A 56,942-nucleotide genomic window follows, 5' to 3' on the forward strand; every position below is an offset into this window, starting at 1 on the left:
GGATCATGCCGGGCGGCCGGTACGGGCGCGCCAGCGCAACACCGGCAGCAAGCTGGTGACGTTCTGCGCCGAGGCGTCATGGGGCGTCGAGCGGCTGGACGGCATGGCGCGTGCGCGCGCGACGTTCCGCTACACACAAGGCGCGGCGCGGCGCGCGGATGTGCGTGGCGGCAGCCATATGACGGTCGGCTGGTCCGGGCCCGGCGGGGCGCTGCGGCGCTTTACGTTGGGCGAGCGGATACACCTGGGCAGTGAAGCGTTACTAGAGGTCTGCGACCTGTACGACGAACTGGCGGCGCAGGTCGTGCGCGTGCCGCCCGTGCAAGCCAAGGGGGCCGGTCATCAAGGAATATGAACGCTTCGAAGCGATCGCCGCGCAACACCGCCGCGATGCGCAGGAAACCACGCTGGATAACGTTCGCGAACGCTGCCAGCGATCAGAGGATGCGTGGCTGAAGATGGCGGCGCAGTCGCGGCGCACCGAGCAGCGCCGCGTCGAGCGCGAGGCGAAGGTGGAGTTGTTGGCGGCCGTTTGAGGTACGTCCGTCATTGCGAGCGTAGCGAAACAATCCAGAGCGTCCTCATCCCGCCCTGGATTGTTTCGCTACGCTCGCAATGACCGGTTTGGGCTCACGCCTCGCGTCCCCTCAAAATCACCTCCGTGTCGATGATCCAGCCGGGTCCGGTAACGCTTTAACATCGAGACGCATGGGGCAACTTCGTTCGTCATTGCGAGCGTAGCGAAGCAATCTAGAGCGTCCTGGTCCGGCTCTGGATTGCTTCGCTACGCTCGCAATGACGGGTTCGGGCGGGCCTTTGGATAAAACCCGTTCAGATGAAGAAGCGGGGCCCCGGATCAAGTCCGGGGCGACGTTACCCCTCCAGGCTCTTCGAGGCCTGTTCGAACAGGTCCTTGCTGATCCCCGGCGAGCCCACGATCCGCTCCAGCTCCGCACGCATCGCGGCGGAGCGAACGGGGTCGAAGCGGCGCCAGCGGCCGAGTGGCGGGAGCAGGCGCGCCGAGGTCTGCGGGTTGAGCTTGTCGAGCGCCAGCAATTGTTCGGTCAGCCAGCGATAGCCCGCGCCGCCCTCGGCATGGAAGGCGCGTTGATTGACCGCGAACGCCCCGACCAGTGCGCGCGCGCGATTGGGGTTGGCGAGCGTGAAGTCGGGATGCTGCGCGAGTTCGGCGACCAGCGCGAACGTATCGTCGCGCGACGACAACGCCTGCGTCTGGAACCACTTGTCGAGCACCAGCGCATTGTCGGCATAGCGGGTGTAGAAATGATCGAGCGCGCGTTCGCGCTCGGGCGAGTAACCGCTCACCAGCGTCGATAGCGCACCCTGCCGGTCGGTCATGTTGTCGGCCGCCTCGAACTGCGCCCATGCCAGCGCCGGGGCGTCGCCCGCGCCGGAGGCGGCGAGATAGCCGAGCGCGACGCTGCGCAGGCGGCGGATGCCCTTGTCCTCGGGCGTATAGGCATAGGGCCGGCGCAACGTGGGATCGATCGCGGTACGCCATTGCGCCTCCAGCTCACGGCCGAGCGTGGCGCGCAGCCCTTCGCGCGCGCGGAAGATCGCCTCGGGATCGACGACGCTCAATTGGTCGCCGATGAAATTCTCCGACGGCAGCAGCACCGCCTCGGCGACGAACGCGCGATCGAGCGTCGGGTCGTCGAGCGTGTCGGCGACCGCGGCGACCACTGCGCGCGGATCGGCCTCGCCCTCGATCGTGGCGGCGATCAGCGTGTCGAGCATCAATTGCTGCATCGCCTCGTAGCGCGCGAAGGCGTCGTCGTCGTGGCGCGCGAGGAAGGCGAGGTCGGCGGCGCTGCGGTCGCTCTCGACGATCACCGGCGCCGAGAAGCCGCGATTGAGCGAGACGATCGGGCGTTCGGTGACGGTCTCGAACGTCACGCTCGCGCTGGCGTCGGCGAGGATCACCAATTGCTCGTCGCCGAGCGGCTGGCCCGTGTCGCCGCCGAACAGGCGGATGCGCAAGGGGAGCACCTGCGGCTGCTTGACCGGTTGGCCGGGAGTTTCGGGCACCTTTTGCGCGAGGTTGAGCGTCGCGCGGCCGCTGCCGGGTTCGTGGACCAGCGAGGCCGAGACGCGCGGGGTGCCGGCCTGGCTGTACCAGAGGCGGAATTGCGTGAGGTCGATGTCGCCGCCCTCTTCCATGCAGGCGACGAAATCCTCGCAGGTCGCGGCGGTGCCGTCGAAGCGGTCGAAATACAGGTCGCAGGCGGTGCGGAAGCGCTGCGGCCCGAGCATCGTCGCCATCATGCGGATCAGCTCTGCGCCCTTGTTGTAGATGGTGGCGGTGTAGAAGTTGCTTATCTCGATATAGCTTTCCGGGCGGACCGGGTGCGCGAGCGGGCCGGCATCCTCCGGGAACTGCGCGGCGCGCAGGCCGCGGACGTCTTCGATCCTTTTGACCGCGGCCGAGCCCTGATCGGCGGAGAAGCCCTGGTCGCGATAGACGGTGAAGCCTTCCTTGAGGCTCAGCTGGAACCAGTCGCGGCAGGTGATGCGGTTGCCCGACCAATTGTGAAAATATTCGTGCGCGACCACCGCAGCGATCGCGTCGTAGTCGTAATCGGTGGCGGTGTCGGGATCGGCGAGGATGTAGCGGCTGTTGAAGATGTTCAGCCCCTTGTTCTCCATCGCGCCGAAGTTGAAATCGTCGACCGCGACGATGTTGAACACGTCGAGGTCGTATTCGCGACCATAGACACGCTCGTCCCACGCCATCGACAGCTTCAGCGCGTCGAGCGCATGGTCGGTCTTGGGCAGATCGGCGGCGCGGACCCAGATGCCGAGCTGCACCTCGCGTCCCGAGCGGGTGGTGAAGGTGCCGCGATTGACCGCGAGATCGCCCGCGACCAGCGCGAAGAGGTACGACGGCTTGGGCCATGGATCGTGCCATTCCGCCCAGTGCGTGCCGTCGTCATTGTCGCCCTGTGCGACCGGATCGCCATTGGCGAGCAGCACCGGGAAACGCGCCTTGTCGGCGGTCATCTTCACCCGATAGGTCGCGAGCACGTCGGGACGGTCGGGGAACCAGGTGATACGGCGGAAACCCTCCGCCTCGCATTGCGTGCACAGATTGCCGCCCGAGGCGTAGAGCCCCATCAATTGCGTGTTGCGGTCGGGGGCGATCTCAACCTCGGTTTCGACGACATGCGCGTCGCCGGGGAGCGGGATGACGAGTTGTTCGCCCTCAATCCGCCAGTCGTTGATCGCTTGCCCGTCGACCATCACCGACAGTGGCACCTGCCCCGCGCCGTCGAGCCGCAGCGGGGTGTCGTGCGCGCCGTTGCGGGTGACGTCGAGCCGGGCGCGAACGCGGGTCGCGACCGGGTCGAGCGCGAAGTCGAGCGCGACCTGCGGCACCAGCCACGCGGGCGGGGTATAATCGCTGCGGCGCGTGGCGGCGGGCGTGACGGGGGTGGTGCGGGCATCGGCCATGGCGCGGACTATGACGAAAACGCGGGCGTGGTTCCATGGGAAAGCCGCGCGATCGTCTCGACGGCAACCATCGCCGCTCCTAAGGTCAGCGATCCTTCCTCTTCCACCCGGGCGTGTCCATGTTTCGATCGTTTGCTCTCCTGCCGTTGCTCGCGCTTTCCGCCACCGCCCTTGCCCAGACGACGCCCGCCGCGCGCAACGCCGCGCTTAATGCGCCGCTGCCCGCCGATCAGGCGGCGATGAAGGCGCATGTGATGTTCCTCGCGTCGGATGCGATGAAGGGGCGCGACGTCGGCTCGCCCGAGTTCGACATCGCCGCGCAATATGTCGCCGCGCAATTCTATGCCGCGGGGCTGAAGCCGATGGGCGATGAGGGCGGCTATCTGCAGAAGGTGCCGCTGACCGGGTACAAGATCGCGGGCGAGGGGAGCGCATCGTGGACGGCGGCGGGCGGGGCCGCGGTGCCGCTGGCGTTCGGCAAGGACTTCACCCCGGCAGCCAACCCGGCGGTGAAGGCGACCAATGTCGCCGCGCCGGTGGTGTTCGTCGGCTATGGGCTGGAAGCGCCGCAATATGGGCTGGACGATTATGCGGGCGTCGACGTGCGCGGCAAGATCGTCGCCTATGTCGGCGGCGCGCCCGCGGGGTTGCCGAGCGAGGTGTCGGCCACCTTCGGCAGCGCGGCGGCGCGGCAGAGCGCGGCGGCCAAGCATGGTGCGCTGGGGGTGATCGCGATCGCCGACCTCCGCAAGGCTGGGCGCGGCGCGCCGTCGTTCGCGGCGGTGACCAAGGGCTATGCCGCCGAGCGGATCACCTGGGCGCGCCCGAACGGCACCGGCAATGCCACCGGCGCGCCGTTGCTGGGGACGCTGTCCCCGGCGGGCGGGGCGAAGGTGTTCGGGCGGCAGTGGCGGGCGCTCGCCAAGGGGGCGGCGCGCAAGACGCTGAAGGTGCGGCCGGCGACCGCCGCGGGGACGCTGTCGATCGCGAGCGCGACCAGCTATCGCCCGATCGCGAGCAGCAATGTCGTGGGGATGATCCCGGGCAGCGACCCGGCGCTGGGCAAGGAGACGGTGGTGCTGTCGGCGCATCTCGACCACGTCGGGGTCGGCGCGGCGGTGAACGGCGACACGATCTACAACGGCGCGCTCGACGACGGCATCGGGATCGCGAGCCTGATCGAGGCCGCCAAGCGCTTCAAGACCGCCGCTGCGCCGAAGCGCAGCATCATCTTCCTGGCGGTTACCGCCGAGGAGAAGGGGCTGGTCGGCAGCGATTATTTCGCGAACCACCCGACCGTGCCGATCGGCGACATCGTCGCCGACGTGAACCTCGACATGCCAATCCTGACCTACAGGTTCGAGGACATGGTGGCGTTCGGCGGCGACCGCTCGACGCTGGGGCCGATCATCGCGCGCGCGGTGGCGGGGATCGGTGTCGGCCTGTCGCCCGATCCGATGCCCGAGCAGGCGATCTTCGTCCGATCGGACCATTATCGCTTCGTGCAGAAGGGCGTGCCGTCGGTGTTCCTGTGGCCGGGCGAGAAGGGGCTGGGCAAGGCAGCGATCGCGACCTTCATGGACAATTGCTACCACAAGCCGTGCGACGACCTGACGCAGCCGATCCTGTGGGATCAGGGCGTGCGCTTCGTCGACGCCAATTACCGGATCGCGCGCGAGATCGCCGATGCGCCGCAGCGGCCGGTGTGGAACAAGGGCGATTATTTCGGGCTGCTGTTCGACGGGCCGATGGCGAATTGAGCGTGCTTGCCAAGCGCGGCGTGGCGGCCGATGAAGGTCGCTTGTCAGGAGAGCGGCAGGTGACAGGCGGGCGCGACATCATCCGACGCACGGTGATCGAACTGGGGCCGCTGCGGATCACGCGCGAGCACCGGTTCGCGGTGCCGGGGCCGCATTATCCCTTCTACGAGCCGGTTCGGGCGCGCTCCGGCGGCGGCTGGCGCGCGGCCGGGATCATGGGCGTGATGCTGGCGGTGAGCGCGGGCGGGTTGTCGATGGCCGCGACGCATGCGCCGCCGGTGCGGGCGGTGAACTATTCGGTGAGCGTGCCGGTGCCGCAGCAGGTGATCGCGCCGCCGGCGCCGGTGGTGGTGGCGCGCGCCGTGCGGCCGGTTGCGCGGGCTGCGACAAGGCCGCCGGTCGTGGAGGCGGCTGTTGCCGACCTGCCGGGGGGCGGCAGCCGTGCGACAGCGATCGCGGCGGCGTTGCGCAGCGGCGAGGTGCAGGAATGGTATGAGTCGGCCGGGCAGGTGCACGGCTTCGTCGTCGCGGGCGAGGCCGAGGCCGAGGGCGGGCGGACGTGCCGCGCGCTGTCGGTGCTGACGCGTGCGCCGGGCGGGGCGGACCGGGTCGATCAGCGGCGGGAGTGTCTGCCGGCGGGGTAGGCGTTTCGGGCTACCCATCGTTCCGCCATGCCAGCGAAGGCGGGAATCCAGACCCTCCGACGTTCCGACTCCATCGCCGGACCTGCGCGTCTGGATTCCCGCCTTCGCGGGAATGACGGAAGGGGAGAAGAAGCGGGGGCGGCGGACCGTTGGTCCGTCGCCCCCGCTTCTTTCGATCAGCGGCCGATGCTGGTGTAGCGGAAGCCGGCGGCCTGTACTTCGGCCGGCGTGTAGATGTTGCGGAGGTCGATCAGGATCGGCTCCTTGAGCAGCGACTTGACGCGCGGAAGGTCGAGCGCGCGGAATTCGTCCCACTCGGTGACGATCGCCAGCGCGTCCGCGCCCTCGATCGCCTGATACGGGCCGTCGCAATAGTCGACGTTCTCGAGCACCAGTTTGGCTTGCTCGGTGCCCTCGGGATCGAACGCCTTCACCTTCGCCCCGGCGTCCTGCAGCGCCTGGATCACCGCGATGGCGGGCGAATCGCGCATGTCGTCGGTGTTCGGCTTGAAGGTCAGCCCGAGCACCGCGATCGTCTTGCCGCGGACGTCGTCGCCCATCGCGTGGACGATCTTGCGGCCCATCGCGCGCTTGCGGTTGTCGTTGACCGCGACGACCGCCTCGACGATCCGCTGCGGCGCGTCATAGTCCTGGCTGGTCTTGAGCAGCGCCAGCGTGTCCTTGGGGAAGCACGAGCCGCCATAGCCCGGGCCGGCGTGCAGGAACTTTGACCCAATCCGGTTGTCGAGCCCGATCCCGCGGCTGACGTCCTTCACGTCTGCGCCGACCTTCTCGCACAGGTCCGCGATCTCGTTGATGAAGGTGATCTTGGTCGCGAGGAATGCATTGCCCGCGTACTTGATCAGCTCGGCGGTGCGGCGCGCGGTGACGAGGATCGGGGCGGCGTTGAGGTACAGCGGGCGGTAGACCTGGCGCATCACCTCGGTCGCGCGGTCGTCGCCCGAGCCGATCACGATCCGGTCGGGACGCTTGAAATCGTCGATCGCCGCGCCTTCACGCAGGAATTCCGGGTTGGAGACGACGCCGAATTCGGCGTTCGGCGCGGCCTCGCGGATGATCCGCTCGACCTCGTCGCCGGTGCCGACGGGCACGGTCGACTTGGTGACGATCACGGTATAGCCGGTCAGCGCCTCGCCGATCTCCTTGGCGGCGGCGTAGACGTAGGACAGATCGGCATGGCCGTCGCCACGGCGGGTCGGCGTGCCGACGCCGATGAACACCGCGTCCGCGCCGGCGACCGCTTCCTTGAGGTCGGTGGTGAACTTCAGCCGGCCCGCCGCGACGTTGCGCGCGACGAGGTCCTCGAGGCCCGGCTCGTAGATCGGCATCTTCCCGGCGAGCAGCCGGTCGATCTTGCCCTTGTCCTTGTCGACGCAAATCACGTCATGGCCGAAGTCGGCAAAGCATGTGCCTGAAACCAGGCCGACATAGCCCGAACCGATCATGGTAATGCGCAAGACGGTCGCTCCCTTGAATGAACCGCCCCCCGGGCGGCATCCCAGCCTTGCCCGCTAGCGACTCGACCGCCCGTCTGGCAAGCGTTCAGGTGGATGCAAACGGTGCAGCGCCGCTTGACGTTGCCGAAATTGCGGCGGGGCGTGCAAGCGTGGCAATCGCCTTTTGCCAGCGCCGGCGGCGCCATGCGATCACCACGGTGATCGCCGTCGGCCACATCATGGTGAGAACGAAGTCGGAAATCGTGTCGCCCCACGTCCATTTCGGGCTGGCGGCGAGCCAGTCCATCGTCTCGTTCGCCAGTTCGGCGGCGAGCACGCATTGCAGCGCCAGAAAGCCGCCGCGGCGTTGCCGGACCACCATCAGTGCGAGAAGATAGATCGCGAGCCCCGCGTGGACGTGGAGCAATTCCGCCGACCCGCTCTGTTCGACGATGATGTCGATCAGCGACTTGTAGAGGTACACGATTTCCATACCCTGACGTTAACACAGATAAGTTGCTAAAGCGTCATTGGCCCGGCGGTCCCAAGCATCTGGAACCGCGCCGTTTCAAAAAGATTGTCACCGTAATGACCGAATCACCCGCGCAGGTCGGCGTCCTGACCTTTCACCGCTGCATCAATTATGGTTCCTACTGGCAGGCGCGTTGCCTGGTCGAAGGCGTGCGTGCGATGGGGCATGACGCGCGCCTGCTCGACCATCACAGCGACGCGGTAGTGCAGGCGGAGTGGCGGTGCGCGTTGCAGCCGGCCTTACCCGAGCGGACGAGCGCGGCGGACCTGCCGGCGTACAAGGCCAAGGCGCGAAAGTTCGTCACCGCGATCGAGCAATTACCGCGTTCCGCGACGTTTGCGATCGACGATCCGGGTACGGTGACCGCGCTGGACGCGGTGGTGGTCGGCAGCGACGAGGTCTGGAACTTCCGGCACCCCTGGTATGCGGGCGTGCCGCTGTTCTTCGGCGAGGGCATCGCGGCGCCGCGGCTGCTGTCCTACGCCGCCAGTTTCGGGAACCATGATGCCGCCGACGGGATCGGTGACGTTTGGGTGGAACGGCTGCGGCGGTTCACCGCGATCTCGGTGCGGGACGCCAATGCGCAGGCGCTGGTGGGTGGCGCGTTGGGCGAGACGCCGCCGCTGGTGCTCGATCCGGTGCTGCAGTTCGGCGACCGCGTGCCGCGCGGGGTGCCGGACGCTGACCGCTATGCGCTGGTCTACGGGCACGGCTTCCCCGATTGGCTGGCGCAGGCGATGCGGCGCTGGGCGAAGCGGCACGACGTTCGGTTGCACAGCATCGGTTATCGCAACGACTGGGCCGATACGCAGGAGATCGATGCCGGGCCGGAAGCCTTTGCCGAGCGCGTGGCGGGGGCCAGCGCACTGGTCACCAATTTCTTCCACGGCTGCGTCTTCGCGCTGGTGCACGGCACGCCGTTCGTGACCGCGCCGTCCTCCTACCGGTTCAACAAGGTGCGCGATCTGGCGGCGGCGCTGGAGGCGCAGCGGCACATCGTCGCGCCGGAGACCGCCGATGCGTTCTACGACACGGTGCTGACCGCGCCGCATGAAGCGCGGATCGGGGAACGGATCGCCGAATTGCGCGCGCAATCGACCGCGTTTCTGGGCGCGGCGCTTGGCTGAGGCGCTGCGACCGGACGACATCGTCGGTGCGGGGCTGTGCATTGGCTGCGGTGGCTGTGCCGCGGCGATGCGGATGGATCGCGACGGGCTGTGGAAGCCGGAGCCGGGCGCGTCGGGTGGCGCGGACTTTGCGGCGCGGTGTCCGTTTTCCCCGGTTGCGGCCAATGAGGATGTGCTGGCCGCCGAGCGCTTTCCGGCGGCGGCGGCGCGCAGCGATTTGCTCGGGCGGTTCGAATCGACGTGGGTCGGGCATGTCGCGGAGGGTGGCTTTCGCGCCAACGGCAGCTCGGGCGGGATGGTCAGCTGGGTCGCGGCGGAGTTGCTGCGCACCGGCGCGGTCGATGCGGTCGCGCATGTCGCGCCGGTCGCCGATCCGCAGGCGGATGGGCGGTTCTTTTCCTATCGACTGTCGCGCGATGCGGACGAGATCGCGGGGGGCGCCAAGTCGCGTTACTATCCGGTCGAGCTGTCGGCGGTGATCGCGGCGATCCGCGCGACGCCCGGCCGCTATGCGGTGGCGGCGGTGCCGTGCTTCATCAAGGCGCTGAACCTGTTGCGGCGGAACGATCCGGTGATCGGCGAGCGGGTGACGCATCTGCTGGGACTGTTTTGCGGGCATCAGAAGAGCGCGCGGCTGGTCGACAGCTTCGCGTGGCAGCTCGACGCGCCGATCGCGCGGGTGCGTGGCGTCGATTACCGGATCAAGGACGCCAGCCGCCCGGCCAATTGGTATCGCGCGCACCTGACGCTCGACGATGGCAGCGCGCGCGCCGAGGATTGGTGGCATCTGGCCGATGGTGATTGGGGCGCGGGGTTCTTCCAGAATCCGGCGTGCGATTGGTGCGACGATGTCGTGGCCGAGACGGCCGATGTCGCGTTCGGCGATGCATGGGTGGAACCCTATTCGTCGGACGGGCGCGGGACCAATGTCGTGATCGCGCGATCGCCCGGGATCCATGCGATGATCGCGGGGGCGGTGGCGGACGGGCGGCTGGCGCTGACCGAGGTCGATGCCGCGTTCGTCGAGCAGACGCAGGCGGCGGGGTTCCGGCATCGGCGCGAGGGACTGGCGTATCGGTTGACGTGGGCACGTGGAGGCAAGCTGCGCCCGGTCAAGCGCGTTGCGCCGTCGTCGGCGCTGCCGGTGCGGCGCAAGCTGGTCTATCGGATGCGGTACATGATCGCGCGCGACAGCCACCGGATCGCGCGGGTGGCGCTGCGGACCGGACGACCCGGGCTTTATACCGGTTGGGCGCGGCGCGTGTTGGCGGTGTATCGCGCGGTGGCGTGGTCGCACGGGCGGCTGGGCGCGTGGATCGACCGGGTGTTGCCGGATCGGCGGGCGCGGTAACGCGCACCGTTCGTGCTGAGCCTGTCGAAGCACGTGCCTGAAACACGCCCCCTTCGGCTGCCTGCCAAGTCAGGCGCTCAGGACAGGCTTCGACAAGCTCAGGACGAACGGCTCCTCGTGTCCGATCGGCCCAAATTTGGTCGTGCGCCCCGCCCGATCAGGCGGGGCGACGATCGTCAGACGAGCGCGCGGCGCACCGGCTTGCGACGGCGGCGTATCGCCGCACCGACCACGCCGAAGCCGGCGAGCATCATCGCCCAGGTCTTCGGCTCCGGCACCGCGCCGGTCAGCTTGGCATATTCGGCGGGGCTGACGTTGAAGCTGTAGACCATGTTGGGGATCAGCTTCATGCCTTGTGGGCAGCCGGCGCCGAGCTTCACCGACACGCTGCTGCCCTTGCCGGCGACGCCGCTGGTGCAGACGTCGAACTGCTCGCCGCTGCCCGATTGGGTGACCGAATAGTCGTTATCGGTGACGACGATCAGCGTGTAGCTGCCATCCGCCAGCCGCGGGCCGAACGCGAAGCCCTCGATCTTTTCCGGGATCGGATAGCCTGCGGCCTTCAGCGCGGCGGCGATGTCGAGGAACGGCGTCTGGCTCTTGGCAACCGGGTTGATGCCGGCGGGCAGATCGTTGGTGGCGGCGAGGCTGACGTCCTTGACGTCGGTGGCGTTGGTCAGGTCGATCTCATAGACGCGCTTGTCGCCGACCTGCTTCTTGCCGTTGGGATCGTCGACGCCGAAGCCGCGATTGTCGCGTTCCAGCACCAGCAGCTTGTTGTCGCCGACCGCCTGGAACGACGAGACGCCGATCGAGCGACCCTGCTTGTCGGCGTCGAACGTGCCCTTCGTGATGCCCTTGTTGATGTCATCCACCGAATCGAGCTGGTAGACATATTGCTTGGTCTGCTTGCCGCTGGCGACGTCGAATTCAACGATGCGGGTGTTGCGGCTGTAGACGCCGTTCGCCGAACCGTCGGGCGCGCGGCCTTCGTTTACCAAGGGGTCCTGCAGGATCGCATAAGCGGTCTTGCCGTCCTTGCTAACGGTCAGCCCCTCGAAGCCGCGATTGTCCTGCCGGCCGGTGACGATCGTGCCCGCGCCACCGACGTAATCGACGCCGCCGTTGCCGTCGTGGGGCACGAGGTTCGACGGCACCTCGAAGGCGCGGACGAACTGGCCGTCGGTGCGGAACTCGTAGACCGAGGGGCCATATTCGTCGGAGACGAGGAAGTTGCCGTTGGGCAGCCGCGCCAGCCCTTCGGGATCGAGCGAGCGGCCGAGATCGGCGACGCTGCCGTTCAGCAGCTGCGGGTTGAGGCCGTTATAATTGTTCGCGCCGTCATGGTAGAGGACGGTGTTGGTCAGCTTGAAGCCGTTGATCTTGCCGGCGGCGTCGAGATCGAGCGTGAAGCCCTGCAGCCGCGGAGCGTAGGACAGGACGCCGCCGCCGGGGCCGCGATCGGTGGTGCTCCAGAAGGTGCCGGTGCTCGCGTCGTAGCTGAGGTCCGACCCGAAGCCGCCGAAGCGATTGTCGCCGACATTGGCGAAGCCCGACAGATCGGTGCCGTTCTCGACCGAGAAGGACGAGATCAGCGTGACGGCACCCGCCGACGACGGGGCGAGGGCGAGCGTGGCGACAGCGGTGGCGAGCGAGGCGAAGCGGCGCATGGGTTAATCTCCTGTTAACCGTGCGCCTGACGCGTTGCTGTTACGCAGCCGTGACCGTTGCGCGACGATCCCGCGACACCCGCCCGCCTGTCCCGCTTTGGGGCGGGCGAGTCAGCCGGTGCGGCGCAGATGCTCCGCCAAGCGCAGCGTTTGCGCGAGCAGCGTCAGCGTCGGGTTGGCGAAGCTGGAGGTCGGGAAGCTCGCCGCGCCAGCGATGAAGACGCCGCGCGTGCCGAACAGTTCGGCATTGGCGTCGCACACGCCGTCAGTGGCAGTGTCCGCCATGCGCGCGGTACCGATATGATGGCCACCGACCGGCACCGGATGGTCGCTCCATGCCTGCGCTTCCTCGTCGTTGAGCGTGATCGTCGCCGCGCCGCTGCGGTTCACCGCCGCCGCGATTACGCGCACGCCCGCGATCATTCGCGCGCGGTCCGCCGCGGTGCAGCGCCAGTCGATGATCGCGCGGCGCATGCCCGCGCCGTCGATTTCGTTGCCAAGCATCACGCGGCTGTCGCGGTGTGGCTCCTGCTCGCCGTTGAGGTCGAGCGGGTAGACGCCGCCCGGCTCGGCGAGCAGCACGCTGGGCAGCTTGCGCTGCGCGAGGATGCGGCGGCGCGTCCAGTCGAGCGCGAAGCCCGCCAGCCGCGGCGCGCCGAGCAGCACGTTGCGGAAATGCGCGGCATGGAACGACGCCGAGGAGCCTCCGCGCTGCGCCCGCGCGTCATGCTCCAGCGCGGTCATCTTGCGCGCATATTCGGGGACGATCATGTTCTTGGCGAGGTACATCGCCGACAGCACCGGGTGGCGGTGCGCCGGATCGACGATGCTGGGATGTGCGGGGCGCAGCACCATGTTCGCCAGCCGCTCGCGACGCTGCGCCTCGGGCGACAGCCATAGATAGCGGCGGCAATAGACGCCGTCGTGCGAGCGGAAATAGTCGAAGCGGTCGTGCCCGGCGGGCGGGTGGAAGGCGATCGTGCCGAGCGTGCCCTCCAGATGGCATTGGTAATAACGGCCGACCAGATTGTGCTCGTTACCGAGCCCGCAGGCGCGCGCCTCGTCGCTGGCGAGCAGCAGCCGCGCGGTCTCGATCCCGCCCGCGGCGATCACGACGCGCGGTGCGGCGACCGTCACCTTCGCGCCATCGGGCAGGCGGAGGCGGACGCCGCTGGCGACCGCGCCGTCGCTGGCGGTGAGGATCTGGTCGACGGGCGCGTTGGTGAGGACGCGCAGCCGGGGCGCGGCGGCCAGCCGCTTGCGATACCAGCCGCCGAAATCGGTTGGGTGGCTGAAGCGCTCGACGCGCTCGGTGATCGCATCGTCGCCGGTGCCGGGGAGCGCGGGTTCGCGCTCGCGCGGGTCGGCGGCGGCGGCGGTGACGTCGAGCGCGCCCGCCTCGGCCAGCTCCATCGCCTGCGGATAGTAGCGCGCGATCTCTTCGTGCGCGATCGGCCAGCGTGCGGCGGGCATCCACTCGCGCGTCTCGAAGTCGATGGGATCGAACGGGATGCAGCGCCCGCCCCACACCGCGCTGGTGCCGCCGAACTGGCGGCGGCGGTACATCTCGCCGGGTGAGTGCGACGCGGGAGAGACCGACTGCGCGCGCAGGAAGTCCTGCCCGGCCTTGTCGAATTTGTCGCCGCCTGCCTCGACCAGCACGACGTTCCAGCCGGCATCTTCCAGCGTCAGCGCGAGCGTGATCCCGGCCGGGCCGGCGCCGACGATCACCAGATCGGTCTCGATCCGCGCGGGCAGTGCGGCGCGGCGCGCGCCGACGATCATCGTGCCGACCCGCGCGCGATTGCGGCGAGCGCGCGCAGATGTTCGGGCTTGCCGGTCCCGACCACAGTGCAGTCGACGGTGGGATGCGCGATCGCGCGCGCCACCGCCTGTGCGGGGGTGAGGCCGGGTTGCAGCGTCACCACCTCGCGCGCGAGCACGAGATGCCCACGCGCGCGGATCAGGTCGGCGCGCTTGCCGAGCGCGGTGAGCACGTCCCACGGCAGCTCCAGCACGTCATAACCGGGCTGGTCGAGCGCGGCGTCGAGCGTCGCGAGATCGTCGCACGACACGCCGATCCGCAACGCCTTGCCGCTGGCGCGCGCGGCGACCAGCGCCAGCGCCAGCTCGGCATCGGCGGCGACATGCGCGGGCGGGCTGTGGAGCAGGAACGCCTCGACACGGTCGGTGCGCAGCCGCTTGAGCGACGCCTCCAGACTGGCGACGATCGCGCGCGGTCGCCAGTCGGCGCTGATCGCATCGGAACGCTGCGCAGTGACGGCGTTGCCCGCGCCGCCGCGCCGCGCGAGCACCGCACGGATCAGCGGCTTGGCGGTGCGCAGCAGCCGGTATTTGGCGGAGAAGGTCTGTCCGCCCTTGGTGACAACGAACGCCGCGTCGCGCCGCCCGGCGATCGCGCGGCCGATGATCCGCTCGCTGTCGCCCTGGCCGTAGATGCTGGCGGTGTCGAGGACGGTGACGCCGAGATCGAGCGCGGTGCGCACCAGCCGCTCGCTGTCGGCGGCGGGGGCGGGGTTGGCGAAGGAGCCGAACTTGCTGCCGCCGAGCCCGAGGCGCGAGACGGCGGTCACTGGCCCGCGATCCGGTAGCCGCGCACCCAGTCGATCTTCATTCGCGCCGGCCATTTCTGATCGGCGCGCGGCGCGCCCGGCCAGTTGCCGCCGATCGCGAGGTTGAGGAGCATATAGAGCGGCTGGTGATAATCCTTGTTCGGGACGCGGCGCACCGGCCGGTCGTCGAAATACCAGATCAATTCCCTGGGCGTCACCATCATCCCGTAGGTGTGGAATTGCGACAGAGCGGTGCCGCTCTGCCACGGCATCCCGTCACCCTTCTTCTGGTTGTTGGGCAGGTCCGGGAAATAGGTGAAATAGAGTTTGCCGGGTTCGCCGATCGATTCGAACACATCGATTTCGGTCGGGCCGGGCTGTTGCTGCTTGCCCTGCTTCACCGCCGGCACCGGGAGCAGCCAAAAGGCCGGCCAGATCCCCTTGCCCGACGGGAAGGCGATCCGCGCCTCGACATAGCCATAAGTGAAGTGGAACGAGCGTTCGGTGGTGATGAGCCCCGACAGATATGGCAGATGGTTGGTGACCGGATCGGCGCGATACGGGTTGCGCCGGGCGGCGATCGTCAGCATGCCGGGCCTCCACTCGAACGCCGACATGCCCTCGGCGGGGTCGCCATAATATTCCAGTTCGCCGTTGGGGACGAGCGTGCGCGGCTCCCAGCCCTTTTCGGCGCGGGTCGACTGGACGCCGAACCAGTAATTGGTTTTCCAGCGCCCCTTCGGGTTCTTTTCGGCGTGCCAGAAATCGGGCGCGCGGTCGAACTCCTCGGCGAAGGCGGGGCGTAGCCGCGACCGGTCGAGCGTGCCGCCGCCTTCGGGCGTGGCCGACCAGCCGGCCCAGATCGCCGCCGTGAGCAGCGCGACGCGCACGATCATTTCCACACCGAGCCGCCGCATTCGCGGATATAGGCGGCGGTCTGGCGCGAGATCGCCTTGCGCTGCGGCCGGTCGCTGCGTTTGCGCCAGTCGAGGAATTTGCGCACCGCGCCGGTGACGCTGGCCTGGCCGCGCTGGCGCATCAGCAGATAGGGCGTGAAGAGCGCGGCGTTCACCAGCACCTCCGGGAAAGGCATCCGGAGATAGCTGATGATATATTTGTTCGCCAGCCGCTGCGTCTGGACGCGCTTCTTGGCGTCGCGCCCGGCGGGATGCTCCAGCTCCTCGCAGCTGATCGCGGGATCGTAGCGGATCCGCCAGCCGGCATCGATGATCCGGTACGACAGCTCGATCTCCTCCAGCCCATAGAAGAAGTCGGGCAGGAAGCCGCCGACCTCGCGCACGCAGGCGGTGCGGAATGCCACGCACCCGCCGACGAAGCGGAAGGTGAGGAAGGTGCTCGTCAGGTCGACGTCCTTGCGGGTGTGCGGGATCAGGTCGACCCGGCGGCGGGTTTCGCCGCGGACGTGCTTGCGAACCGTGATCGCGCCGAGGCGATCGTCCTCATCGAAGCGCGCGACGAACAGGTCGAGCATCTCCGGCGTTTCGACCAGCACGTCATCGTCGAGCAGCACGACGATCTCGCCGCGCGCCGCGTCGAAGCCGTCGTTGCGCGCATGGACGCCCTTGTTGAACCCTGAGAACAGATACTGGCGGTGCGGGAACGGATCGAGCAGCGCCTCGCGCGTGCCGCGCTCGGTATTGTTGTCGACGAGGATCAACTCGTAATCGTCACGCGGGCCAAGGCACTCGTGGAGCCGCGTCAGCGTGTCGGCGAGGATCTGGTCGCGGGCATAGGTGAGCACCACGACGGAAAAGTGGATCGTCATGCCATTGGCTCCGACAGCGCGAGGCGGGTGAGGGCGTGGCGCTCGGCGATGGTGAGCAGCACGATATTGGCGAGCTGGCTGACCGCGATCGCGATCGCCATGCCGGGGATGCCGTGCGGGATCGCGAGCACCAGCGCGGCGAGCGTCACCAGCGCGGTGGCGGCACGGGTGACGAACATCGTGCGGCTGGCGCGCAGCACGATCAGCAACGTTTCCGACGGCTGGTTGAGGCAGAACAGGAAGAAGGCCGCGCACAGCAGCTGCACATTCTGTTCGACGCCGGCGTACTGGCCGTGGAAGACCAGCGCGATCAGCGGGTGCGCGAAGAGCGCGACCAGCGCGAGATAGCCGCCGGTCAGCAGGATCAACGTGCGGCGGGTGTTGCCGATCGCACGGCGCAGCCCGGGGCCGCCATCCTTGGCGAGCGCGGCGGCGGCGCGCGGCTTGTCGGTCGAATCGATCGCCGAGACGATGCTGACCGCCGGATTGGTGAGCGTGCGCGCCGCGGTGAACACCGCCGCCGCGCCGGGGCCGAGCAATGCGCCGATCAGGATCACGACCGTCGCGGTGCTGTAGACGGTGTAAGGGAAGATGTTGAGCGCGAGCCAGCCCGCGAACCGGCCGTGCGGGGCGAAGCGTTGCCATGCGCGCGCCGCGGCGGGGGCGGCGGGGCGGAGCAGCAGCAGCGCGAACAGCGTCGCCAGCATGGCGGACACGCCCCAGGCCAGCGCACCCGCGACCGCATCGGGGCGGATGGTGGCGGCGACCAGCGCCCCGCCGATCAGCGCGACGAAGAACAGCGCCGAGACCAGCGCCGCCAGCCACGCGCGCTCCTGCTTGTAGAACCAGCGGCGGACGAAATCGGCAGCGAGCAGCGGCGGAGTGATCCCCGCGCCGAGCAGCAGCGGCGCGGCAAGCCAGCGTTGCGCGGGCAGCGCGACCTGCACCAGCGCCGCGATCGCGACCAGCCCGACCGCCAGCACCAGCGCGGCGGCGACGTTCAGCCACCACCAGTCGGAATGGTATCGGCGATCATCGGCGGCATCGCCATGCTCGCGATGCTCGGTCACGTAGGGCAGGGTGATGAGCGAGCGGTGGAAGCCCGCGACGAAATAATAGGCGCCGATCGCGACGCCGACGGCGCCGAACGCGTCGGGGGCGAGGTGGCGGCCGAGGATCGCGCTGGCGGCGATGCTCCCCAGCCCCTGGAACCCTTGGTCGGCCAGCGCGAACAATCGCGCCAGCCGCCGGTCGCGGAGCCGCCCGGTCAGGCTCTGGAGAGGGAAAGAGGCCATCGGGCGGCGCGCTGGTGATCCGGTCGTGGCCGGATCAGGACTGCGCGTAATAGTCCTTCATGTAATCGGCATAGTAGGACGGATCGCCGAAGCCCGACTGCGCCTGCACCTTCAGGTTGACCATCGTCAGCGCGACGCCGGTCACGCCCGAGCCGACCGAGCTGATCTGGTGCAGCGCGGCGCGCGCGGCGCGGGCCGGGGTCGAGCGCCAGCGGACCAGCATTGCCAGCGCATCGAAGTGATGCGCGAGCACGCGGGTATCGGCGACCGCGAGCACCGGCGCGGTATCGACCACGACCAGTTCGTAGCGGCGACGCAGTTCGGCGAGCAGCGCGGTGAATTCCGGCGTCTCGAAGATGTGCGGCGACGTGCCGGCGGTCGGTGCGAGCGGCAGGACGTCGAGCCCGGTCTGCTCCTCGCGCAGGATCACCTCGTCGAGCGTCGCGGTGCCGGCCAGCACCTCACCCAACCCGAGGCGCGCCTGCGGGGCGAGCGCGACCGACACCGAGCGGCGACGCAGATCGGTGTCGAGCAGCAGCGTGCGCGATCCGCCGGTGGCCAGCACGCGCGCGACCGAGGTCGAGGTCGTGGTCTTGCCTTCCTTGGGCAGCGCCGAGGTGATGCCAAGGATCTTGCCGCCCTGCACCGACGACGCCGCGAAGCTGAGGCTGGTCGCGAGGTTGCGATACGCCTCGGTATAGGCGGACAGCGGGTGGAGCAGCGTCGCTTCGGCCGGATCGCTGGTGCGCGGCTTCTCGATCGAGCTGGCCGGGGTCGGCACGCTGTTGAAATAATCGACCCCGAGCATCGTCTCGATATCGTCGACCGTATCGAGACCCTGCACCCAACGCTCACGGACATAGGCGATGGCCAGACCGATCGCGAGGCCGAACACCGCGCCCATGAACAGCAGCACCGGTACGTTCGGCGAGCTGGGGGTCAGCGGCAGCGACGCGGGTGCGGCGATGCGGCTGTCCGGGCGGACGATCGACTGCTGCGCATTCTGCTGCGTGCTGGTGTTCAGCAACTGCTGATAGGCATCGCGCGCGTTCTGCGCGGTACGCTGCAGATCGGCGAGTTCCACCGACGAGCGCACGTTGTTGGTCAGACGCGCCTGCGCGGCGGCGAGGCTGGCCTCTAGCGAAGCCGCGGTCGAGCCGGCCGCCTGCGAGGCGTTGCCCGCCGAGCGCGACAGGTCGCGCATCTCGCCGCTCAACTGCGCGTCGATCGCGTCGAGTTCCTTGCGCGCGTCGGCCAGCGCCGGATAGCGCTCACCATAACGCGACTGGAGCGCGGCGACGCGCGCGGCGACCTGCGCGCGCTGCTGGCGCAGCGACGACATGGTCTGCGTGCTGTACGGGCTGTTAGTGCCGCCGCCGACGATCGTCGAGCCGCTGGCGCTGCTGCGCGCGCGCGCCGCCGCCTCTTCGGCGCGGGCCGAGGCGAGCGCGCCGCGGATCGAGGAGATCTCCTGCTCGGCAGTGACCGAATCCGGCAAGCCAAGCAGGTTGTTGCGGACGCGGAAGGCGGCGACGGCGGCGTCGGCCTGCTCGACCTTGCGGCGCAGTTCGTCGAGCTGACCGTTCAGGCGTGCATCGACGTCCTTGAACTCGGTCGCCTTGCTCGCCAGATCCTCGGCCATGAACGCCTGCGCGAAGGCGTTGGCGACCTGCATCGCCTTCAGCGGGTTCTTGTCGGTGTAGCTGACCTCGAACAGCGAGGTCGTGCCGACACGCGCCGCGTTCAGGTTCGTCAACAAAGCACCGGCGATCGCCTGCTTGCCGGTCGCGGCGTCGGTCGCGAAATCCTTCGCGGCCTCACGCAGCTCGGGATCGCGATCCAGCTTGAGCTGATCGACCACGCGGGTCGCAACGGGCAGCGACTTCATCGTCTGCACTTCGGCATCGATCTTCGCGTCGCGTGCCAGATCCGACAATTGCGGCTGCGGCGCCCCGGCCACCGGGCTTTGCGGCGTATATTCGAGCTGGGCCGAGGCGGAATAGCGGCGCGGCAGCACCTTGCTGATCCCCCAGGCGACCACCACCATCCCGACGACACACGCCAGGATGATCGGCAGGTGCCGCTTCAGGCGCGAGAAGAGGCCGGCCAGATCCTGGCTTTCCTCGGGTCGCACGTTCGTCGCTTCCGCCATTGCTTACCCTTTTGTTCTGCCCGCGCCGCGGCTCAGCGCCGCAACGTCAGGCTCAACCCTGCGCGTACTTCGTTGAAGCGTTGCCCAATCTGCGCGCCACGGCTGTCGCGATTGGAATAGTCGATCGACGGCGTCAGCACCATCGACCGGTTGAGCGTATACAACGCACTCGCCCCGACATGGAACAACGTGTCGTCGCGGTCGATGCGCGAGAAATCGTCCTTCTCCACGTCGGCACGGCCGATCAGGATCAGGTTGCGCAGCAATTCGTGATCGATCTCAGCCGACACGCGCGAGGCGACATAGCCGGGCGAGCCGGTGACGATCGCATCGCGCACGTCGCGGCGTGCCGACAGGCTGATCGTCGTCAGCTCGGTGATGAGATAATCGACCTGCGCGTCAAGCGCGAGCCCGCTGAGATTGCCGACGCCCGCCGTGTCGTAATGGCGGGTCAGATAACCGACACCCAGCCTGGTGCGGATCAGCGGCGTCACGTCGAACGCCGCGCCGCCGATCACGCGTACTTCGTCGCCGCTGCGATCGAAGTCGAAGTTGGTGACCCTGTAGTTGTGGAGCGTGTAGATGCCCTGCACGAACAGCGAGGTGACCGGCGACACGTTATATTCGGCGCGCGCGGTTAGCCGGGTCGCGGTGCGATCCAGATAGTCCTGATCGATCAGCGTACCGTCCAGCGCACGCGTGTCGCTGTAGTTCAGCCGGGTGACGTTGACGTCGCCGATCAATTGCAGCCGGTTGAACGCATAGGTGCCGCGCAACGATGCGACCTGGCGATCGAGCGGCACCGAGGCGGCGGCGAAGCGCGGAAAGTCGCCCGACAGCTGGGTGATGTAGATGCGGTCGGCGTTCACCGCCGCGCGCAGGTTCGAATCGCCGACGATGTCGAGCCGACCATCGACGCCGACGTCGTAGCCGTTCTCGTTCTTGATCGAATAATCGAGATAGCGGCGGAACGTGCCGCGGGCGTGCGCCTGCAATTGATGCCGCGACCAGTCGCTGCGCGCGTCGATCCGCGGCGCGACCGTCGCATAGACGTCCGAATTGGTGTCGGTGGTCGCGCCGAAGACGTTGTTGGTCGCGTTGGCGGCCAGCTCGATCTGTGGGAAGACCAGAAACGCGCCGGCATGGACCCCGAGCGCGTCCACTTCGGGGTGCGGACGCTGTAGCACCGTGACGCGATCGGTTTGCGGCAGGTCGAACGGGATGCCGGTGTCGAGCACCGAACGGGTAGTCTGCGCCTGCGCGGCGGACATGCCCGCGGCGAGCATCGACACCGCTGCCAGCAGTCGCGACGCGACGACGCGATGCCGTCGCGACGGACGGGCAGGGGCAGGCCGGACGTGGGTCATCGCCGAGATCAGAAGAGCCGCTCGGTGAAGCGGATCGTGTCGCCCGGACGCACCGCCATCTCCGGCGTCGCCTCGACCTTGGTTTCGCCGCCGCCGGTTTCGGGCCGGATGAAAACGTACTTCTTCTGCGCGCGATAGGTATAGCCGCCGGCCAGCGCCACCGCGCCTTCCAGCGTCATGCCGGTCTGATACGGATATTGGCCCGGCTTGTTGACCTCGCCCAGGATGTAGAACGGACGATAGGACACGATCGAGCCCGTCACGCTGGGATTGCGCAGAAAGCCGTCGGCCAGCCGGTTGCGGATCAGCGTGCTGACCGCGTCGATCGTCATCCCCTGCGCCTTGATCGTCCCGGCCAGCGGCACTTCGATCGTGCCGTTCGGGTTGATCGCATAGGTGCGCGTCAGGTCCGGCTCGCCGTAGACCGCCAGCGCGATCTGGTCGCCGACGCCCAGCTGGTAGGTCGCATCGACCGGCGTCGCCCGCTCACGCCCCAGCGCGGAGGCGGATTGCAGCGGCAGATCGCCGCCGCGTCCGGCGCAGCCCGACAGCAGCGCCACTGCCGACAGCATCATCGCCAGCCTGGTCATATTGATGGTTCCCCCGGGTCTATGCCGCACGTGCGAAGTGGCGACGTGGTAAGCGATGTTGCTTCAAATGCAAGCCATCTTCCAAGGGTTGGCAGGGACCATGCGCCTTCTTGCAGGAATATCTTTACCCGCTATGGCTCATAAAAGGGCAGGGGGATGACAAGCGTTGGCCGCTGCTTCCTCCGATGTACGCTGTAAAAGGGGCTGGCGAGACGCGAGCATGATCTGGGTGTACGCCATCGCTGCCGGGCTGTTGCTGCTGTTGGCGGTGCATCCGTTCGTCATCTATCCCTTTTCGTTGCGCTTTTTCCGTCGTCGGCCAGTGTCGCAACTGTCTCACGACGGGACAATGCGGCCGTCGCTGGCGATCTGCATGTCGGCCTATAACGAGGCGCGCTCGATCCGCCGACGGATGGAGCGGCTGATCGAAGCCGCCGACGCTTATGGCAATGCGACGATCCACGTCTACGCCGATGGTCCGCAGGACGGGACCATCGAAATCCTGCGCGAGTTTGCGGATCGCATCGACCTGATCGTGTCGCACGGCCGCAACGGCAAGACCTATGGCATGAACCTGCTGGTGGAGCGCTCGTCGTCCGAGTTGCTGATGTTTACCGACGCCAATGTCATGCACGAGGTCGACGTGATCGCGCCGCTGGTGGCGCCGTTCGCGGATCCGGGTGTGGGCTGCACCAGCGCGCGGCTGGACTATGATAATGCCGACGACAGCCCCGCCGCCGCGACCGGCGCCGCTTACTGGCGCGCCGAGGAGGCGATCAAGGCGATCGAAAGCGAGACGGTCGGGCTGATCGGCGTCGACGGCGCGATGTTCGTGCTGCGCCGCGAACTGCACCGTCCACCGCCGCCGCACCTGATCGACGACCTGTACCTGAGCCTCGTCGTGCTGGCGCAGGGCAAGCGGCTCATCAGCGTGCCCGACGCGTTGGTTCACGAGCGCAGCGCCACCGAGGCCGAAGAAGAGCTGGTGCGCAAGCGGCGGATCGCGTGCCAGGCGATTAACGTCCACCGCGCGCTGTGGCCGCAACTGCGGCGGCTGCCGTGGCCGGCGCTGTATGGCTACGCCTCGCACCGGATGCTGAAATGGATGACGCCGTTTCTGTTGTTGGGGGCGGGACTGTTCGCGCTGCTGGTGGCGGTGGCGCTGTTCGGCGCCGTGCCGATCCTGTCGCTGGCGGTGGGCGGTGCGATACTGCTGGCGGTCGGCAACCGGCTGCGGATCGGGATCGCGCAGAAGGTGGTGGCCGCGCTGCTGAGCCTCGTCGGTGTCGCGCAGGGCGTGGTGGATTCGGTATGGGGCGGAAAGACATACGCCGTCTGGCAACCCGCGGAGTCGGTGCGCGACTAAGACAGGGCGAGTTGCCGTTACGGGCGCGAATCTTTAGGAGGCGGTGCAGCATAGAGGCGCCGGCCCCGGCGCGAACCGAGGAATGACAGCATGAGCGGCCGCACCGATCCGATCCTGGTCACCGGCACTGCCGGCTTCATCGGCCATGCCGTCGCGCACCGCCTGCTCGACCGCGGCGAGCGCGTGATCGGTGTCGACATCGTCAACGATTATTACGATCCGAAGCTGAAGGAAGCGCGGCTCGCGACCTTCCAGGGGCGCAACACCTTCGCCTTCCACCGCGCCGATATCGCCGATGCCGCGGCGATGGCGAAGATCGTCCACGACGAGGGCGTCCGCCGCGTCGTCCACCTCGCCGCGCAGGCGGGGGTGCGCTACAGCCTCGAAAACCCGTTCGCCTATGAGCGGTCGAACCTTGCCGGGCACCTGTCGATCATGGAGGCGTGCCGGCATGCCGAGGGGTTCGAGCATCTCGTCTACGCCAGCTCCAGCTCGGTCTATGGCGACAAGCCGATGGGCGGCGAGGGCTTTACCGAGGACGAGGCGGCGGTCGATCCCGTGTCGCTCTACGCCGCGACCAAGCGCGCGTGCGAGCTGATGAGCCAGTCCTATGCCAAGCTGTACGGCTTTCCGCAGACCGGCCTGCGCTTCTTCACCGTCTATGGCCCGTGGGGTCGGCCGGACATGGCCTATTTCTCGTTCACGCAGAAGATCATGCGCGGCGAGGCCATCGAGGTCTACGGCGAGGGCAAGATGGCGCGCGACTTCACCTATATCGACGATATCGTCGACGGGATCGTCGGGGCGCTGGACCATCCGCCCGAGGCGGGCGGGCACCGCGTGCTCAACATCGGTGACAGCCACCCGGTCGGGCTGATGGAGATGATCGAGGCGCTGGAAGACGCGATCGGGCAGAAGGCCGAAAAGGTGATGCGCCCGATGCAGCCCGGCGACGTCACCGCGACCTATGCCGACGTGTCGAAGCTGAACGCGCTGACCGGCTATCAGCCCAAGGTGATGCTGCGCGAGGGGTTGCAGCGGTTCGCGGAATGGTATCGCGGCTATTACGGGCCGAACGCCTGACCCCTCCACCGTCGTTAACCCCGGATTTGATCCGGGGTGGCGACAGCGCGCGGCTCAACGGTACATGGTGATCCGGAACAGCTCGCCGGGCGCGCCGGTCAGCCCGATCTCGAACGACACCCAGCGGATCGCATAAGCGAGCGCGATCAGCGCGGCGGTGGCGAGCAGATCCTGCCGGATGAACGTGACCTTCAGCCGCGCCTGACCGACCGACAGGCAGGCGTAGCGCATCAGCTCGGCGATGACGGTCGCCACCGCCGCTGCGGCGATGCCGTAGCGCATCAGCCCGATCGGCAGCAGCACCGCCAGCCCGAGCAGCTTCGCCGCGCTGCCGAAGGCGCTGTAGTGCGGCTTGCGAAGGCCGAGCATCAGATTCTCGTTCAGCGTGCTGAGGATCATCAGCCACGCCGCCAGCGACACCCACGGCAGCAGTTGCGCCGCACTGTGGTAGCGCACGTCGTAGATGCGGATGATGAAGTCCGACAACGCGATGACGCCGGCGATCGCGAGCATCGTCGCCGCCTGGAACTGCATGCGGCGGTGCGCCAGCTTGCGTTGCAGCTCGACCCCGCGAACCGTGGCGGCGGCCACGCTGGGGAAGACGATCTCTGCGCCCAGCTTCACGCTGAACTGCGCGAACACGTCCGACAGCGTGCGGGCGATGCCGTAGATGCCAAGCGCGGCGAAGCTGACGTATTTGGCGAGGATCAGCCGGTCGAAGTTGAGCGCGAGGAAGAAGACGACCGAGGAGACGAACACCCATTTCCCGAAGCCGAGAATTTCGCGCACATAGACCCAGTCGATCAGCAGTCGGTGCTTGATCTCAGGCTTGACGAAGTACGACATGACGATGCCGGTGAGCGACGCCAGCAGGCTTCCGGCGAGCAGTCCCCAGATATTGGGCCAGATCCAGGCGGCACCGATCAGGAAGATGTTCCCGACAAAGCAGATCGCGACTTCGAACATCGACGTGCGGTCGATCGCCAGCTCCTTCACCGCCAGAGGCTGTCCGATCGAGACCAGGCCGGTCATCAGCAGGAACAGCGACATGAACGGCAGGATCTTGTGCAGCGTCGGATCGCCGTAGAAATGGCTGATGACGGGTTGCAGCAGCAACGCGATCAGCGCCAGCGCGACACCGCGGATGATTTGGAGCGTCCAGGCGGTGTTGTAGAAGCGCGGATCGGTCGCGTTCGGGCTGCTGACGACGTTCTGGCCGATGCCGATGTCAGTAAACAACTCCAGCCCGACCCGCAGCGAGGTGAGCAGGATCATGATCCCGAACAATTCGGGGGCGAGCAGCCGGGTCAGCACCAAATTGGCGCCGAACCGCATTCCCTGCACAAGAACATAGCCCAGCGTTGCCCAGCCAAGCCGCGCCAGCAGCGCCTCGGGCACGTGGAACCGCGCGATCATCTGGGCATGCAGCGTAGAAGTGTCGGCCATGAACCCGTTGATTTCCGTCGATATATAGATTGGGGGCGTCTAAACCAGCCGCGCCGGGGGCCGCAACCGCACGCGGGCGGCGGCCGGAGGCGGCGGTCCTACCGCGTGGCCACGGCCTTGCCCGCCCCGGTCGCCTGGCCGGGGCGTGGGGGGATCGGCACCAGCCGGCGCGGCGTCTTCCAGACGAACGGCGTCGCGGGCTTCATCATGCGCAGCCCGCCCAGCACGCCGCTGTTGCAGGACTTCAGCGCCTCGATGCAGTCCGCGGTCCACATCGCCATCACCTCGTCGTCCCAGGCACCGAACCAGTCGGCGTGGAAGGTCGACCCCGCCGGCATCCGCTCCGTGCCCGGCATCTCGTCGGAGGACAGATACCAGCTGTCGGCGCGTTGCGCGTCGACGCTGTACCACGATGCCAGCGTGAACGTCGGCACCACCAGAGGATGCGTCGACGGGCAGCGCAGATAGCCCCACGAGCCGTAGCTGGGATTGGCCATATGGTCGCGGTGATTGGGGCTATCCAGCCGCACACCGTCCCAGCAACCCGGCGCATAGACGATCGCACCCAGCCGGTTGCCGGCCGGGCAATTCGCCGCCGCCTCGGTGATCGTCTTGTAATGCCCCGATTTGGCGGTGGGGCCGTCGCAATCGAAATAGCTGCCGCCGGTCGGTGTCGTGCCGGTCAGCATGTCGTAGCCGAAGATGAAGCGCAGCCCGCGCGGCAGTGCGACGCAGTCCTTCGCCTGGCGGTGGCACTCGGCGCTGTTGCTGGGCAAGCGCTTGTAATAGATCGACACATAATCGGGGCGCACGACATGGCCGCGGCCGTCGAGCATCGCCGGCATCCAATAGGCCGAGCGGTTCAGGATGTTGACACAGGTGCTGTCGCCCGAGGTTCGCAGGCTGCGGTACGTGCTGCTGGCGTTCGCGCCGGTGTTGCCGAAGAACTGGTGCAGGTGGCTGCGGCCGGGCTGGTTCGGGTAGACGATCGGATCGTCGTAGCTGACCTGTCCGGGTTCGCACAGGAAGCGGAACGCGCCGATCGATTCGGTTGCCGCGGTTGGCGGCGTGTCGATCGGCTGGATCAGCGTCGCCGGTTTGACAGGCGACGGGATCGACGGCGGGACCTCCACGACCTCGCCGCTCAGCTGGGGCCGGACCTGATCGCCATGCAGGCTGCCGACGTTGTGCGAGACATGGTCCTTGCCATAGCCCGCCGCCTCCGGCCCGCGCAGCTCATATGCAGTGTCGTCGGCGCGCAGCTGCGACCGCTGTGCTGGAGCCGGGGACGCGCAACCGAGCAGCGACAAGGCGATGAGAAGGCGGCGGTACACGATCGGTCTCCAGCAGGCGCCCGCCTTATAGAGGAACCGCGCCACCGCGACAAACGCCGTGGCGGGCGCGCTCAACCGTACAGCCCGATCGGCCCGCGTCCGTTGGTCGACCATGTGGCCCAGTTCGGGACGACATAGGGCATGTCGGCATCGCTGACGCCATGCCACTTCAGGATCGCGCCGAGATATTCCTCCTGCGCGGTGGTCGGCAGGAAGCGGCCCTCGTTGCTGACGTCGTCGGCCCCGCCCAGCGTCGGGTCGGGATAGCGGCCGAAGACGCCGCCGGCCGTCACGCCCCCGCCGATCACCAGATGGTTGTTGCCCCACGCATGGTCGCAGCCGAGCTGCGCATTGCCGCGATAGGTGCGCCCGAAATCGCTCATCGTGAAGGCGGTGACATTGTCCTGCAGGCCGAGCGACTCCATCGCCTTGTAGAAGGCCGACAGCGCCAGCGCGAGATCGCCGAGCAGGTTGGCGTGCGTGCCGGCGACGACGTTGCCGAACGTCACCTGCGCATCGTGCGTATCGTAGCCGCCCTGCGAGACGAAGAACGACTGGCGCGTATGCCCGAAGGTCGAACGCGCCTCGATCATCCGCGCCACGCGCTTCAACTGCTGCGACACGTCCGAGGTAAGCGCCGCGCCGGTCGCAGGATCGACGAAGAACGCTTCGACGCTGCCGGTCGCGCCCAGCACCGCGCTGGTCGCGGCGCTCATCGCATAGGCGTCGCGCACTGTATCGGCGGTCGAGGCGGTGATGTCGTCGAGCCCGGTGCCGCCGGCGAGACTGCTGACCGCGGCATCGATCGCGCTGCTGTTGGTGCCGTAGCGCGACAGTACGCCCTTCGACGGAAGCACCAGGGGTTGCGCCTGCTGCCCGATCAACGCGACATTGTTGCCGCCGAACGAGATGACCGGCGGCACGCCGCTGGCACCCATGCGATCGTGGAGGCGACCCATGAAACCGTCCCGATTGACCGATTGCGCGCGCAATCCCTGCCAATGCTCCTGCTCGTCAGAATGGCTCATCAGGTTCGAGGGGCGCAGGTCCGGGCGGCTGATATAGGTCGCCTTGGTCAGCGGCGTGGCGAGCGTGCCGGTGTTGAGCACCAGCGCCATCGCGCCCTTGTCCCAGATCGGCGCGAGGCTGGCCATCGCCTTGTGCAGCCCCAGTCCGCTGCCGGCCAGCGGCACGACGCCTGATGGGGGCAGCGCGACGGTCTGGCGCGCGCTGACATAGGCCGAATAGGCGGCGCTGTCGGTGGGGACGAGCATGTTCCACCCGTCGTTGCCGCCGAACAGGAACACCCCGACCATCGCGCGGAAGCCGGTGCCGGGCGCGCCGTAGGCGACGCCGCGGCCGAACATGCCGAGCGCGGCGGCGGCGCCGGCACTCATCGCCATGTGGTGGAAATGGCGGCGGGAAATGTGCGTCATGAAACGTGATCCTCAGCGATCGACGAGGAAATTGGGGCTGCTGGCGGCGATGTAGAGCAAAGCCTGCGCGCGCTTTCGCGCCTGAACCTGCGCATTGGCGTTGGTGATCGACACCGCGGCGTTGCGCAGCGCCTGCTTCTGCGCCGCGGTCGCGGTGTTGTTGAGCATCAGCAGGTTGACCACCGCAACCAGCCGGTCGGGATCGGCGGCGATCGCCTCCCACCCGCCCCACAGCGGCGCTGTGTTCGCGGAGCTGTTGGTGTTGTTCAGATAATTGGCGAAGTTCCAGTCGCCCCGATTGCTCTCACCCTTGAGCGTCCAGTCGTAGATGAGATTCTGGAGCGCGATGGTGCCGCCCGCCGACAACAGCTTCGACGCCGGGCTGACCAGCCCGTTGCTGCGCGGCAACGGATAGTCGGGCGGGTAGAAGTTGAACACCGACGGTGCCTGGAACACCGGCTGGCCCAGCGCGCCGTCGCGGATCGTCATCGCCGCGCCATCGGTCTGGAGACCGAGCGCGCGGACCAGCGCGGTCATCGCCAGCACCGGTTCCTTGACCTTGCCGAAGCCGCCGCCGCGCGGCTCGTCGCCGCGGGCCTCGGGATCGAGCAGGATCGCGCGCACCACGGCCTTCAGATCGCCGCGCACGCCCTTGCCATTGTCGACGAACACCGCGCCGATCCGCGTGACATAGGCGGGCGACGGATTGGCCTTCACCAGATTCTGGATGAGCAGCCGGGCGAGGCGCGGCGGCGTGCTGGGATGGTTGAACGCGGCGTCCAGCGCGATGCGCACGCCTTCTGCCGGCGCCGCCCCGGCGGGCACGGTGACGCCCAGGAACGATTTCGCCTGCGTGTCATAGGCCCAGTTGACCGGGCGCACGATCATCGGCTGCGAGAAGTCGTTGCCGGTCCAGTCGGTACGACCGCCGCTCTTGACGTAGGTCCAGCCGGTGAGCGCGCGCGACAGCCCCTTGATGTCGTCCGGCCCGTAATTGGGGACGAGCGCGCCGTTGCCGGCCAGCACCGGCGTGCCGTCGGCGTTCAGCTGCATCGGCCCCATCGTGAAGAGCTGGAGCATCTCGCGCGCGTAATTCTCCGAGGGGGCGCTGCGCGCGCTGTCGGCCATCGACAGGTACCAGCCCATCGCGCCGTGCATCGTCACCTTGCCGAGCAGGTCGCGATAATTGCCGAACGCGCCGTCCAGCAGCACCTGCTGATAGGAGGCGATGCCCGACGTGCTGTTCACGCCGTTGCCCGAGATGACGAGAATCTGCGACAGCGCGAAGGCGACGCGCTGGCGAAGCTGATCGGGGGCGAGCGCGGCGTCGGCATAGAAGCGCGCCGCGGCCGGTGCGCGCGTGAAGTTGTTCTGCCAGCAGTTCACGATAGTGCGATCGGAGCAATAATCGTTCGGCACCCATTTTATCAGATCGGTGTAGGTGCTGCCGCGGACGCGAAATTGTTCGTCGATCCAGCCGGGGATGCCGAGTTCGGTGATCCGCGATACCAGCTGGGGCGTGGGTCCGAACGAGGCCTGGCGCGCGAGGCGCAGCACGTCGACCGGCACCGCGGCGGCGCCGTCGACCGTGGTGACCGGCTGGTTGAACGCGGTGAGTCCGGTGCTCCACGGCGTACTGTCGCCATTAGCGGTGAACAGCGCGAGGAAGCGCCAGAAGGCGTCGACGATCGACGAGGCCAATTCGCTGGCGCGCGTGGCGAGATAGGCGAAGCCGTCACTGGGGGAAGATTCTTCCGGCAGCTCGACGACCGGCGTAGGCGTAGGCGTCGGGGTGACCACGGCCGGGGTCGGGGTGGGTGTTGGCGTGGGCGCTGGCGCCACTACGACGGGCGTGGGCGTGGGCGTGGGCGTGGGCGCCGGTGCGACGACGACGGGGGTCGGCGTAGGTGTAGGCGTGGGTGCCGGCGCGACGACGACGGGAGTCGGCGTCGGCGTCGGTGTAGGCGTGGACGTCGCCACCGGATCGGGGAACGGGCTGACCGGCGCCGTCGGCGATGGCGACGGGGCAGGCGTGGGGGTCGCCGTTGGCGCCGGGGTCGGCGTGACGATCACGATCCCGCCATCGGTAGGCGAGGGGGTGGGGGACGGCGATGGCGTCGGCGTGACGCCGGGACCGGCGCTGCCCGAGCCGACCGACGGGGTCGGAGTGGGCGTCGGTGCGGTGACGACGACGACGGGGGCGGTGGAGGTGCTGCCTCCACCGCCGCTAGCACCGCCCCCGCCGCAGCTCGCCAGGGCGAGCGACGCGGTCGCCAGAAGAAGGTGTGTCCGTAACCGCGTCTTCGCCACAATGATCCGCCCGAATCTGAACTGCCGCCGCCGATTTGGCGGATGGGCAGCAGCTACGCGGATCGATTGAAGACGAGGTTAATGGTGCAGCAGTAAACAGACACAATAGACGAGCGATTACAATGTTGTCGTAGCGTAACGATCACGGAGGCGGGCGGTGTATTGTAGCTTACCTCTTATTAATCCCTCGCGCTTAACATGATCGCGTAACGCAACGATTGAGGACATGCGGCATCATGGAAGCGGCGAGCGGGCGTTCGACGGTCGACGACGATATCGCGGCGGCGCTGCGTCGGGCGGTCGCCTTTGCGGGATTGCTCGCGGTGACCGCGGTCGCGGCGATCGCCTGCACCGCTCGCACCCCGCAGCCGGCCGCCGGGATCGCGACCGATCGGCTGATGGCGCAGGAAGCCTTGTGGAACGCCGAAGCGACGCGTGCGTCGGCGATCGCCTTCCCGCCCGCGCTGCTGGCCCGTCGCAAGGATCCCAAGGTGGCGACCATTCTGGCCGAGGTGCAGCAGCAGCTATCTGCCGATCAATCCGCCTCGACCGCACGGCGCAGTGCCGTGCTGCGTCAGATGGACGAAGCGCGTGCCGAGCGCGATCTGCACGAATCGCAGCGGACGGTGCTGTTGGTGAAGATCGAGCAGGCCTCTGCGCTGATGCAGCAGCGCGGCCCCGCGGGCATCACCCCCGGGCTTCAAGGCGACCTGGCGTCGCTGAAGATTCAGGAGGCGAAGTCGTATGGCGGCGTCGTGCTGGCGAGCCGCAAGCTCAAGTTGCTTACCGAACGTATGATGACGCTCGCCAATGCCGAGCAGGCACGGGCGAACACGCGGCTGGAGTCGGTCCGCACCCAGCTGCGCGGTGGATAAGCGAAACCTGCCGCCGTCGGGCGGCAGGAGCGATCAGTAAGAGCCGCGCTGGAACAACACGCTGGGGACGGTGTAGGCGATGATCTTCACGTTCATCGCACACGATCGCGCGCGGCTGTACGTCACGTCATAGGCCACGCGACGACGATAGGACACGTCGTTGCGACCGCCGACCTGCCAGAGACCGGTGATACCCGGCCGCACGGCGCAATAATGTTCGAAATAGCGGCCATAGCGGCCGATCTCGCCGACCACGATCGGACGCGGTCCGACGAGGCTCATGTCGCCGCGCACGACGTTCCAGAGCTGCGGAAGCTCGTCGAGACTCGTCTTGCGCAGAAAACGGCCGATGCCGATCACGCGCGGATCGTCGCGCAGCTTGTGATCCCGCTCCCACTCGGCACGCGCCTCGGGACTGGTTTCGAGCAGGTGGCGCAGGCGCGCATCCGCGTCGACCACCATACTGCGGAACTTCAGACAGGGGAACGACCGCCCGCCGCGCCCGATGCGCTGGTGCGCGAAAATCACCGGGCCGGGATCGAGGATGTAGATCACCGCGGCCACGATCGCCATCAGCGGGGCGAGGATGATCAGCGCGGTCACCGCGAGAGTCACGTCGAGCACCCGGCTGGCGACATCGTCCAGCCGCTGCCACTTTGCGGAATCACTGATGCCGTTCGCTACGCCGGTCCGTTCCGGCGCAACCATCACGGTCGCTTCATGCACGGCTTCGCTCCCTGGACGTCACGCTGCATCGCAACAAATAAATCAAATCAGCCGAAATGGAAACCGGAAGAAAGTCACACTTTCCTCGCTTTGCCCCGCGATCATGGCGATCCGTCGTGGCGCAGGTTAAAGCGGCGTTTACCGGAATGGTTCCCCGTGGGCGATAACCCGTTGGCTGGGCGGGACAAGTTGAAGCGGTTAGGTGGGGCGAAGAAGCCTGCGTATCTCGGCACGGGACGCAGGCCGGTCTGCCGTCCTTGTTTGCGGTGCAGCGCTGCCCTAGTGCTCGGCGGGGGAGAACGCCGGGGTTGGGCCACCGTAACGACATCGATGGACTGCGTGCACTGGCCGTCCTGCCGATCGTGCTGTTCCATTTCGGTGCGGCGCTACTCTCGGGCGGCTACGTCGGGGTCGACGTGTTTTTCGTGATTTCCGGCTTCGTCATCGCGCGCAGCATCGTCGCCGATGTTGATGCCGGGCGGTTCAGCTTGCGGACCTTCTATGTGCGGCGAATCTGCCGGATCCTGCCGGCGCTGGTGGTCACGGTGGTGGCGGCGACGGCGGCGGCGTTCTGGCTGCTTCTGCCGGAGGATTTGACCTCGCACTTTCGCAGCGTCGCCGCGATCGGCGCATTCGCCTCGAACGTGTTTTTCTGGCGCTCGTCGGGGTATTTCGAGGTAGCCGCACAGACCCGCCTGTTGCTGCATAGCTGGTCGCTGGCGGTCGAGGAGCAATTCTATTTCCTGGCGCCGGTGCCGTTGGCGCTGCTCCATCGCAGGTTCCCGCGCGGGTGGTTGCGAGTGATCCTGATCGTCGCGGCCGCGAGCCTGGCGATGTCGATCGCCATGGTCTTCACCGCGCCGACCGCGGGCTATTTCCTGCTGCCCGGACGAGCGTGGGAACTGCTGCTGGGCGCGGCGATCGCACGAGCCGGTACTGCGCCGACCGATAACGCTCGGGCGCGCGAAGTGCTGGCGGTCGCCGGCGTGACGATGATCGTGGGCAGCATGGTGCTTCTCGAGGAAAAGTCGGCTTTCCCGGGCTGGAACGCACTCTTCCCGTGTCTCGGCACTGTGTTGGTCATTTTGGCGGGGACCGGCGCAGGACGGCTGCCGATCGTCAATCGGGCCTTGGCGACGACGCTTCCGCGCGCGATCGGTCGTATCTCCTATTCGCTTTACCTGGTCCATTGGCCGATCGTGGCGCTGTTTCAATATCGCCTGATGCGGGGGCCGACCGCGGTCGAGGGACTGGCGATGCTCGCCGTGAGCATCGTGCTCGCCGCATTGTCGTGGCGGTTCGTCGAGGAGCCGGCGCGCCGTTACGCCTATCGCTTGCGCGAACTGCCCGCGTCGCAGTGGCGAGTGATCGCGCTCGGCGCGGCATCGTCGGTGGCGATGATCGTGGCCGGGCTGGCGGGTGCGGCAGGCGGCGGCTGGCCCCGCCGATTTCCGGGCTACCGTACGGTCGTGATCAGCGGGCAGGAGCGGTGGGGCGGAACCACGTGTTTCAACGAGGATCCATCGCACGCCATAGCGTGGAATGCCGATCAATGCACCCGCGTCCGTGGAAATGGCGGGCGCATCCTGCTGTGGGGCGACAGCCATGCGGTGCAGTACGTCCCGGGATTGATCGACGAACAGGCATCGCTCGACCGCGACGTATTGCAATATACGTTTGCGGGCTGCCCGCCGATCTTCGCCTATTTTTCGGCGGCGCGGATTGGCTGCTCCCAATCGAATGCGCGCGTCCCGGCGCTGATCCGCCACTATCGCATTACGCAGGTGGTGCTTGCGGCGCGCTGGGACAAAGTGCCGTTGCGAACGCTGGGTGAACTGCACGCCACGATTGCGGCCTTGCAGCAGCTGGGCGTCAGCGTAACGGTAATCGGGCCATCGCCGATCTTCGCGGTGACGCCGCAGGCTTTCGACTATCTCTCCGGCCAATCGCGTCGTGCCCGCGGGATAGCCCAGCATCGGCTGGACCTCGAGATGATCGACCTCGTGCGCCGTGAAGCGGCCGGCGCACAATATGTCGAACCGCTGAAGACTCTGTGCCCCGCTGGCGCGTGCCCGTATCGTGTCGGATCGACGTGGCTCTATAGCGACGACGCGCATCTATCCGCCGCCGGATCGCGACAAGCGGCGCGCGCCTTCCTGATACCGGCGCTGCAGCACCGCTGAGCGCGACCGCTATTCTGCCCGAGCGGCAATTACCGGAGTGATTCCGCCTGCGCGGTGAGACGTGTGCCGGACGGCGCCGCGCGACGCGCAAAAAATCTACGACGCAAGGCCTTGAGGAGCGGCTGCTCGACGAACAGGTGGAGTGCCACCCCGACCACGCCGACGATGATCAGGGTGGCGACCATGATTGATGCCTGCATCGGCAGTGCCGCGTCACGGAAGAAGCGTCCGGCAACAACCGACACGGCTTTGATCACGAACGGATGGATCAGGTAAATGGCATAGCTCGCTTCGCCGAGTTGAAGGAGCATGGGATGACCCGCGCGGCCATCGCCACGCTCCAGCATCAACGCCGAGGCCACGATCGCGAAGGCAGGCACCCCCCATTTCACGATGTCGGGGATCGCGGGCCACAGCGTTGCCCCCATGACGAGCGCCAGCGCGGCGGCGCCCATGACCAGCAGCGCGAACATCCGATTACGGACGCCAGCGTGCGGGTCGGATGAGCCTTGCCAAAGGCGGTGCAGCCACAACCCCGCGCCGAATTCGAGCAACAGCGGGCTGGTATAGGTGCGGCCGATCGCGCCGTCAGGATCAGCGGCGAAGCCGACCACCACCAGCGCTGCCAACACGATGCTCAAAGCGATCAGTCGCGGCGTCGTGCCCCGTATCAGGAGCCCCGCAGCGAACAGCACGTAGAAGAACATTTCGTAATTGAGCGTCCATCCGATGAACAAGACCGGATGAATTTCGCCGGCTCGGTCGACATATGGCACGAAGAACAAGGAGCGAAGGATCATTCCGGCATCAGGAACGCCGGCCTTGCTGGCCAGCGCCGGAATGAACGGTCCCGCTACCCCGATCAGCAGCGTCAACAGCCAGTAGAGCGGTGCGACGCGGATCAGCCGCTTCGCCATGAATGCGCCAGGCCGACCGACATCGTCGCGCGCAGCGACATGCTGGATGATAAACCCGCTGATGACGAAGAAGATGTCGACGCCCGCCCGGCCGAATTCCAGCGGCAGCGACTGGCCAAGCGTGGTCAACAGCCGTGCATGATAAAGCACGACCAGATAGGCCGCGACGGCGCGTACGTATTGCAGGTTCGTCAGGAGAGCGCGCGGCCGCGCTTCGAGAGAAGGCTCGGGCAATAACACGTACTTTTTCGCCTCGGTCGAATTTGCGTGACCATGAGGCGCGAGCCCGGCCCTGCCAGCGGTCACACCGTCATAGCAGCGCTGCGATCAGCTTGGCCACCCCCGCCCACAGCACCACCGAGCCGCCCACGATCACGCCGAGCCGCACCGCGCCGGGAAACCGCTGGATCTCGGGTTCGGCGAGCGGCGGGGTGAGCGGCGAATCGCTCGTCATGTGGATAACGGTGCCGCCGCGGAACGCCTGCATCACTTCGGCGCGGCCGAGCGGCTCGCTGAATTCGCAGCCATAGCCGCCGGGCACCTGCCGGACGACGCGCGCGCTGGCACGGCCGCGGCCGGGCAGACCGATCGTCACCTCGCTGCCGAGCTCCAGCCGGGAGTCGGTGGCGACGCTGAACCCGGTTTCGGACAGGTCGCGGACATAGACGTCGTTCGCCTGCGCGCGTTCGTCACGCAGCGTGGATGGTTGATTGATCGTCTGCCGCTCGGCCGAGCGGCGATCGTCGGAATCGCTGGGTAGCAATATTGCCGGAATGAGCATCGCCGCGCCTTTCACTGAGCATCAAGGAGTTAGTCGTCGCAGAGCTACCAGCGGGTTAATGCGCGCCCCTTTTTGCGCCCGCGGAAACAACATCGACGGAATACGTTCAACGCACCGTAAGTTTTGTGTGCCGTTCCGGGACGGACGCACGGAAACCTTGGTAAATGGAGGGGTAAGTGCGTTTCGATCGGACGGAACAATTTGCCGCCAGCGGCGTGCCGCTGGTCTTCGACCGCTTCGGATTGATCGGCCCGTTCATCGCCGACGTCGTCGATCCATTGTCGGCGGCGCGCGGGATGCTGATCGGGCTGACGCTGGCGACAGCACTCTGGTTGGTGATCGCCGCGCTGGTGATCTGACGCCGCACATTGCGCGACCGGAACGGAACGTCGGCCATCGGTCAGTTCCGAACCGGCACGACGTGCGGCTTGGCGGTCCAGACGAAGCCGCTGAACATCTTTAGCTGCTTGCCATTGCCAAGGTCGCCGCCGTTGCAGCTCAGAAGCTTGTCGATGCAGTTCGCCATCCACGTCCGCATCACCGAGTCGTCCCACGCGCCGAACCAGTCGGCGTGCAGCGTGCTTCCCGGGCGCATCATCGGCATGCCGGGCATCTCGTCCGAGGCCAGGTGCCAGCTCTTCGCCGTTCCGTCCCACGTGCCTGAGGTGTCGAGATCCTCGTCCACGCTGTACCAGGCCGCGATCGAGAAGCCCGGCACGACATAGGGGTGCGTGTCTGGGCACTTCAGGTAGCCCCAGTTGCCGAAGCCCGGATAGGCCATGTGCGAGCGGTGGTCGGCAGTGTCGAGGTTCTTGCCGTCCCAGCAGGTGGGTGAGGCGAGAACCGCGCCAAGCTGATTGCCGACGGGGCAATTCTTCGCCGCCTCGACAATGTCGGCGAAATGGCCGGACTTGGCGGTCGGGCCCTGGCAATTGAACCAGCCGTTCTCGAATTTGGCCGACATGTCCGCCATGTTGAAGCCGAAGACATAGCGCAGGCCCCGCGGCAGCCCGACGCACGCCTTGCCGACGGTCTTACATTGGGGCGCCGTCTGCGGGTAGCTCTTGTAATAGATGGTGATATAGTCCGGCCGGACGACCCCGCCCTTGCCGTTCAGCATCGCCGGAACCCAGTACGCGCTGCGGTTCAGCGGGCTGTTGCAGGTGCTCTGGCCAGTGGTGCGCAGGCTTTCGTAGGTCGAATTGGCGTTGGCCAGCGTATTGCCGAAGAACTGGTGCAGGTGTGAGCGACCGGCCTGACCGGGGAAGACGACCGGGTCGTCGCGCAGCTCGTGGCTGGGATTGCAGATGAAGCGGAAGGCCCCGACGTCCTCGGTACCGGCCTGCGCGATGTCGCCCGTGCCCCAGGACGGCACCAGCTCCGAATTGACGTCGAAGTTGCTGGGGATCTCGGGATAGCCGTCGGGCGCCGCCAGGCTGCCCGGGGTTACTGCGACCGGTGCAGCGCTGGGCGTGGGTGTGGGCGTCGGCACCGGGGTCGGAGTCGGCGTGGGCACGGTCGCAACCGGTGCGGCGGCGGTCGGCGACGTCGCCTCACCGCCGCCGCCACCGCCGCATGAGGCGAGCGCCAGCGCGCCGGCGAGTTGCGCGAAGGTTCGGCCGGCGCGACGCGTCAGCGTGCCCGGTGCCGCATGACGCAGCAGCGACTTCATCAAAAAGCTCCATGCCCGGAGTGGCCGGACGTGCGTCCGGTCGGGATGGCTCTTTCTACCCTGCGGTGGTTAGGGCGGTGTGAAGCGGCGTGGTTACGCCCCGGTAAACATGGGGCAATTCAGCGCCACGCTGGCGCCCGTATCAGCGCGTCGCCGTGGCGCCGCGGCGGGCCCTCTGTCGTTTGACGCGGCGGGCCCATTGCGCGGCGTCGCGCAGGATCGGCCAACGATCGAAGAAGCGCAGATCGGCGATGTCGGTGCGCGACGGCCGCTGGTCCGCGATCGGCGGCACCGCGAAATGCGTGACGATCTCGGGATGCGCGCGCCGGTACCAGACATAGGCGCCATCGATCGTCGGGTGGTCGTCGAGCGTGAGCAACCCGCGCAGATAGGCGGCCAACGCGGGAACGATGTCCGCGCGAAACCCCATGCAATGCGACCCGATGATGTCGCTTCGCGGCAGGTCGTCCGGGTTCGCCGCGTGATAGCCGCCGTAGAAGAGCTGACAGTCGGCCGGCAGCACCGTGTCGCGCGCGGCGACGGTGAAATCGGCATCGTCCTCGAGGATCAGCACGCTGGCGCCAGCAGCCGCGGCGGCGTCGAGGATGTCGAGATGGCTGTGATAACAGCCGCGCGCGCCGATCGAGCTGAAGGTGCCGGGGTCGTCGAAGCGGCAGGCGTCGAAGAAGGCGACGCGCGGGTCGGCGTCAGCACCGATCCTGCGCAGCTCCGCGATCATCTCCGCCCGGCGATCGGCGCGGTATTTGAGGTTGATGATGCGGACTTGGTCGAAATGGTCGAACAGCATCTCTCAATCCTTGCCGAACCAGCGCGCGAGCGGCAGCACCGCGGTGGCGATGTCGAATTCGCCCGCGATCTTCGCACGCGCGGCGGCCACCAGTCGATCGCCGAGTTCGGGCTCGTCGCGGATCCGCGCGATCGCGCCGCGCAGATCGAGCCAGTCGCCGGGGCGAAACAATAATCCTTCGACCCCGTCCTCGATCAATTCCGGCACGCCGGCCACGCGGCTGCCGATCACCGGCACGCCGATCGCCATCGCCTCCATCAGCACGATCGGCAGCCCTTCCATGAAACTGGGCAGGACCAGCAGATCGGCGCGCGCGATCGCCGCCAGCGTCGCGGCTTCGTCCAGGCGCCCGGCGAAGCGGACCCGGTCGGTGAGCCCGGCCACAGCAACTGCTTGCTCGATTTCCGCCAGCATCGGTCCATCGCCGACGAGCGTGAGATTGACGTCGAGTGGCGCGATCGCTTCAAGCAGCCCGAGGTGCCCCTTTTCGGCGGAGAGCCGGGCGACGCAGACGATCTCGCGCCGGGCACCGGTGCGTGGCGGCGCGGACGGTAGACTCGGGAGGTCGAGGCCGCAGCGGACCGTCGCGAATTTGTGCCAGTGCGCGGGTGCGGTGACGCGCATCGCCTGCGCGCGCCCGAACCACGAGACGCAGGCGGCGAACGTCGCCGCCTCCAGCTTCGCACCCAACGTCAGCCCGGCGGGGTAATCCGTTTCGGAAATGCCGTGCAGCGTCAGGCTCCACGGCAGCCCGGCGAAGCGCGCGGCAAGCATCCCAACCGTCGCGCCGGCATTGGCGAAATGATTGTGGACATGCGTGATGCCATCCTCGCGCAGCATCGCCGCGAGCACCACCGCCTCCGCGAAGTGGAACAGCGACCATAGCATCGCCTTCGCCCCCGGGGCGCGATGGCGCATCGCGAGCCGGAGCAGCGCGAACCACGCACCCGGCCGCGTCGTCACGGCGCGCAGATGCGCCTTGAGCAACGTTCCCGCCGCCATCGGCAGCACGAAACGCGTCTCGGCGAAGGATGCCTTGTCGGCCGGGGCCTTGAGTTCGGCGGCAGACGGGCGGCGGATGCTATAGCTGCGGATGTCGACGCCGTGGCGGCGCAGGCTGTCGACCTCCCGGCGGATGAAGGTGTGCGACGAGGCCGGATATTGGCTGACGACATAGGCGATGCGCGGGTCGGTCATTTGCAGGTGATCGCCGGTAAGTGGTGCCGCGCGCGAGCGACCGCCTGCCCCGTTGCGACGATGCCGATCCGGGTCGGCGTGCGGGGGAAAGGGAAGGTCATGCAGCCGCAGCGGTCGTCCAGTGAGCGTTGCGAATCAAGCCGGATTGATCCACCGCGACGGTCTCTAGCATCGCACAGATTAAATTCGAGGGATCGGCGAAGCGTGCGCGGCCGAATAAGGACATGACCATGCGGATATTGTTTGCGCTGCCCGGCTTCCATCGCTTCGAACGCGGCGCGGAGATCGCCTTGCTGTCGCTGGCCACCGAATTGGCGCGCGCGGCCGAGGACGTGACGGTGATCGGATCGGGCGAGGCGCGCGCGGGCACGCCGTATCGCTTCCTCCACGCCGGATCGGTGCGGCGCGAGCGGCTGGAGCATCTGCCGCGCCTGCCCGCGCTGCGCAGCGACACCGGGTGGGAGGAGGCGACGTTCGCGCCCGGCTTGCTGCGCGCCTATCGCCCGGCCGATCACGACGTGACGATCACCTGTTCCTTCCCCTTCACCAACTGGGTGCTGCGCCGCCCGGTGCTTGGCGGGCGGCGCCCCCCGCATGTGTTCGTCACGCAGAACGGCGAATGGCCGGCGGTTTCGAACGATTCGGAGTTCCGCACCTTCGGCTGCGAGGGACTGGTGTGCACCAACCCCGATTATTTCGAGCACAATCGTGACCGATGGCGCTGCGCGCTGATCCCCAACGGCATCGATGCGACGCGTTTTACGCCGGGCACAGCCGAGCGCGCGCGACTGGGGCTGCCCGAGCAGGGGCCGATCGTGCTGATGGTCAGCGCCTTGATCCCGTCGAAGCGCGTCGCGGACGGCGTGCGCGCGGTCAGCCACTTGCCCGATGCGCAACTGGTCGTGGCGGGCGACGGACCGGACCGCGACGCCATCGACAAGCTGGCCGGCGAATTGCTGCCCGGCCGCTTCCGCCGTCTGACGGTGGCGGCGACCGAGATGCCGGCGCTCTATCGCTCGGCCGATGTGTTCCTGCACCTGTCCAAGGAGGAATCGTTCGGGAACGTCTATATCGAGGCGCTTGGTTGCGGCACGCCGGTGGTGGGGCATGATTCGGCGCGGTTGCGGTGGATCGTCGGCGACGATGCGGTGCTGCTCGACACGTCCGATCCCGCGGCGGTGGCGCGTGCGCTTACCGAGGCGATGGCGGCGCGCGAGACGCTGGTGCCACGCGGGGTGGCGCGTGCGGCCGATTTCGCGTGGCCGCGGGTGGCGGCGCAATATCGCGATTTCCTGGCGGAGGTGATCGCGGCGCAGCGGCAGGCGTAACGCAGCCGCCGCGCCGCGAGGTCGTCAGCTCACGAAGTCGCGGAAATAGTCGATCGTCCGCTCCAGCCCCTCGCGGAGCTGCACCTTGGGCTCCCAGCCGAGCTTGTCGCGCGCGACGGTGATGTTGGGCTGGCGCTGCATCGGATCGTCCTGCGGCAGCGGGCGATAGTCGAGCGTCGACGACGAACCGGTCAGTTCGATCACCAACTCGGCGAGTTCGCGGATCGTGAATTCGTTGGGATTGCCGATGTTGACCGGTCCGGCGAAGTCCGGCGCGGTGTCCATCAGCCGCAGGAAGCCCTCGACCAGATCGTCGCGGTAGCAGAAGCTGCGCGTCTGCGAGCCGTCGCCGTACAGCGTGATCGGCTCGTCCTTCAGCGCCTGCATGATGAAGTTCGAGACGACGCGGCCGTCGGCGGGGTGCATTCGCGGGCCGTAGGTGTTGAAGATGCGCGCGACCTTCACCTCCAGCCCCAGCTGCCGGTGATAATCGAAGAACAACGTCTCGGCGCAGCGCTTGCCTTCGTCGTAGCAGGAGCGGATGCCGATCGGGTTGACGTTGCCCCAATAATCCTCGGTCTGCGGATGGACGTGCGGATCGCCGTAGACCTCGCTGGTCGACGCCTGGAAGATCTTGCACTTCAGCCGCTTCGCCAGCCCGAGCATGTTGATCGCACCGATCACGCTGGTCTTGGTCGTCTGCACCGGATCGTGCTGGTAATGGATCGGCGAGGCCGGGCAGGCGAGATTGTAAATCTCGTCGACCTCGACATAGAGCGGGAAGCACACGTCGTGGCGCATGAACTCGAAGCGCGGATTGGCGTGCAGATGCTCGATGTTGCGCTTGGCGCCGGTGAACAGATTGTCCACGCACACCACCTCGTCGCCGCGCTCCAGCAGGCGGTCGATCAGGTGCGAGCCGAGGAAGCCGGCGCCGCCGGTGACCAGAATACGCTTACGTGACTGATAATTGCGCGCCATCCGGCCCTGATCCCCTGTTTGTCGCCTGCCCGCGAGCGCCGGTCGGCGTCGCGTGCGAAGCGTTAGCCTCCGGCTACTAAGGAGGCGTTACGCCTTGCGCAAACATTGTTACGTACCCCGGATCACGCGCACCAACTATCGCCCGGCGCGCAGCCAGTCGGTCGGACGCTTGCGGGCAAGTCCCAGGTAGAGCGGTATTTTCCAGAGGATGTAGAGCGGCAGTCGTATCGCCGCTGCGCCGGACAGGAACGGCCGGCCGATCCGCGCCCATGCCGCCACCAACGCGGCCAGCGCGAGCAGCAGCAATGCGCCGAGCAGCAGCGCGGGCCACGCCGCCGCACCGATTAGCGCCAGCACGGCGAGCGCGCCCAGCCCCGCGACATCCAGCAGCAGCAGCAACGTCAGCGGCGGCACGGCGAGGCTGAGCCCCGCCCAGACCATACGCAAATTCCCGATGCGCAGGCCCGCGGCGATCGTGGGAAGCGCGTGACGCTTCGAGGTGGCGAGGAACCCACCCTCCCAGCGGGTGCGTTGCTTGAGCGTGCCCTCCGCGCTGCTCGCCGCGCTCCATACCGTCGCCTGTGCGGCGAAATGGGGAGGAGTGCCGCGCTGCGCGAGTTCGAGGCCGAGCGCCAGATCCTCGACGATGTCGTCGGTGGCGAGCGGTGCGTCGCGGAATACCGGCCAGGGGAAGGCCATCCCCGTGCCGGTCAGATTGACCCGACCGGCCAGCCGCTGCAACCCGCGTTGTCGCACCAGATTCTTGATTGCGAAGGCGAAATTCGACACCTGCACCATCGGCGCCGCGTCTCGCCAAGGCTGCATCAGATAGCTGGCCTGCGCGGGGGCATGGCGAGCGGTCGCGGCCAGTGTCGCAAGCGACGCGCGATCGATCGTGCAATCCGCGTCCAGTACCACGACGACGTCAAAAATATCGCCCTGCCCGGCGAGATGGTCGCGGGCGTGGGCGAGCGCGAAGCCTTTTCCGCGACGGGTGGGATCGTCGCGGCGCAGCACCTGGGCGCCGGCCTGACGGGCAAGATCGGCGGTATCGTCGGTGCAATTGTCCGCGACCACCAGCACGCGAAAGCGGTCGGGCAATTCGGCAGCGAGCAGGGTGAGCGTACGCGTGATGACCGCGGCTTCGTCATTGGCGGGCATGACGATCACGGTGCGGGCGCCGGTCTCCGGCATCATCGGCGCGCGCATCGAACGGAGCCCGGCGATCACCTCGACGGCGAAGGCCGCGGTCAATAGTGCGAGCGGCGCAGCGAGCGCTACCGCCACGATCGTCGCGATCACCTCCATTGCCGCCGTCCCCGTCGTTGCCCCGATGCCGTCGCTTCGCCTTTAGGCCGGGCAGCGGCGATCCGCCATGCCACGGCAACAGTTTACCGGTCCTTGAGGAACGGCGCTTCATAGCGGCGCGTCCCGGGGCGGGATGCCGGGTCGGTTGCAGCGGGGGGGCGGAATGTCTAGAAGGTCGAGGCCGGAAGGGGCGCCGGTGCCAGCCAGGATTGTGCCCGCGCGTCGGAAGCAGACAAGGTGAACAACGAAGCCGTCGGAACATGGGAGGCTGCGGACCGCAAGCCGGCACCACGCCGTGCAGCGACGTTGCGCTGGCCGTCACTTTCCTGGGGGGCATGGCTGCTGATCGCGGGAATGGTCGCGCTCGGCATTCCAACCATGCTCACCGTCGCACGCGTCAGCTGGTCGACCGAACAGGGCGGACATGGTCCGCTGGTGCTGGCGACCGGCCTGTGGCTGATGTGGCGCGAGGTGCCGAGGGTGATGCGGCTGCGCACGCCGGGCAACGTGCTGTTGGGCGGTGCCTTCGTCGCGTTGTGCCTGCTCGCGTATCTGGTCGCGCACATCACCGGGATCATCGAGATCGAGGGCTTTGCGTTCTACGGTGCGCTGCTGGGAGCCGGGTATCTGCTCTTTGGCGGGCCGGTGCTGCGCGAATTGTGGTTCCCGCTTCTCTATCTCGGCTTCGTCTTCCCGCCGCCCGATCAGGCGGTGGCGATCATCACCCAGCCGATCAAGATCGCGATCTCCGAACAGGCGGTGAACCTGCTTCATGCGCTGGGCTATCCAATCGGCAGCTCGGGCGTGTCGATCCAGATCGCGCAATATGACCTGCTGGTCGCCGCGGCGTGCGCCGGGCTGAATTCGATCATCAGCCTGACCGCGATCTGCCTTTTCTATATCTACGTCAGGCATCACGCCAACTGGCGCTACAGCGTGCTGTTGATGCTGACGATCATCCCGATCGCGGTGTTCGCCAATTTCGTGCGGGTGATCCTGCTGATCCTGATCACCTATTATTTCGGCGATGCCGCCGCGCAGGGGTTTGCGCATGATTTCGCCGGGCTGGTGATGTTCCTGATCTCGGTCCTGACGATCTTCGCGCTCGACGGGTTGGCGGCACCGCTGCGGCGTGCCTTGGGGGATGGCCATGACGACGATTGAGCACCCTGGGGACGATCGCTCGCTCAACCGGCGGCAGGCGATCCTTGGCGGCGCTTTCCTGCTGACCGCAGGCACCGCGGTGGCGCGGGTGCCGAGCCACAACATCGACCTGCTGGGCGATCGCAAGCTCGACAAGCTGATCCCGCAGAAGATCGGGGCGTGGGAATTCTATTCCAAGAGCGGACTGGTCGTGCCACCGGCCGACCAGTTGAAGGATGCGCTCTATTCGCAGCTGTTGACGCGGGTTTATGTCGCGCCGGATGCGTTGCCGATCATGCTGCTGATGGCGCAGAGCGGTGGGCAGACCGGGGTGCTGCAGGTGCACCGTCCCGAATATTGCTATCCCGCCAGCGGCTTCACGCTGATGGGGCGCAGCGTGCTGCCGGTGTCGTTGCCGGGCAGCCGGCTGGAGGCGACCGCGATCACCGCCGCTGCCGACGACCGGACCGAGCAATTGCTGTACTGGACCCGCGTCGGCGAGGATATGCCGCTGACCTGGGCGCGGCAGCGCTGGTCGGTGGCGCGCGCCAATCTGAAGGGCGACATCCCCGACGCAGTGCTGGTGCGCGTGTCGGCGCTGACCCCGGATCGCGACGCCGGGATGGCGACGCTGACCCGCTTCGTGCAGGCGATGTTCGCCGCGGTGCCGAGCGACGTTCGGCGCTTTTTGGACATTGACGCGCGCTGAGCGCGCGGGGGCGGATCAGGAGCGGCGCGGCAGCTCGATCGGCTTCAGCACCAGCAGGATGAAGGCGAGGTTGGCGACGATCAACAGGCCGGCCAGCAGGTCATGTCCTTCATTGCCCAGGTAATTGGCCAAAGCGCACATCGCGGCGCCGGCGAGATAGGCAATCATCGAATCCTGATGATCGTCCGCCATCGAACGCTGTAGGAACAGCACGACGAGTCCGGCGAAAATAGCCAGCGTCACCCAATCGTAGACCGTTTCCATAGTAGGTTCCCAATTACCGCCACGAGGCACTACAGGATTTGTCCGGCGGGTGCTAGTAACGGCACTGTGTCGAAATGACCCTGGGGGAATTTAGATGTTGAAGCGTGGTGCATTGCTGGCCGTGACCGCCCTGTCGCTGGCCACCGCGGCATGTGATCGCAAGCCGACCGGACAGAGCGTCGCGGTGGTGAATGGCGAAGAGATTTCGGCCGGCGAGCTGAACGGCGAGCTGCAGATCGCCAATGTACCGCCGAGTGCGGACCAGAAGCTGGCGCGCCAGCAGCTCTTGCAGGGCCTGATCGACCGTCGCCTGCTGGCGCAGGCCGCGCGCAAGAACGGCGTCGACAAGTCGCCGGAATTCCTGAGCCGTCAGCGTCGACTGACCGACGAGTTGCTGATCGCGATGAACGCCGAACGGCAGGCGGGTAGCAAGAAGCTGCCGGATCAGGCGGCGGTCGATGCCTTCATCGCGCAGAACCCGTATCAATTCGGGCAGCGGCAGATCCTGGCGTTGCAGCAGATCGCGATCGACGCGCCGTCCGATCCCAAGGCGCTGGCGCCGCTCGCCGATGCGCATTCGCTCGATGCTGTGGCCGCGGTGCTGACGCGCCTGAAGATCCCGTTCACGCGCACCAGCGGCCGCCTCGACACCGCGAGCGTTCCCCCCGAGGCGCTGAAGCGCATCTTTGCGCTGCCCGCGACCGAGCCGTTCGTGCTGCCGGCGAACGGCAAGCTGTATGCGAACATCATCGCCGGGCGCGAGCCGGTGCAGATGTCGCAGGACGACATGCGCAAGGCCGCGATGGCAGCGCTGCGCCAGCAGAACACGCGCGAAGGGCTGGCAGCCGACGTGAAGCAGCTGCGATCGACCGCGAAGATCGAATATCAGCCGGGCTATGCGCCGGTCGCGAATGCGACCCCGGCAGCGGGCGCGGCGAAGAAGTAACGTCGCTCGACAGGGCCGGCGATGTCGCCGGCCCTGTCTTCACCGCTTGTGGCAACGCGTATCATCTGCATAATACACTCTCTTGGATTGGGGGGGTGAGATGCGGATCGGCGAGACATTGATGCGCGGCGTGGCGGCGTTGGTGGCGGGCGGCCTTTCGGTGGCAGCGACCGCGCAGGATTACGTGCCGAGCTTCCGGCCCGATCGGCTGAAGGGACCGCCGCCCGGTCCGCCCAATCAGGTGCTGGTGCTCGGCAGCCCGCACCTTTCCTCGTTCAAGACGCTGCAACGCGACGCACTGGCGCCGTTGCTCGACCGGCTGGCGGCGTGGAAGCCCGAGGCGATTGCGACCGAGGACCTGTCGGGATTGCTGTGCGATTCGATGCGGCGCTACCCGTCGCGATGCGCCGACAGCGTCGCGACCTATTGCCCCGATCCGTCGGCGGCGGGCACCGCGCTGGAGCTTGATGTTCCCGCCGCCAATGTGGCGGTGACCCAGATGCTTGCGACCTGGCCGGCGGCGCCGAGCGCGGCGCAGCGGCGGCGGCTGGCGGCGCTGTTCCTTGCCGCCGGCGAGCCCGCGTCGGCGCTGGTGCAATGGCGCCGGCTGCCGGAGGCCGAGCGTCGCGTCGGCGACGGGCTTGACGCCGCGATGCTGGCTGAACTCGCACGCCGCTGGAGCCAGCCGGGCGAAACCGAATGGGTGGGGGTCGCGCTGGCGGTGCGGCTGGGGCTCGAACGGGTTTATGGGGTCGACGATCACAGCGCCGATGCACCAAGCCCCCCGGGCTACGAAGACGTCATCATGCGCGTCTGGGACAATGCCGCGATGCACGAGCGGGAGTCGTTCATGAAGCCGCTGGACGCGGGCGTGGCGCAGCCGGGCGGGGTGCTGGCGATGTACCGCGCGTACAACTCGCCCCGCGCGCAAGAGCTAGCCTATTGCAGCGATTTCGGCGCGACGTTCCTGGAGCCGTCGTCGCAGCGGTTCGGGCGTGGGTATCTCGGCTATTGGGAGACGCGCAACCTGCGGATGGTCGCGAACATCCGCGACGTGCTCGGGCTACACCCGGGCATCCGGCTGCTGGCGATCGTCGGGGCGTCGCACAAGGGCTATTACGAAGCGTACCTGAACCAGATGCACGACGTGCGATTGGTCGATGCCGGAAAGGTGCTGCGGTAGAGTCTGTACAGACCCTGAGCAGGGCGGGTGCCGCGGCGGCACCCGCCCACCGCCTCACTTATTGTAATAGTCGCTGTAGCCGGCGCCGTAGCCGTAGCCGTAATTGTCGGTCAGCAACCCGCCGTCGAAGCGGTTGAGCACGACGCCCGCGCACGGCGCCTGATCGAGTACGTGCAGCGCGTCCTGGATCTGCTTGCGGGTGGTGCGGCCTTCCTCGACGATCAGGATGAACGCGTCGAGCTTGGTCGTCACGATCGTCGCGTCGTCGTTGGCGAACACCGGCGGCAGGTCGCACAGGAAGATGCTGTGCGTCGGGCGCGCGCGCATCGCGGCGACCATCGCGTCCATGCGCGGCGACGACAGCAACTCCGCCGAACGTGCCGGGGCGTTGTCGGTCGGCAGAATCACCAGCCGCTCCCCCTCGGGATGCACCGCAAGATCGCCGAGCGTCGGAACGGTGCCTTCGAGGAAGTCGCGCATGCCGCGCTCGACCGTCAGACCGAAATTGGTCGCGATCGACCCGCGACGCAGGTCAAGGTCGACCAGCGTCGTGTCGATCCCCGGCGTGCGCGACAGCGCCGCCGACAGGTTGGTCGCGACGAACGACTTGCCGACCGCCGGGGTCGCCGAGACGATCCCGAACAACCGCCAGCCCTTGTTCCGGTGCAGCTTGAGCAGCCGTGAGCGGAGCATGTTGAACGGGCGCGAGCGGACGTCGCGGCTGTCGAAGCCGTAGATGCCGCGCTGCTTCGCCTCCGCCTGCGACCAGGCGAATTGCCGCGCCTCCTGCAGCGTGGGGAGCGGCGCTTCGGGACGCAGGTCACTGGCGATCTTGGTCATGGCAGTCTCGGTCATCACAGCGCCCCCTGCGGTTCGGCGTCAGGGCGACGCCGCCGACGCAGCGTCGGCAATCGGAAGAAGCGGCGGCGCGGCTTCTGACCGGGTGGCAGATCGGGGACGAAGGTCGGCACCAGCGCGAGCGGCTCCAGCCCGAGGCTCTGGATCTGCGAAACCCCGCGGATCGGCCGCAGCAGGAACTCCAGCGCCAGCGCGAGGACGAGGCCGAGCGCGAGGCCACCGCCGATCCCCCCGCCAATCAGCAGCAGGCGGTTCGGCGACACCGGCTTGTCCGGCGCCGAGGGCGGATCGATGACCGACAGGCGCTCGCCCTTCTGCTCCTGCGCCATCCGTGCCGAATTCTGCGCGCGCAGCACGTTGCCGGAGATTTCGCTAAGCTGGTTGCGGAGCGTCGAGGCGCGGGCCTCCAGCTGCGAGACCTCTTCCTGCAACACCGGCGCGCGCGATTGCGCCGCCATGCCCGCCGCGGCGCGCGCCTCGTCGGAGGCGCGATACTGCTGGAGCTGCGCGATCTGGGCGTTGTTCGCCTGAATCTGGCTCTGGATCAGCGAAGTATCTGAGCCGCCGCTCTGCGAGGCGGCGATTTCCTTGGCCTGTTGCAGCCGCGACTTGGCGCGCACCACGTCCGGGTGGCTTTCCGCGAAGACGGCGCGCGCCGCGACCAGCGCCGATTCGGCCTGCTGCACCAGCGGATCCTTGCCGCCGCTGCGCTGGACCTGCGCCATCAGCTGCCGGTTCTCGCCCTGCAACTGCGCGATCTGGGCGCTGTAGTTGCCCGTGTTGGCGGGCATCACCACGCCGCCGCTGGCCAGCGTGCTGCCGTTGCGCGCCTTGATCGAGGTGATCTGCCCTTCGATGCGGTTGATCTCGTCGGTCAGCTTGCGCGACTGATCCTGAAGGAAATCAACCGTGTTGTTCGCCTGCGCCGCCATCGTCGTGGCGTCGATTTCAAGGAAGCGGCTGACGAAGCTCTGCATCACCGCCTGCGCCTTGGCAGGATCGGAATAATCGTAGCTCATGTTGAAGGCGATGGTGTTGCTGCCGCCGCCCTGCGCGCCGCCATTGCCGATATCGCCACTCACCGCGCCAAGCTTCGTCGCCTCCTGCATTTCCGTCACGATCGACGACAACGGCTTCGAGCGACGCTCCTTCTCGTACAGCTTGTTCTGCTCGATCAGTTCGATCAGATCGCCGCGGCTGAGCACCTGCTCGCGGATCTTGGCGATTCGCTGGTCGATGATCGTGTTGATCGGCGACGTGACGAGGGTGGACGGAAGCTCCTGCGACTCGACCAGCAGCGTCGCGCTGGACCGGTACACGCGCGGCAGCATGAACGCCGTCACGATCCCGGCGACCGACAGGACGACGAACGGCACGATGACGAGCCACTTGCGTTCCCACAGGATGCGCGGAATGTAATTGATGAAGCCGCCGCCGGCGGCAGGCTGGTCTTCGGTATCTACGCTGTCACTCACCGGATATCGCCCAATCTGGTTCGCAGGAAAAGCCGGAAGGTCACGTCGTGCGGTGTGCCGAAGCCGGTGGCATCGGCCTGCCGGTACCCGACGGACGCGCCCGCGAAGAGCCGGCGGGTCAGGCCGCGCTCGTATGTGGCCTGACCGCTGAGGAACGACGTGCGTGGCGCCTGCAGGGTGGTGTTGGAAGTGGTTGTCAGTCGCGAATATTCGACCGAGGCGCGCAGGAAGTCGAACTCGCCCACCTGGTACGAATAGTCGAACGACGCCCCGAGCCGCCGCGACACGTCGCCCAGCCCGGTCGGCTGCGCATCGCTATAGGCGCGCAGGCATTGCACCGAGCGCCCGCCGTTGCGGCAGCCGTTGAACGTGCCCGAGAAGCCGGTGGTGGTGAAGGTGCCGCGCGGCGTCGTCGAAGACACGAACACCACGCCAGCACCGAGCGAGAGGTTCACCAGCTGGCTGGCCTGATAGCTGACCGTCGCTTGCGGCGAATAGGTGTGCCCCGAATAGCTGGGGTTGTCGTAGTCGATCCACGAGCCCGAGCCTTGCGCGCCGACACTGAGCCGCTCCGACAGCGACCGGCTGTAACCGACCGTCGCGCCGGTGGTCCGCGACGAGAGCAACACGCCGTTGCCTCCATTGCCGCCATAGCTAATGCGGTTGACGCTGACCTGACCGTTGATCGTGTCGCGCGTGCTGAGGCGATAGTCGCCGCCGACCGCGGCCGAAATCGCGTTCTGACGCTGGTTCAGCCCGATCAGCGTGATGTCCGGTGTGCTGAGATCCGGGCCCGGGACCGGGTTCGGATTGACGACGCCGACGATCCCCAGCCCGTTCTGCCCGATAATCGAACTGTCGAACGATACATCCGCGCGCAGATTGAGCCGCGAACTCATCGTGCGTCGCGCGAGCGCGCTGAAGCCATATGCCTCAGCGGAATTGTAGCGGGTCAGATAGTCGCTGCGGCGATAGCGCGCGACCAGCGACGCCTGGCTCCGCTCGTCGACGAAGTTGAGCTGGGGGACGACCGACAGCTCGGTCGATACCGAACTTTCGCCGCCGCTGCGGACCAGGAACGGATTGGTCGAATAAGCGGCACCGGCCGACACGTCGACCGCGAAGCGCGTCTCCTGCGCGGCCAGCGGCGTGGTGGGTAGCGTGACGGCCGCGGTCGCCAGCAGCAATGCGGCGGCGCCGCGCGCGGCGCTCTTGCGCGGGATCACGGAACGATGACCGTATCGCCGCCGCGCACCAGCGGCAGCGTCTCGTTGGTCACGTCGGCGACCTGGCCCTTCAGGATGTCGCTGAGCCGGACGCGGATCGCCTGCGCGCCCGTCGGGGTCTTGCGAATGATGACCACGTTGCCGAGCTGCGCGAACTCAGCCGGGCCGCCGGCGAAGCTCAGCGCCTCCAGCACGTTGACGTAGCGGCCTGGGTTGAACGAGCCGGGGCTTCGAACCTTGCCGAGCACCGAGAATTGCAGGCCAGCCGGCGTCTTCACCGACACCGTAACCTGCGGCACCGCGGTGCGGTATTGCGATTCCAGCCCCTTGGTGATGCGCGCCTCGATCTCACTGGGCAGGGCATTCAGCGCGTCGACCTTGCCGACGAGCGGGAAGGAGAAGGTGCCGTCGGGCAGCACACGCTCGGTACGCTGAAGGCGTTCCTCTCCCCAGACGAAGATTTCCAGCTCGTCGCCCGGGTTGATGCGGTACGCGACCAGCGTGTTCGGGGTGGCGGCGGCGCGCGCCTGCGCGCCGGCCGGCTGCTGTGCCAATGCCGGCGGGGCCTGAAGCAGCAACAACGCTAGGCCGCAGAAAAGCTTGGTCTTCATGTCGTTCCCCCATGCCGATGTGCGGGCGCCCGCGACGCTGCCCTGCACCCGGCCGCTTCCATCGTTTGCCAGCCTGTCCCTTATCGGGTAAAGCGCTGACCGTCAGGTGCCTTACAGCATTTTCCTTACGAAGTACGTACGAGATTGTTGGGGACGGGCAGCATTCTTGTGCGGGGGGCAATGGTGAAGCGGACCCCGAAACGGCGGGCGGGAGGACGGCGGATCGCCGCAGCGGTAGCAGTGGCGCTGATGCTGCTGTCGGGTTGCCGTTCGCGCGAGGAACGCGCCGCCAAATTCGCCGCCGTCTACGAGGCCGCGATGGCCAATAACGATCCCGTTATGGCACGGCTGGCGATGCAGCAGGCGGTCGGCTTCGACGATTCCAATGCCGATTACTGGCAGCAGCTGGGCAGCGTCGAGCTGGCGCTGGGCGATTATTCGGGGGCGTTCAACGCCTATCTGCGCGCCAACGAGCTGGATCACAGCCGTCCGGCGGTGTTGCAGGCCTTGGCCGATCTGGCGGTGGTCGGCGGCCATACCGAGGATGCGCAGCGTTATGCCAAGCAGGTGTTGCTGCTGCGCCCCGACGATCTTGCGCCGCAGACCACGCTGGGTTTCGTGGCGCTGCGCAACCGGGATTACGATACGGCGCTCAAACATGCCGAGACGGTGCTGGCGTCTCGTGTCGACGATTCCAATGCCACGATCCTGAAGGCGCGCGCACTGGCGGGATTGGGGAAGCCCGATGACGCGATGACGCTGTTGCGCGATTTCGTCACGGGGCACCCGAGCGACGCGACGGCGCTCGACGCGCTGGGCGACATGGCCGGGCGCTTCGGCAATCTGACCGGGCAGAAGGAAGCGCAAAGCCGCGAGCTGGAGATGCGACCCAAAGACGTCGCGCTGCGCATCGCCTATGCACGAACGCTCTACAGGCTGGGCGAGCGTGAGGCAGCTCACAATCTCACCGCGCCGCTGGCAAGCAGCGGGGAACATGACGGGCGGCTGATCGACATCCTGGAATTGTGGCTGCGTTACGAACCGCGCGACGCGGCGGTGGCGCAAGTGCGGCAGCTGGCGGCGCAGGCGTCGACCGCGGACAAGATGCGCTACGCCTATTTCCTGATGCTGGCCGGGCAGCCCGCCGACGCCGAGGCGCTGGTCGCGCCGCTCGTGTCGTTGCCGGTGACCGCCGCCAATGCCGCGCCGCTTGCGCTTCTGGCGCAGACGCAGGCGCGACAGGGGCGCGACGCCGAGGCGCTGAAGCTGCTGGATGCGGTGCTCGCCTTCGACGAGGGCAACATCCTGGCGCTGCGCGCGCGTACCGACCTCTATTTGCGGACCGGGCGCGGCCGACAGGCGGTGTTCGACGCGCAGCGGCTGGTCGCCAGCAAGCCGCGCTCCGCCGACGATCGCGTGCGGCTGGCGCGCGCTTATGCGCTGGCAGGGCAGCCGCAACTGGCCGAGAACACCTATCGCGCGGGCATCCAGGCGATCGGTGGCGCCGACACGTTGTTGTTCGGCGGCTTGCGCGACTTCCTGGTCAAGGCCGGGCGTTCGGACGAGCTTGCGGACGTGCAGCAGCAATTTATTGAGCAAAAACGGCTAGCGCGGGCCCAATGGTAGCGCGGGGCGGCGACGACCCGGTCGAATCAGGGCGGCAACAATTGACGGGTTCGCGAACGGTTCAGGGCAGGCGCTTCACGTCGAACGTCATCCCGTCGATGGTGGTGACGGTCGACCTGCTGTGTCTTCTCGTCAGCGTGCCGATTGCGGTGGTCCTCTATACGCTGATCTTTCAGCAAACGGTGGTGCCGGGGGTGCATACCGCCGCCGGCTTCATCGCCGGCGTCGCCTTTTTCCTGATCCGCCAGTCGCGCGGTGTCTACAGCCAGTCGTTCGTCATCCTGCAATCCGGCGATACCGCGGTGGCGGTCGACTATCTGATGTCGGCGCTGCTCAGCAGTGCGATCGTGTGGCAATTCGGGCTGGTCGACGAATTCTCGCGCGGGTTGACGCTCGCTTATGTCGGCTCGGCCACCGGATTACTGTTCGTCAGTCGCTTCGTCTTGCGTGCCGCGCTGCGGCGCCTGGCCAACAGCGGACGTATCCGTCAGCGCGTCGTGCTGTACGGTGCGGACAAGCAGACGCTGGCGCGCACCTGCCGGATGCTCGACCTGCAGGCCTTGCCGCAATTGCTGCTCGTCGGGGTGGCGGACGATTACACGCGATCGACAGCGCCCGAAGCGGTCGAAGAGCTGCCGTTCATCGGCGGCTTCCCCGAACTGCTGGCGATGGCGCGCGACGGCGAGGTCGACCAGGTTCTGATCGCGCTGTCCGACATGACGCGCGAGCGGATCGACGCGATCATCGAAAAGCTGAGCGAGGTGGCGGTCGACGTGTCGCTGATCCCGCGCGAGGCGATCGCGCTCGCGCCGGATTACCGCGTTAATTTCGTCGGGCAGATCCCGGTTCTGACGCTGTGGCAGCGCCAGATGCGCGACGGGAACACGATCGTGAAGGACATCGAGGACTTCGTGGTCGCGACCCTGGCGCTGATTTTCCTGTCGCCGTTGCTGCTGGTGACCGCGATCGCGATCAAGCTGACCAGCCGCGGGCCGGTGATCTTCAAACAGCCGCGCTTCGGGTTCAACAACCGCGAAATTCTCGTCTGGAAATTCCGGTCGATGTACACCGACCGCCAGGACGTGAGCGGCGCGGCGCGCACCACCAAGGGCGACCCGCGCGTCACCCCCGTCGGGCGCCTGATCCGCAAGCTGAGCATCGACGAGCTGCCGCAGCTCTGGAACGTGCTGCGCGGCGAGATGTCGATCGTCGGTCCGCGGCCGCATGCCACGCACATGAAGGTCGGTGACCATTATTATTTCGACGCGGTGCGCGGTTACGCGGCGCGACATCGGGTGAAGCCGGGGATCACCGGGCTGGCGCAGGTGCGCGGGCTGCGCGGCGAGATCCAGACGATCGACCGCGCCAAGCGCCGCGTCGAACTGGACCGTTACTACATCGACAATTGGTCGTTGATGCTCGATCTGCGCATCATGGTGGAGACGGTCGTCAATCTGGCCTTCGACAAGAATGCCTATTAGACCTGCCGCGACCGCCCGTCGCACCTTCATCGGGATCGACTTCGACCCGCTCGACACGAATGCGGCGGTCGAATGGCTGACACAGATCACCGCTGAAACGGCATTCGGCTACGTCGTGACCCCCAATGTCGACCATATCGTGCGGCTGGAGGCGCTGGGCGAGAAGGACGCGGTCGGCACCGAATTGTGGCGGGCGTATCGCGGGGCGGCGCTGGTGCTGTGCGACAGCCGGGTGCTGGCGCGACTCGCGCGCTTCTATGGCATCACGCTGCCGTTGGCGCCGGGCAGCGACCTGACGGTACGATTGTTCGCCGAGGTGGCACAGCCGGGCGACCGGATTGCGATCATCGGCGGCGACGCGCCGCTGTTGCAGGCATTGCAGGCGCGCTTCCCGGCGTTCGGGTTCGTCCAGCACATTCCCCCGATGGGGATGCTCCGCAATCCGGCCGCTCTGGACGCCGCGGCGGCGTTCGGCCGCGACTCGGGCGCCCGCTTCGTGCTGCTGGCGGTGGGTTCGCCGCAGCAGGAATTGCTCGCCGCCCGCATCGCCGCTAGCGGCGATGCGCGAGGATGTGGACTGTGCATCGGGGCGTCGCTCGACTTTATCGTGGGGCGGCAGCGGCGTGCGCCGCGGCTGGTGCAGCGGCTCGGGCTGGAGTGGGCGCATCGACTCGCGTCACAGCCGGGGCGGCTGTGGCGTCGGTATCTGGTTGACGGCCCACGCATCTTTCGACTGGCGCACCATCATCATCGCGGCGTGCGACGTTGATCGACGGCTGGACACCAGGGATCGGTGACCCAACCTGGGGCGGCTGGATCACGGTAGTGTTCTACCTCATCGCAGCAGGCGTCTGCGCGTCGAACGCACGTCGCCCCGATCAGGATGGTGGGCGGTTTTGGGCAGTTCTGGCGCTGTCGATGCTGGCGCTGGGGATCAACAAGCAACTCGATCTGCAGTCGCTGTTCACGGCCGTGCTGCGCGACAATGCCGTGCATTATGGCTGGTTCGGTGAGCGACGCGAGCTTCAGCTGGCGTTCATCGTTGTCATTGGCGGCTTTGGTTTGGTGTTGGCAGCTGCCTTGGCCTATTATCTTCGTGCGCTGCAACGCAGCATGCGGGTCGCCGCCCTCGGCGTTTGCTTGGTCTATACTTACGTCATCATCCGTGCAGCGTCGTTTCATCATGTCGACCGGATCATCGGCGCTGCAATACTTGGCGGCCGGTGGAGCTCCATCCTCGAAATCGGCGGGATCCTGGTCGTTTTGATCGGGGCACTGGGCGTCGAACGGCCCAGCAATAATTAACCAAATTTCCCCGACAAGCGCCAAAATCTGCGGATGCCGATCGGATTTCTCGCGATTACTCAGGCTTGCCTGCGCCACTTGTCCCAAATCTGGACAAGGTCGGGAATGTTGCGACGCAAACAAATGGAGTAAAAGCAGGTTTATCGGGTCGTACCGCAGGGTGACGCAACTCAGGCAGTGCAAAAAGAGCACGATCTAAGGAAAGCGGGCTCCCGATAAAAATGCGATGGTTTTCGAACCGTTAAGGTGCGATACATCGAATCATCAGGTGGCCGGTCGAAAACGGGCACCACCGCCATGAACGGCGGGTCGCGTAAGTGGTACTGACGGACCAACAGGGTGCAAGGGGAGTTCCTAGTATGAAGAAGATTTTCGCAACCGCAGTCGCTGCGGCCACGTTTGCGGTGTCGGCACCGGCGATGGCGGTGACCAATATCGATCTCGGGCCGGATGGCTCGGACGTTCAGTTCGGTTCTTTCACCATCAGCGGGACCGCGGCGGCGCAAGGCCTCTCTCAGGACTTCACGTTCAACGTTCCGTCTGACGGTATCGTCAGCGCGTCGGGCACCGCCACGATCAGCTTGGCGAC

General features: G+C 67.2%; 50 protein-coding genes (2 of these 50 cut by a window edge). 21 read left to right on the top strand and 29 right to left on the bottom strand.

Annotation, left to right across the window (positions count from 1 at the left end):
- Positions 1–355: the 3' portion of a hypothetical protein gene (locus tag SPHPH_RS0116215; RefSeq protein WP_037488731.1), read on the top strand. 197 nt of this gene lie to the left of the window's left edge; the window shows 355 of its 552 coding nt (coding positions 198–552); its start codon lies beyond the left edge, outside the window; the stop codon is at positions 353–355.
- A gap of 518 nt (positions 356–873) precedes the next feature.
- Here SPHPH_RS0116215 and pepN read toward each other — a convergent pair.
- A complete protein-coding gene (pepN, locus tag SPHPH_RS0116220) occupies positions 874–3,471 on the bottom strand; it encodes an aminopeptidase N (RefSeq protein WP_028967640.1) in 2,598 nt (865 codons plus the stop codon).
- 119 nt (positions 3,472–3,590) lie between these two features.
- On the opposite strand from pepN, the gene SPHPH_RS0116225 reads away from it, so the two are divergent.
- Together SPHPH_RS0116225 and SPHPH_RS0116230 are read left to right on the top strand one after the other, a co-directional pair.
- The gene (locus tag SPHPH_RS0116225; protein ID WP_028967641.1) at positions 3,591–5,231 is read left to right on the top strand and encodes a M28 family peptidase; all 1,641 of its coding nucleotides are present in this window, start codon (positions 3,591–3,593) and stop codon (positions 5,229–5,231) included.
- A gap of 59 nt (positions 5,232–5,290) precedes the next feature.
- The gene (locus SPHPH_RS0116230; RefSeq protein ID WP_238303143.1) at positions 5,291–5,875 is read left to right on the top strand and encodes a hypothetical protein; all 585 of its coding nucleotides are present in this window, start codon (positions 5,291–5,293) and stop codon (positions 5,873–5,875) included.
- A gap of 176 nt (positions 5,876–6,051) precedes the next feature.
- Here the strand turns inward: SPHPH_RS0116230 and SPHPH_RS0116235 are convergent, their stop codons facing one another.
- Entirely contained in the window at positions 6,052–7,353 is a 1,302-nt protein-coding gene (locus SPHPH_RS0116235) for a UDP-glucose dehydrogenase family protein (protein ID WP_028967643.1), read from the bottom strand.
- Positions 7,354–7,438: 85 nt separating this feature from the next.
- Positions 7,439–7,825, bottom strand: a complete 387-nt coding sequence (locus tag SPHPH_RS20005) for a hypothetical protein (RefSeq protein ID WP_051273068.1) — start codon at positions 7,823–7,825, stop codon at positions 7,439–7,441.
- A 95-nt stretch (positions 7,826–7,920) separates the two neighbouring features.
- Here SPHPH_RS20005 and SPHPH_RS0116245 point away from each other — a divergent pair, with 95 nt between their 5' ends.
- On the top strand, positions 7,921–8,991 hold the full coding sequence (locus SPHPH_RS0116245; protein ID WP_028967644.1) for a polysaccharide pyruvyl transferase family protein: 1,071 nt from the start codon (positions 7,921–7,923) through the stop codon (positions 8,989–8,991).
- On the top strand, positions 8,984–10,342 hold the full coding sequence (locus SPHPH_RS0116250; protein ID WP_037488734.1) for a Coenzyme F420 hydrogenase/dehydrogenase, beta subunit C-terminal domain: 1,359 nt from the start codon (positions 8,984–8,986) through the stop codon (positions 10,340–10,342). The genes SPHPH_RS0116245 and SPHPH_RS0116250 overlap by 8 nt, the downstream gene beginning before the upstream one ends.
- A 176-nt stretch (positions 10,343–10,518) precedes the next feature.
- On the opposite strand, the gene SPHPH_RS0116255 is transcribed toward SPHPH_RS0116250, so the two are convergent.
- The 9 genes from SPHPH_RS0116255 to SPHPH_RS0116295 form a co-directional block, all read right to left on the bottom strand.
- On the bottom strand, positions 10,519–12,012 hold the full coding sequence (locus tag SPHPH_RS0116255; RefSeq protein WP_028967646.1) for an esterase-like activity of phytase family protein: 1,494 nt from the start codon (positions 12,010–12,012) through the stop codon (positions 10,519–10,521).
- Between the two features lie 111 nt (positions 12,013–12,123).
- Positions 12,124–13,797 carry an FAD-dependent oxidoreductase gene (locus SPHPH_RS0116260; RefSeq protein WP_028967647.1) on the bottom strand — a complete coding sequence of 558 codons (1,674 nt, stop codon included), beginning with the start codon at positions 13,795–13,797 and terminating at the stop codon, positions 12,124–12,126.
- Complete coding sequence (locus tag SPHPH_RS0116265; RefSeq protein WP_028967648.1) at positions 13,794–14,606, bottom strand: aldo/keto reductase; 813 nt, start codon at positions 14,604–14,606, stop codon at positions 13,794–13,796. Before SPHPH_RS0116265 ends, SPHPH_RS0116260 begins: the two co-directional genes overlap by 4 nt.
- The gene (locus tag SPHPH_RS20010) at positions 14,603–15,502 is read right to left on the bottom strand and encodes a glycoside hydrolase family 16 protein (RefSeq protein ID WP_037488737.1); all 900 of its coding nucleotides are present in this window, start codon (positions 15,500–15,502) and stop codon (positions 14,603–14,605) included. Before SPHPH_RS20010 ends, SPHPH_RS0116265 begins: the two co-directional genes overlap by 4 nt.
- Positions 15,478–16,371: a glycosyltransferase family 2 protein gene (locus SPHPH_RS0116275; RefSeq protein ID WP_028967649.1), complete on the bottom strand. Its 894-nt coding sequence runs from the start codon at positions 16,369–16,371 to the stop codon at positions 15,478–15,480. The genes SPHPH_RS20010 and SPHPH_RS0116275 overlap by 25 nt, the downstream gene beginning before the upstream one ends.
- Positions 16,368–17,666 (bottom strand): lipopolysaccharide biosynthesis protein, encoded by a 1,299-nt coding sequence (locus tag SPHPH_RS0116280; RefSeq protein WP_028967650.1) that lies wholly within the window; start codon positions 17,664–17,666, stop codon positions 16,368–16,370. Before SPHPH_RS0116280 ends, SPHPH_RS0116275 begins: the two co-directional genes overlap by 4 nt.
- A 34-nt stretch (positions 17,667–17,700) precedes the next feature.
- Positions 17,701–19,818 carry a GumC family protein gene (locus SPHPH_RS0116285; protein WP_028967651.1) on the bottom strand — a complete coding sequence of 706 codons (2,118 nt, stop codon included), beginning with the start codon at positions 19,816–19,818 and terminating at the stop codon, positions 17,701–17,703.
- A gap of 32 nt (positions 19,819–19,850) precedes the next feature.
- Complete coding sequence (locus SPHPH_RS0116290) at positions 19,851–21,185, bottom strand: outer membrane beta-barrel protein (RefSeq protein ID WP_081668660.1); 1,335 nt, start codon at positions 21,183–21,185, stop codon at positions 19,851–19,853.
- Between the two features lie 8 nt (positions 21,186–21,193).
- Positions 21,194–21,775 (bottom strand): polysaccharide biosynthesis/export family protein, encoded by a 582-nt coding sequence (locus tag SPHPH_RS0116295; protein ID WP_028967653.1) that lies wholly within the window; start codon positions 21,773–21,775, stop codon positions 21,194–21,196.
- Positions 21,776–21,995: 220 nt separating this feature from the next.
- Here SPHPH_RS0116295 and SPHPH_RS0116300 point away from each other — a divergent pair, with 220 nt between their 5' ends.
- Both SPHPH_RS0116300 and SPHPH_RS0116305 read left to right on the top strand, forming a co-directional pair.
- A complete protein-coding gene (locus SPHPH_RS0116300; protein ID WP_028967654.1) occupies positions 21,996–23,141 on the top strand; it encodes a glycosyltransferase in 1,146 nt (381 codons plus the stop codon).
- A 90-nt stretch (positions 23,142–23,231) separates the two neighbouring features.
- The gene (locus SPHPH_RS0116305; RefSeq protein WP_028967655.1) at positions 23,232–24,224 is read left to right on the top strand and encodes an NAD-dependent epimerase/dehydratase family protein; all 993 of its coding nucleotides are present in this window, start codon (positions 23,232–23,234) and stop codon (positions 24,222–24,224) included.
- A gap of 54 nt (positions 24,225–24,278) precedes the next feature.
- Here the strand turns inward: SPHPH_RS0116305 and SPHPH_RS0116310 are convergent, their stop codons facing one another.
- The 4 genes from SPHPH_RS0116310 to SPHPH_RS20025 form a co-directional block, all read right to left on the bottom strand.
- Positions 24,279–25,670: an oligosaccharide flippase family protein gene (locus tag SPHPH_RS0116310; RefSeq protein ID WP_028967656.1), complete on the bottom strand. Its 1,392-nt coding sequence runs from the start codon at positions 25,668–25,670 to the stop codon at positions 24,279–24,281.
- Positions 25,671–25,768: 98 nt separating this feature from the next.
- Complete coding sequence (locus SPHPH_RS20015) at positions 25,769–27,004, bottom strand: DUF1996 domain-containing protein (RefSeq protein WP_162143938.1); 1,236 nt, start codon at positions 27,002–27,004, stop codon at positions 25,769–25,771.
- 71 nt (positions 27,005–27,075) lie between these two features.
- Positions 27,076–28,440: a DUF1501 domain-containing protein gene (locus tag SPHPH_RS20020; RefSeq protein WP_081668662.1), complete on the bottom strand. Its 1,365-nt coding sequence runs from the start codon at positions 28,438–28,440 to the stop codon at positions 27,076–27,078.
- 12 nt (positions 28,441–28,452) lie between these two features.
- On the bottom strand, positions 28,453–30,282 hold the full coding sequence (locus tag SPHPH_RS20025) for a DUF1800 domain-containing protein (RefSeq protein WP_081668663.1): 1,830 nt from the start codon (positions 30,280–30,282) through the stop codon (positions 28,453–28,455).
- A gap of 16 nt (positions 30,283–30,298) precedes the next feature.
- Here SPHPH_RS20025 and SPHPH_RS21470 point away from each other — a divergent pair, with 16 nt between their 5' ends.
- Both SPHPH_RS21470 and SPHPH_RS0116335 read left to right on the top strand, forming a co-directional pair.
- Positions 30,299–30,820 carry a hypothetical protein gene (locus SPHPH_RS21470; RefSeq protein WP_238303382.1) on the top strand — a complete coding sequence of 174 codons (522 nt, stop codon included), beginning with the start codon at positions 30,299–30,301 and terminating at the stop codon, positions 30,818–30,820.
- Positions 30,821–30,986: 166 nt separating this feature from the next.
- A complete protein-coding gene (locus tag SPHPH_RS0116335) occupies positions 30,987–31,625 on the top strand; it encodes a hypothetical protein (RefSeq protein WP_028967657.1) in 639 nt (212 codons plus the stop codon).
- A gap of 33 nt (positions 31,626–31,658) precedes the next feature.
- On the opposite strand, the gene SPHPH_RS0116340 is transcribed toward SPHPH_RS0116335, so the two are convergent.
- Positions 31,659–32,351 carry a sugar transferase gene (locus tag SPHPH_RS0116340; RefSeq protein ID WP_238303145.1) on the bottom strand — a complete coding sequence of 231 codons (693 nt, stop codon included), beginning with the start codon at positions 32,349–32,351 and terminating at the stop codon, positions 31,659–31,661.
- 308 nt (positions 32,352–32,659) lie between these two features.
- Between SPHPH_RS0116340 and SPHPH_RS0116345 the strand changes: the two genes are divergently transcribed.
- Positions 32,660–34,534 carry an acyltransferase family protein gene (locus SPHPH_RS0116345; protein ID WP_028967659.1) on the top strand — a complete coding sequence of 625 codons (1,875 nt, stop codon included), beginning with the start codon at positions 32,660–32,662 and terminating at the stop codon, positions 34,532–34,534.
- 29 nt (positions 34,535–34,563) lie between these two features.
- Here the strand turns inward: SPHPH_RS0116345 and SPHPH_RS20035 are convergent, their stop codons facing one another.
- Together SPHPH_RS20035 and SPHPH_RS20040 are read right to left on the bottom strand one after the other, a co-directional pair.
- The gene (locus SPHPH_RS20035) at positions 34,564–35,691 is read right to left on the bottom strand and encodes an acyltransferase family protein (RefSeq protein ID WP_162143940.1); all 1,128 of its coding nucleotides are present in this window, start codon (positions 35,689–35,691) and stop codon (positions 34,564–34,566) included.
- 70 nt (positions 35,692–35,761) lie between these two features.
- Entirely contained in the window at positions 35,762–36,232 is a 471-nt protein-coding gene (locus SPHPH_RS20040; RefSeq protein ID WP_156026066.1) for a PilZ domain-containing protein, read from the bottom strand.
- A gap of 176 nt (positions 36,233–36,408) precedes the next feature.
- Between SPHPH_RS20040 and SPHPH_RS0116360 the strand changes: the two genes are divergently transcribed.
- The gene (locus tag SPHPH_RS0116360) at positions 36,409–36,591 is read left to right on the top strand and encodes a hypothetical protein (RefSeq protein ID WP_028967660.1); all 183 of its coding nucleotides are present in this window, start codon (positions 36,409–36,411) and stop codon (positions 36,589–36,591) included.
- 41 nt (positions 36,592–36,632) lie between these two features.
- Here SPHPH_RS0116360 and SPHPH_RS20575 read toward each other — a convergent pair whose 3' ends face one another.
- From SPHPH_RS20575 to SPHPH_RS20055, 3 genes are all read right to left on the bottom strand, one after another.
- Positions 36,633–37,904 carry a DUF1996 domain-containing protein gene (locus SPHPH_RS20575; protein ID WP_051273072.1) on the bottom strand — a complete coding sequence of 424 codons (1,272 nt, stop codon included), beginning with the start codon at positions 37,902–37,904 and terminating at the stop codon, positions 36,633–36,635.
- A 142-nt stretch (positions 37,905–38,046) separates the two neighbouring features.
- Entirely contained in the window at positions 38,047–38,712 is a 666-nt protein-coding gene (locus SPHPH_RS0116375; protein WP_028967661.1) for a glycosyltransferase family 25 protein, read from the bottom strand.
- A gap of 3 nt (positions 38,713–38,715) precedes the next feature.
- A complete protein-coding gene (locus SPHPH_RS20055; protein WP_051273073.1) occupies positions 38,716–39,909 on the bottom strand; it encodes a glycosyltransferase family 4 protein in 1,194 nt (397 codons plus the stop codon).
- A gap of 230 nt (positions 39,910–40,139) precedes the next feature.
- Here SPHPH_RS20055 and SPHPH_RS20060 point away from each other — a divergent pair, with 230 nt between their 5' ends.
- Entirely contained in the window at positions 40,140–41,237 is a 1,098-nt protein-coding gene (locus tag SPHPH_RS20060; protein WP_037489824.1) for a glycosyltransferase family 4 protein, read from the top strand.
- A gap of 24 nt (positions 41,238–41,261) precedes the next feature.
- Here the strand turns inward: SPHPH_RS20060 and SPHPH_RS0116390 are convergent, their stop codons facing one another.
- A complete protein-coding gene (locus tag SPHPH_RS0116390; protein WP_028967662.1) occupies positions 41,262–42,218 on the bottom strand; it encodes a UDP-glucuronic acid decarboxylase family protein in 957 nt (318 codons plus the stop codon).
- A 135-nt stretch (positions 42,219–42,353) separates the two neighbouring features.
- Positions 42,354–43,526: a glycosyltransferase family 2 protein gene (locus SPHPH_RS0116395; RefSeq protein ID WP_028967663.1), complete on the bottom strand. Its 1,173-nt coding sequence runs from the start codon at positions 43,524–43,526 to the stop codon at positions 42,354–42,356.
- 237 nt (positions 43,527–43,763) lie between these two features.
- Here SPHPH_RS0116395 and xrtV point away from each other — a divergent pair, with 237 nt between their 5' ends.
- Positions 43,764–44,690: an exosortase V gene (gene xrtV, locus SPHPH_RS0116400; RefSeq protein WP_156026068.1), complete on the top strand. Its 927-nt coding sequence runs from the start codon at positions 43,764–43,766 to the stop codon at positions 44,688–44,690.
- Complete coding sequence (gene epsI, locus SPHPH_RS0116405) at positions 44,677–45,378, top strand: exosortase-associated protein EpsI, V-type (protein ID WP_162143941.1); 702 nt, start codon at positions 44,677–44,679, stop codon at positions 45,376–45,378. Before xrtV ends, epsI begins: the two co-directional genes overlap by 14 nt.
- Before the next feature lie 15 nt (positions 45,379–45,393).
- Here the strand turns inward: epsI and SPHPH_RS0116410 are convergent, their stop codons facing one another.
- Positions 45,394–45,642: an XrtV sorting system accessory protein gene (locus SPHPH_RS0116410; RefSeq protein WP_028967666.1), complete on the bottom strand. Its 249-nt coding sequence runs from the start codon at positions 45,640–45,642 to the stop codon at positions 45,394–45,396.
- A gap of 94 nt (positions 45,643–45,736) precedes the next feature.
- On the opposite strand from SPHPH_RS0116410, the gene SPHPH_RS0116415 reads away from it, so the two are divergent.
- Positions 45,737–46,588, top strand: a complete 852-nt coding sequence (locus SPHPH_RS0116415) for a SurA N-terminal domain-containing protein (RefSeq protein WP_028967667.1) — start codon at positions 45,737–45,739, stop codon at positions 46,586–46,588.
- A 100-nt stretch (positions 46,589–46,688) separates the two neighbouring features.
- Positions 46,689–47,771, top strand: a complete 1,083-nt coding sequence (locus tag SPHPH_RS0116420; protein ID WP_238303147.1) for a DUF5694 domain-containing protein — start codon at positions 46,689–46,691, stop codon at positions 47,769–47,771.
- Positions 47,772–47,825: 54 nt separating this feature from the next.
- On the opposite strand, the gene SPHPH_RS0116425 is transcribed toward SPHPH_RS0116420, so the two are convergent.
- From SPHPH_RS0116425 to SPHPH_RS0116440, 4 genes are read right to left on the bottom strand one after another with little or no spacing between them, the layout of a single operon-like run.
- Positions 47,826–48,626, bottom strand: a complete 801-nt coding sequence (locus SPHPH_RS0116425; RefSeq protein ID WP_238303148.1) for a CpsD/CapB family tyrosine-protein kinase — start codon at positions 48,624–48,626, stop codon at positions 47,826–47,828.
- On the bottom strand, positions 48,626–50,104 hold the full coding sequence (locus tag SPHPH_RS20065; protein WP_051273074.1) for a GumC family protein: 1,479 nt from the start codon (positions 50,102–50,104) through the stop codon (positions 48,626–48,628). The genes SPHPH_RS0116425 and SPHPH_RS20065 overlap by 1 nt, the downstream gene beginning before the upstream one ends.
- Positions 50,101–51,330: a hypothetical protein gene (locus tag SPHPH_RS21335; protein WP_028967670.1), complete on the bottom strand. Its 1,230-nt coding sequence runs from the start codon at positions 51,328–51,330 to the stop codon at positions 50,101–50,103. Before SPHPH_RS21335 ends, SPHPH_RS20065 begins: the two co-directional genes overlap by 4 nt.
- A complete protein-coding gene (locus tag SPHPH_RS0116440) occupies positions 51,327–51,941 on the bottom strand; it encodes a polysaccharide biosynthesis/export family protein (RefSeq protein ID WP_081668667.1) in 615 nt (204 codons plus the stop codon). Before SPHPH_RS0116440 ends, SPHPH_RS21335 begins: the two co-directional genes overlap by 4 nt.
- Positions 51,942–52,124: 183 nt before the next feature.
- On the opposite strand from SPHPH_RS0116440, the gene SPHPH_RS0116445 reads away from it, so the two are divergent.
- From SPHPH_RS0116445 to SPHPH_RS0116465, 5 genes are all read left to right on the top strand, one after another.
- Entirely contained in the window at positions 52,125–53,567 is a 1,443-nt protein-coding gene (locus SPHPH_RS0116445; RefSeq protein ID WP_238303150.1) for a tetratricopeptide repeat protein, read from the top strand.
- 41 nt (positions 53,568–53,608) lie between these two features.
- Positions 53,609–55,048: an undecaprenyl-phosphate glucose phosphotransferase gene (locus SPHPH_RS0116450; RefSeq protein WP_238303152.1), complete on the top strand. Its 1,440-nt coding sequence runs from the start codon at positions 53,609–53,611 to the stop codon at positions 55,046–55,048.
- A complete protein-coding gene (locus SPHPH_RS0116455; RefSeq protein WP_037488750.1) occupies positions 55,038–55,817 on the top strand; it encodes a WecB/TagA/CpsF family glycosyltransferase in 780 nt (259 codons plus the stop codon). Before SPHPH_RS0116450 ends, SPHPH_RS0116455 begins: the two co-directional genes overlap by 11 nt.
- Positions 55,814–56,353: a hypothetical protein gene (locus SPHPH_RS0116460; RefSeq protein WP_028967675.1), complete on the top strand. Its 540-nt coding sequence runs from the start codon at positions 55,814–55,816 to the stop codon at positions 56,351–56,353. The genes SPHPH_RS0116455 and SPHPH_RS0116460 overlap by 4 nt, the downstream gene beginning before the upstream one ends.
- 359 nt (positions 56,354–56,712) lie before the next feature.
- Positions 56,713–56,942, top strand: the 5' portion of a protein-coding gene (locus SPHPH_RS0116465; protein WP_028967676.1) for an FxDxF family PEP-CTERM protein. The gene runs 301 nt beyond the window's last position; only the first 230 of its 531 coding nucleotides appear in the window; it begins with the start codon at positions 56,713–56,715; its stop codon lies beyond the right edge, outside the window.

This window comes from Sphingomonas phyllosphaerae FA2 (assembly GCF_000427645.1).
In the GTDB taxonomy this organism is placed as follows: Bacteria; Pseudomonadota; Alphaproteobacteria; order Sphingomonadales; family Sphingomonadaceae; genus Sphingomonas; species Sphingomonas phyllosphaerae.

Coding starts and splice junctions, on each gene's coding strand:
- SPHPH_RS20575 (WP_051273072.1), bottom strand. CDS start 37,904: ATGAAGTCGCTGCTGCGTCATGCGGCACCGGGCACGCTGACGCGTCGC.
- SPHPH_RS0116295 (WP_028967653.1), bottom strand. CDS start 21,775: ATGACCAGGCTGGCGATGATGCTGTCGGCAGTGGCGCTGCTGTCGGGC.
- SPHPH_RS0116305 (WP_028967655.1), top strand. CDS start 23,232: ATGAGCGGCCGCACCGATCCGATCCTGGTCACCGGCACTGCCGGCTTC.
- SPHPH_RS0116245 (WP_028967644.1), top strand. CDS start 7,921: ATGACCGAATCACCCGCGCAGGTCGGCGTCCTGACCTTTCACCGCTGC.
- SPHPH_RS0116285 (WP_028967651.1), bottom strand. CDS start 19,818: ATGGCGGAAGCGACGAACGTGCGACCCGAGGAAAGCCAGGATCTGGCC.
- SPHPH_RS0116390 (WP_028967662.1), bottom strand. CDS start 42,218: ATGGCGCGCAATTATCAGTCACGTAAGCGTATTCTGGTCACCGGCGGC.
- SPHPH_RS0116395 (WP_028967663.1), bottom strand. CDS start 43,526: ATGGAGGTGATCGCGACGATCGTGGCGGTAGCGCTCGCTGCGCCGCTC.
- SPHPH_RS0116260 (WP_028967647.1), bottom strand. CDS start 13,797: ATGATCGTCGGCGCGCGCCGCGCCGCACTGCCCGCGCGGATCGAGACC.
- SPHPH_RS20060 (WP_037489824.1), top strand. CDS start 40,140: ATGCGGATATTGTTTGCGCTGCCCGGCTTCCATCGCTTCGAACGCGGC.
- SPHPH_RS0116415 (WP_028967667.1), top strand. CDS start 45,737: ATGTTGAAGCGTGGTGCATTGCTGGCCGTGACCGCCCTGTCGCTGGCC.
- SPHPH_RS0116455 (WP_037488750.1), top strand. CDS start 55,038: ATGCCTATTAGACCTGCCGCGACCGCCCGTCGCACCTTCATCGGGATC.
- SPHPH_RS0116420 (WP_238303147.1), top strand. CDS start 46,689: ATGCGGATCGGCGAGACATTGATGCGCGGCGTGGCGGCGTTGGTGGCG.
- SPHPH_RS0116440 (WP_081668667.1), bottom strand. CDS start 51,941: ATGAAGACCAAGCTTTTCTGCGGCCTAGCGTTGTTGCTGCTTCAGGCC.
- SPHPH_RS0116280 (WP_028967650.1), bottom strand. CDS start 17,666: ATGGCCTCTTTCCCTCTCCAGAGCCTGACCGGGCGGCTCCGCGACCGG.
- SPHPH_RS0116410 (WP_028967666.1), bottom strand. CDS start 45,642: ATGGAAACGGTCTACGATTGGGTGACGCTGGCTATTTTCGCCGGACTC.
- pepN (WP_028967640.1), bottom strand. CDS start 3,471: ATGGCCGATGCCCGCACCACCCCCGTCACGCCCGCCGCCACGCGCCGC.
- SPHPH_RS0116375 (WP_028967661.1), bottom strand. CDS start 38,712: ATGCTGTTCGACCATTTCGACCAAGTCCGCATCATCAACCTCAAATAC.
- epsI (WP_162143941.1), top strand. CDS start 44,677: ATGACGACGATTGAGCACCCTGGGGACGATCGCTCGCTCAACCGGCGG.
- SPHPH_RS20055 (WP_051273073.1), bottom strand. CDS start 39,909: ATGACCGACCCGCGCATCGCCTATGTCGTCAGCCAATATCCGGCCTCG.
- SPHPH_RS0116255 (WP_028967646.1), bottom strand. CDS start 12,012: ATGCGCCGCTTCGCCTCGCTCGCCACCGCTGTCGCCACGCTCGCCCTC.
- SPHPH_RS0116300 (WP_028967654.1), top strand. CDS start 21,996: ATGATCTGGGTGTACGCCATCGCTGCCGGGCTGTTGCTGCTGTTGGCG.
- SPHPH_RS20040 (WP_156026066.1), bottom strand. CDS start 36,232: ATGCTCATTCCGGCAATATTGCTACCCAGCGATTCCGACGATCGCCGC.
- SPHPH_RS0116425 (WP_238303148.1), bottom strand. CDS start 48,626: ATGACCGAGACTGCCATGACCAAGATCGCCAGTGACCTGCGTCCCGAA.
- SPHPH_RS0116290 (WP_081668660.1), bottom strand. CDS start 21,185: ATGACCCACGTCCGGCCTGCCCCTGCCCGTCCGTCGCGACGGCATCGC.
- SPHPH_RS0116335 (WP_028967657.1), top strand. CDS start 30,987: ATGGAAGCGGCGAGCGGGCGTTCGACGGTCGACGACGATATCGCGGCG.
- SPHPH_RS0116275 (WP_028967649.1), bottom strand. CDS start 16,371: ATGACGATCCACTTTTCCGTCGTGGTGCTCACCTATGCCCGCGACCAG.
- SPHPH_RS20005 (WP_051273068.1), bottom strand. CDS start 7,825: ATGGAAATCGTGTACCTCTACAAGTCGCTGATCGACATCATCGTCGAA.
- SPHPH_RS0116225 (WP_028967641.1), top strand. CDS start 3,591: ATGTTTCGATCGTTTGCTCTCCTGCCGTTGCTCGCGCTTTCCGCCACC.
- SPHPH_RS20010 (WP_037488737.1), bottom strand. CDS start 15,502: ATGCGGCGGCTCGGTGTGGAAATGATCGTGCGCGTCGCGCTGCTCACG.
- SPHPH_RS20020 (WP_081668662.1), bottom strand. CDS start 28,440: ATGACGCACATTTCCCGCCGCCATTTCCACCACATGGCGATGAGTGCC.
- SPHPH_RS0116310 (WP_028967656.1), bottom strand. CDS start 25,670: ATGGCCGACACTTCTACGCTGCATGCCCAGATGATCGCGCGGTTCCAC.